This window comes from Plantibacter sp. MDV22-iso1 (assembly GCF_058408345.1).
This window is the reverse complement of sequence record NZ_JBZVDY010000002.1, coordinates 509,901-567,571: the sequence shown is the minus strand read 5'-3', so window position 1 is coordinate 567,571 and position 57,671 is coordinate 509,901. Positions and strand designations below refer to the sequence as shown.

Annotated in this window: 48 protein-coding genes and 2 pseudogenes (2 of these 50 cut by a window edge); 24 read left to right on the top strand and 26 right to left on the bottom strand. The window is 67.0% G+C overall.

Going from position 1 to position 57,671, the window contains the following annotated elements:
* On the bottom strand, positions 1–57 hold the beginning of the coding sequence (locus AC4PMY_RS13305) for a helix-turn-helix domain-containing protein (protein ID WP_079003393.1). It extends 240 nt beyond the left edge of the window; the window shows 57 of its 297 coding nt (coding positions 1–57); its start codon is at positions 55–57; the stop codon falls past the left edge of the window.
* 124 nt (positions 58–181) lie between these two features.
* Entirely contained in the window at positions 182–472 is a 291-nt protein-coding gene (locus AC4PMY_RS13300; protein ID WP_071258507.1) for an NAD(P)-binding domain-containing protein, read from the bottom strand.
* A gap of 292 nt (positions 473–764) precedes the next feature.
* Here AC4PMY_RS13300 and AC4PMY_RS13295 point away from each other — a divergent pair, with 292 nt between their 5' ends.
* A complete protein-coding gene (locus tag AC4PMY_RS13295) occupies positions 765–971 on the top strand; it encodes a hypothetical protein (protein WP_491622947.1) in 207 nt (68 codons plus the stop codon).
* Positions 972–1,182: 211 nt separating this feature from the next.
* On the opposite strand, the gene AC4PMY_RS13290 is transcribed toward AC4PMY_RS13295, so the two are convergent.
* Entirely contained in the window at positions 1,183–1,890 is a 708-nt protein-coding gene (locus tag AC4PMY_RS13290; RefSeq protein WP_083397095.1) for an MmpS family transport accessory protein, read from the bottom strand.
* 168 nt (positions 1,891–2,058) lie between these two features.
* On the opposite strand from AC4PMY_RS13290, the gene AC4PMY_RS13285 reads away from it, so the two are divergent.
* The 6 genes from AC4PMY_RS13285 to AC4PMY_RS13260 all read left to right on the top strand — a co-directional run bounded on the left by AC4PMY_RS13285 (position 2,059) and on the right by AC4PMY_RS13260 (position 11,000).
* Entirely contained in the window at positions 2,059–2,643 is a 585-nt protein-coding gene (locus AC4PMY_RS13285; RefSeq protein WP_491622946.1) for a suppressor of fused domain protein, read from the top strand.
* A gap of 738 nt (positions 2,644–3,381) precedes the next feature.
* On the top strand, positions 3,382–3,951 hold the full coding sequence (locus tag AC4PMY_RS13280; protein WP_491622945.1) for a hypothetical protein: 570 nt from the start codon (positions 3,382–3,384) through the stop codon (positions 3,949–3,951).
* Positions 3,944–7,228: a DEAD/DEAH box helicase gene (locus AC4PMY_RS13275; protein WP_491622944.1), complete on the top strand. Its 3,285-nt coding sequence runs from the start codon at positions 3,944–3,946 to the stop codon at positions 7,226–7,228. Before AC4PMY_RS13280 ends, AC4PMY_RS13275 begins: the two co-directional genes overlap by 8 nt.
* 2 nt (positions 7,229–7,230) lie before the next feature.
* Positions 7,231–8,268 carry an Eco57I restriction-modification methylase domain-containing protein gene (locus AC4PMY_RS13270; protein WP_491622943.1) on the top strand — a complete coding sequence of 346 codons (1,038 nt, stop codon included), beginning with the start codon at positions 7,231–7,233 and terminating at the stop codon, positions 8,266–8,268.
* Positions 8,269–8,611: 343 nt separating this feature from the next.
* Complete coding sequence (locus AC4PMY_RS13265) at positions 8,612–10,402, top strand: GmrSD restriction endonuclease domain-containing protein (RefSeq protein ID WP_491622942.1); 1,791 nt, start codon at positions 8,612–8,614, stop codon at positions 10,400–10,402.
* 1 nt (position 10,403) lies between these two features.
* Positions 10,404–11,000: a hypothetical protein gene (locus AC4PMY_RS13260; protein ID WP_491622941.1), complete on the top strand. Its 597-nt coding sequence runs from the start codon at positions 10,404–10,406 to the stop codon at positions 10,998–11,000.
* A 100-nt stretch (positions 11,001–11,100) separates the two neighbouring features.
* Here the strand turns inward: AC4PMY_RS13260 and AC4PMY_RS13255 are convergent, their stop codons facing one another.
* Positions 11,101–11,751: a ribonuclease H-like domain-containing protein gene (locus AC4PMY_RS13255; RefSeq protein WP_491622940.1), complete on the bottom strand. Its 651-nt coding sequence runs from the start codon at positions 11,749–11,751 to the stop codon at positions 11,101–11,103.
* Complete coding sequence (locus AC4PMY_RS13250) at positions 11,726–12,499, bottom strand: hypothetical protein (RefSeq protein ID WP_491622939.1); 774 nt, start codon at positions 12,497–12,499, stop codon at positions 11,726–11,728. Before AC4PMY_RS13250 ends, AC4PMY_RS13255 begins: the two co-directional genes overlap by 26 nt.
* 762 nt (positions 12,500–13,261) lie before the next feature.
* On the opposite strand from AC4PMY_RS13250, the pseudogene AC4PMY_RS13245 reads away from it, so the two are divergent.
* Both AC4PMY_RS13245 and proA read left to right on the top strand, forming a co-directional pair.
* Positions 13,262–13,645 (top strand): annotated as a pseudogene (locus AC4PMY_RS13245) (Swt1 family HEPN domain-containing protein); the annotation flags it as partial.
* Between the two features lie 327 nt (positions 13,646–13,972).
* Positions 13,973–19,885: an anti-phage protein ProA gene (proA, locus tag AC4PMY_RS13240; protein WP_491623093.1), complete on the top strand. Its 5,913-nt coding sequence runs from the start codon at positions 13,973–13,975 to the stop codon at positions 19,883–19,885.
* A gap of 22 nt (positions 19,886–19,907) precedes the next feature.
* Here the strand turns inward: proA and AC4PMY_RS13235 are convergent, their stop codons facing one another.
* The 3 genes from AC4PMY_RS13235 to AC4PMY_RS13225 form a co-directional block, all read right to left on the bottom strand.
* Positions 19,908–22,034: a GmrSD restriction endonuclease domain-containing protein gene (locus AC4PMY_RS13235; protein WP_491622938.1), complete on the bottom strand. Its 2,127-nt coding sequence runs from the start codon at positions 22,032–22,034 to the stop codon at positions 19,908–19,910.
* Positions 22,035–22,209: 175 nt separating this feature from the next.
* Positions 22,210–23,445, bottom strand: a complete 1,236-nt coding sequence (locus tag AC4PMY_RS13230; RefSeq protein ID WP_491622937.1) for a hypothetical protein — start codon at positions 23,443–23,445, stop codon at positions 22,210–22,212.
* Between the two features lie 40 nt (positions 23,446–23,485).
* Complete coding sequence (locus AC4PMY_RS13225) at positions 23,486–24,286, bottom strand: DUF2510 domain-containing protein (protein ID WP_491622936.1); 801 nt, start codon at positions 24,284–24,286, stop codon at positions 23,486–23,488.
* Positions 24,287–24,575: 289 nt separating this feature from the next.
* On the opposite strand from AC4PMY_RS13225, the gene AC4PMY_RS13220 reads away from it, so the two are divergent.
* Positions 24,576–25,037, top strand: coding sequence for a hypothetical protein (locus AC4PMY_RS13220; protein ID WP_491622935.1), 462 nt, complete (start codon positions 24,576–24,578; stop codon positions 25,035–25,037).
* A 224-nt stretch (positions 25,038–25,261) separates the two neighbouring features.
* Complete coding sequence (locus AC4PMY_RS13215) at positions 25,262–25,666, top strand: hypothetical protein (RefSeq protein WP_491622934.1); 405 nt, start codon at positions 25,262–25,264, stop codon at positions 25,664–25,666.
* Here AC4PMY_RS13215 and AC4PMY_RS13210 read toward each other — a convergent pair.
* Both AC4PMY_RS13210 and AC4PMY_RS13205 read right to left on the bottom strand, forming a co-directional pair.
* Positions 25,638–26,078 carry a VOC family protein gene (locus AC4PMY_RS13210; RefSeq protein ID WP_491623092.1) on the bottom strand — a complete coding sequence of 147 codons (441 nt, stop codon included), beginning with the start codon at positions 26,076–26,078 and terminating at the stop codon, positions 25,638–25,640. The genes AC4PMY_RS13215 and AC4PMY_RS13210 overlap by 29 nt on opposite strands.
* Before the next feature lie 33 nt (positions 26,079–26,111).
* Positions 26,112–26,957: pseudogene (locus AC4PMY_RS13205) on the bottom strand (LysR family transcriptional regulator); the annotation flags it as partial.
* 160 nt (positions 26,958–27,117) lie between these two features.
* Between AC4PMY_RS13205 and tdh the strand changes: the two are divergent.
* The gene (gene tdh / locus AC4PMY_RS13200; protein ID WP_491623091.1) at positions 27,118–28,230 is read left to right on the top strand and encodes an L-threonine 3-dehydrogenase; all 1,113 of its coding nucleotides are present in this window, start codon (positions 27,118–27,120) and stop codon (positions 28,228–28,230) included.
* Between the two features lie 49 nt (positions 28,231–28,279).
* On the top strand, positions 28,280–29,449 hold the full coding sequence (locus AC4PMY_RS13195; RefSeq protein ID WP_491622933.1) for a glycine C-acetyltransferase: 1,170 nt from the start codon (positions 28,280–28,282) through the stop codon (positions 29,447–29,449).
* 98 nt (positions 29,450–29,547) lie between these two features.
* On the opposite strand, the gene AC4PMY_RS13190 is transcribed toward AC4PMY_RS13195, so the two are convergent.
* The gene (locus AC4PMY_RS13190; RefSeq protein WP_491622932.1) at positions 29,548–30,726 is read right to left on the bottom strand and encodes a Fic family protein; all 1,179 of its coding nucleotides are present in this window, start codon (positions 30,724–30,726) and stop codon (positions 29,548–29,550) included.
* Positions 30,727–30,878: 152 nt separating this feature from the next.
* Between AC4PMY_RS13190 and AC4PMY_RS13185 the strand changes: the two genes are divergently transcribed.
* Together AC4PMY_RS13185 and AC4PMY_RS13180 are read left to right on the top strand one after the other, a co-directional pair.
* Positions 30,879–31,688: a MerR family DNA-binding transcriptional regulator gene (locus tag AC4PMY_RS13185; RefSeq protein WP_491622931.1), complete on the top strand. Its 810-nt coding sequence runs from the start codon at positions 30,879–30,881 to the stop codon at positions 31,686–31,688.
* Between the two features lie 59 nt (positions 31,689–31,747).
* Complete coding sequence (locus AC4PMY_RS13180) at positions 31,748–33,070, top strand: GNAT family N-acetyltransferase (protein ID WP_491622930.1); 1,323 nt, start codon at positions 31,748–31,750, stop codon at positions 33,068–33,070.
* Positions 33,071–33,114: 44 nt separating this feature from the next.
* Here AC4PMY_RS13180 and AC4PMY_RS13175 read toward each other — a convergent pair whose 3' ends face one another.
* Complete coding sequence (locus AC4PMY_RS13175) at positions 33,115–33,492, bottom strand: bleomycin resistance protein (RefSeq protein WP_491622929.1); 378 nt, start codon at positions 33,490–33,492, stop codon at positions 33,115–33,117.
* 38 nt (positions 33,493–33,530) lie between these two features.
* Entirely contained in the window at positions 33,531–34,367 is an 837-nt protein-coding gene (locus AC4PMY_RS13170; RefSeq protein WP_491622928.1) for a dienelactone hydrolase family protein, read from the bottom strand.
* A 166-nt stretch (positions 34,368–34,533) separates the two neighbouring features.
* Here AC4PMY_RS13170 and AC4PMY_RS13165 point away from each other — a divergent pair, with 166 nt between their 5' ends.
* A complete protein-coding gene (locus tag AC4PMY_RS13165; protein ID WP_491622927.1) occupies positions 34,534–37,626 on the top strand; it encodes a lamin tail domain-containing protein in 3,093 nt (1,030 codons plus the stop codon).
* 424 nt (positions 37,627–38,050) lie between these two features.
* Entirely contained in the window at positions 38,051–38,857 is an 807-nt protein-coding gene (locus AC4PMY_RS13160; RefSeq protein WP_491622926.1) for a MerR family transcriptional regulator, read from the top strand.
* Between the two features lie 12 nt (positions 38,858–38,869).
* Here AC4PMY_RS13160 and AC4PMY_RS13155 read toward each other — a convergent pair whose 3' ends face one another.
* The 7 genes from AC4PMY_RS13155 to AC4PMY_RS13125 form a co-directional block, all read right to left on the bottom strand.
* Positions 38,870–39,754: a DUF2268 domain-containing putative Zn-dependent protease gene (locus AC4PMY_RS13155; protein WP_071258565.1), complete on the bottom strand. Its 885-nt coding sequence runs from the start codon at positions 39,752–39,754 to the stop codon at positions 38,870–38,872.
* A 237-nt stretch (positions 39,755–39,991) separates the two neighbouring features.
* Positions 39,992–40,957 carry an N-acetylglucosamine kinase gene (locus tag AC4PMY_RS13150; RefSeq protein ID WP_491622925.1) on the bottom strand — a complete coding sequence of 322 codons (966 nt, stop codon included), beginning with the start codon at positions 40,955–40,957 and terminating at the stop codon, positions 39,992–39,994.
* A 2-nt stretch (positions 40,958–40,959) separates the two neighbouring features.
* On the bottom strand, positions 40,960–42,132 hold the full coding sequence (locus AC4PMY_RS13145) for an SIS domain-containing protein (protein WP_491622924.1): 1,173 nt from the start codon (positions 42,130–42,132) through the stop codon (positions 40,960–40,962).
* A 117-nt stretch (positions 42,133–42,249) separates the two neighbouring features.
* Positions 42,250–43,146 (bottom strand): carbohydrate ABC transporter permease, encoded by an 897-nt coding sequence (locus AC4PMY_RS13140; protein ID WP_491622923.1) that lies wholly within the window; start codon positions 43,144–43,146, stop codon positions 42,250–42,252.
* Entirely contained in the window at positions 43,146–44,105 is a 960-nt protein-coding gene (locus AC4PMY_RS13135) for a carbohydrate ABC transporter permease (RefSeq protein ID WP_064296759.1), read from the bottom strand. The genes AC4PMY_RS13140 and AC4PMY_RS13135 overlap by 1 nt, the downstream gene beginning before the upstream one ends.
* Positions 44,105–45,460, bottom strand: coding sequence for an ABC transporter substrate-binding protein (locus AC4PMY_RS13130; RefSeq protein ID WP_491622922.1), 1,356 nt, complete (start codon positions 45,458–45,460; stop codon positions 44,105–44,107). Before AC4PMY_RS13130 ends, AC4PMY_RS13135 begins: the two co-directional genes overlap by 1 nt.
* 62 nt (positions 45,461–45,522) lie before the next feature.
* Positions 45,523–46,839 (bottom strand): alpha-glucosidase/alpha-galactosidase, encoded by a 1,317-nt coding sequence (locus tag AC4PMY_RS13125; protein ID WP_491622921.1) that lies wholly within the window; start codon positions 46,837–46,839, stop codon positions 45,523–45,525.
* 158 nt (positions 46,840–46,997) lie between these two features.
* Between AC4PMY_RS13125 and AC4PMY_RS13120 the strand changes: the two genes are divergently transcribed.
* From AC4PMY_RS13120 to AC4PMY_RS13105, 4 genes are all read left to right on the top strand, one after another.
* A complete protein-coding gene (locus AC4PMY_RS13120) occupies positions 46,998–47,813 on the top strand; it encodes a DeoR/GlpR family DNA-binding transcription regulator (RefSeq protein WP_079003355.1) in 816 nt (271 codons plus the stop codon).
* A 192-nt stretch (positions 47,814–48,005) separates the two neighbouring features.
* A complete protein-coding gene (locus AC4PMY_RS13115) occupies positions 48,006–48,353 on the top strand; it encodes a GntR family transcriptional regulator (protein ID WP_064296756.1) in 348 nt (115 codons plus the stop codon).
* A gap of 79 nt (positions 48,354–48,432) precedes the next feature.
* The gene (locus AC4PMY_RS13110) at positions 48,433–49,425 is read left to right on the top strand and encodes a hypothetical protein (RefSeq protein WP_491622920.1); all 993 of its coding nucleotides are present in this window, start codon (positions 48,433–48,435) and stop codon (positions 49,423–49,425) included.
* Between the two features lie 58 nt (positions 49,426–49,483).
* A complete protein-coding gene (locus tag AC4PMY_RS13105) occupies positions 49,484–50,533 on the top strand; it encodes an aldo/keto reductase (protein ID WP_491622919.1) in 1,050 nt (349 codons plus the stop codon).
* Positions 50,534–50,569: 36 nt separating this feature from the next.
* On the opposite strand, the gene AC4PMY_RS13100 is transcribed toward AC4PMY_RS13105, so the two are convergent.
* The 3 genes from AC4PMY_RS13100 to AC4PMY_RS13090 all read right to left on the bottom strand — a co-directional run bounded on the left by AC4PMY_RS13100 (position 50,570) and on the right by AC4PMY_RS13090 (position 52,774).
* On the bottom strand, positions 50,570–51,172 hold the full coding sequence (locus tag AC4PMY_RS13100; RefSeq protein WP_491622918.1) for a PKD domain-containing protein: 603 nt from the start codon (positions 51,170–51,172) through the stop codon (positions 50,570–50,572).
* 239 nt (positions 51,173–51,411) lie between these two features.
* Positions 51,412–51,969 carry a hypothetical protein gene (locus AC4PMY_RS13095; protein ID WP_491622917.1) on the bottom strand — a complete coding sequence of 186 codons (558 nt, stop codon included), beginning with the start codon at positions 51,967–51,969 and terminating at the stop codon, positions 51,412–51,414.
* A 214-nt stretch (positions 51,970–52,183) separates the two neighbouring features.
* Positions 52,184–52,774, bottom strand: a complete 591-nt coding sequence (locus AC4PMY_RS13090; RefSeq protein ID WP_064296406.1) for a TetR/AcrR family transcriptional regulator — start codon at positions 52,772–52,774, stop codon at positions 52,184–52,186.
* A 98-nt stretch (positions 52,775–52,872) separates the two neighbouring features.
* On the opposite strand from AC4PMY_RS13090, the gene AC4PMY_RS13085 reads away from it, so the two are divergent.
* The 3 genes from AC4PMY_RS13085 to AC4PMY_RS13075 all read left to right on the top strand — a co-directional run bounded on the left by AC4PMY_RS13085 (position 52,873) and on the right by AC4PMY_RS13075 (position 56,209).
* Positions 52,873–53,565, top strand: coding sequence for a TetR/AcrR family transcriptional regulator (locus AC4PMY_RS13085; protein WP_491622916.1), 693 nt, complete (start codon positions 52,873–52,875; stop codon positions 53,563–53,565).
* A 32-nt stretch (positions 53,566–53,597) separates the two neighbouring features.
* A complete protein-coding gene (locus AC4PMY_RS13080; protein WP_491623090.1) occupies positions 53,598–55,262 on the top strand; it encodes an MDR family MFS transporter in 1,665 nt (554 codons plus the stop codon).
* 152 nt (positions 55,263–55,414) lie between these two features.
* Entirely contained in the window at positions 55,415–56,209 is a 795-nt protein-coding gene (locus AC4PMY_RS13075; RefSeq protein WP_064296401.1) for an SDR family NAD(P)-dependent oxidoreductase, read from the top strand.
* A 23-nt stretch (positions 56,210–56,232) separates the two neighbouring features.
* On the opposite strand, the gene AC4PMY_RS13070 is transcribed toward AC4PMY_RS13075, so the two are convergent.
* The 3 genes in view from AC4PMY_RS13070 to AC4PMY_RS13060 are tightly spaced (at most 26 nt apart) and all read right to left on the bottom strand, a layout consistent with a single transcriptional unit that may run on beyond the window.
* Positions 56,233–56,796, bottom strand: coding sequence for an SRPBCC family protein (locus AC4PMY_RS13070; RefSeq protein WP_082916198.1), 564 nt, complete (start codon positions 56,794–56,796; stop codon positions 56,233–56,235).
* Complete coding sequence (locus tag AC4PMY_RS13065; protein WP_153303521.1) at positions 56,793–57,266, bottom strand: hypothetical protein; 474 nt, start codon at positions 57,264–57,266, stop codon at positions 56,793–56,795. Before AC4PMY_RS13065 ends, AC4PMY_RS13070 begins: the two co-directional genes overlap by 4 nt.
* Positions 57,267–57,292: 26 nt before the next feature.
* Positions 57,293–57,671, bottom strand: partial view of a serine/threonine-protein kinase gene (locus tag AC4PMY_RS13060; protein ID WP_491622915.1) — the end only. Its footprint extends 902 nt past the window's final position; 379 of the gene's 1,281 nt are visible here — the last part of the coding sequence; the start codon falls outside the window, past its right edge; the stop codon is at positions 57,293–57,295.

The following is a 57,671-nucleotide window of genomic DNA, read 5'->3' as shown; positions in this document are numbered from 1 at the left end:
GTCCAGCCCGACCTCGCGAGCGGCGCGCAGTACCGCGGCGGGATGGTCCTGTGGCACGAGAGACTCCAATAAAGACGACTGATGTCGCCAGTATAGCGTTTTATGGCGAATATACTCGTCATTGTCACGAGTGCGGCTACGGGTTACCGACGAAGGCCTTCCCATCGTCCGCGACCGATTCCTACGCGGGGAGGTGCGCTTGCAGCATCTCGGCCGTAGTGGTGGTCTCCTCGTCGAGCTCGGCGATGTGGCCGTCGCGCTCGGGGAAGTGGTTGTTCGCGTCGATGACGCCCCTGCTCGCGAGTGGCTCGACGGGGACGGTGTCGATCGCGTACAGCGGGATGGTCACGATCACGATGTCGCCGCGCTCGGCCGAGTCGAGGGCGGTGCCGGCGGTGGCGTGCTCGCCGAGCTCCGAGACGAGGCCGGCGAGCGTCTCCGGAAGCCGGTACCGGTCCCTGAGCTTGTCCAAGGGCGGCCCGCTCACACCCTCTGCCGGTCCTTGACCCTTCGGTCCCTGAGCCTGTCGAAGGGCTGACCGGGACTCGAGATGCGCTCGGTCCGGGCCCATCGCCCGGCCGCTGCGGTACTGATGGTGCTCTCCGCCGCACCCTCCCGGGCCGTCGTTTGACATCGCTCGGCGTTCGTCGCGGCCAGAGCGATTCACTGAGCCGACAGGGTCATTTTGACTAGGTGAGAGAAGGTTTGGAAGAACGCTCTCGTCGCGGCACACTGGCCCGATCGTCATGACCGATTGGAGAACCATGCCCCACGCTGTCACGGAGCATTCGACGCCTCACGTCAGTACCCCTGTGCGTCGATTGCGGCTCAGAAAGCGCGACGAGATCCTCCTGTTGATCGGTGCAGGTGTCATCGACATCGTCAGCCGTACCGTGCTGGCGCGCCTGACGATTGATCTTGCGCCACAGCTGGTCGCGCTCTTCATCAGCTTCGTGATGCACGGATTCTGACTCTGTGCAGTGATGCGCCGAACCGTTCGCTATTGGCGGCTACTCCCACACGGTGATCGCGACATCGGCTGACGTCGCGTCGAATTGCGTGACCGTCACCGCTGCGTAGCGACCCGTTTGCAGTCACGGACGCGCGGTGGGTTCGGTTGCTCAGTTTCCAGGGGTCGCGGCCAACATCGCAGCCGGACCGTGCTGCGAGACCCCGATGTCCCTACTTGTTTTCCGACACCCCATCGGCACCCGATGCGGAGCACGACACCGTCGCATACGCGCCCGTCGACGTCTGCTCGGCGACCACGTCGCCGTCGACGGTGATCTTGCAGCTGACCGAACCGGTGTCCTCGGCTCCGTTCTGCGCCTGGAGCGAGTAGGAGGCGAAGTCGTACTGCTGGCCGGCCTTCACGGTCAGCTCCTTGATGAAGGGGAGCGCCTGACCGGAGGACTGCTCGGTGCTGCTGCTGCCGGCCGAGTACGTGGAGTAGGTGATGGAGGCGTCGGTGGCGGTCCCGTTGACCTCGTAGACGATCGAGATCTCCTTGTTCGCGGCTTCGGATGACTTCGCTTCGGCGGTCTTGACCGCGTCGCTGATGAGTCCGGCGAACCCGGCCGTGTAGGTGATCGCGAGGATGACGCTCAGGACGATCGCGATGGCCGAGATGATCGTTCCGGCGACGGCGAAGCCCTTCGTGCGGTTCTTGAGGCACAGCGCGATGATGCCGAGCACGAGGCCGACGAGTCCGACGAACCCGGCGACGTAGTTCAGGATCGGGATGAACGCCCCGATAAGCGCGAACCCGCCGACGATGAGGGCGGCGATGCCGAGTCCGTTGCCGCGCTTGCCGGTCTTCACCGGAGCCGGGCCGGGCACGGGCAACGGGTAGGGCTGGTTCTGGGCGGGCGGCTGATTCGAATACGACATGCGCGTGGTGCCTCTCTGCTGCGTTGGTTCCACCGTACCGAGGGCAGGCGTTCAGGGGCAGGGGTGGACGGAACGCCGGTGACGGCGGTGTCGTGCCGGTGAAGCTCGGCGAGGGCTCTGCTTCGCGACGGTCTGCCGGACGTCCGCACGCTTCGTTAGGCTCGGCCCATGAGCAGCGATGTCCCACTCATTCCGGGCGAAGACGCCTTCCCGCTCCACATCTTCGACGCCCTCGGCTTGGACCCGGTGGTGTTCAAGGACCGCATCGGCGGGTCGGTGATGGTGATCGAGAAGCGCCCGGAGGACGGGCCGGTGACGATCCTCACCTCAGGGGTGTCACGGCTTGCGACCGACTCCGGCAAACGGATCGAGCTCGCTGTCGAGGTCGTCGACGGTCAGCAGGGTGCGGCGATGGTCGCGCTGCGCATCGTCATCAACGAGATCGCGACCAACCGCAGGGTGCCACCGGTGCTCGCGCCGTGGCGCAACGGGACGCCGTTCCTCACCGGGACGGCGATCTCCGCGCTCCTGGTGACGCCGTCGCGCTGGGGAGCGTCGTTCGACGAGGTCCGGAACGAGGCCGGCCAAGTGGTCGGACATGTGCGGACGCTGCGGCTACTCACGGACGGCGAGGCCGCGGTTGCGGGCGAGCTTGGGTGGGATGCGCTCGTTGCCGAGGTCGGGTCGGTGGATGCGCTGTTGGATGTGGAGCGAGAAGAGCGGTTCGTGGAGTCGGCCGAGGCCGGAGGCTAAAGCCTGGTGTTGGGCGCCCTGGCGCTCGTCTTAGGCAGGTGCGGGATGACGTTTGGTCCGGATCATCGGGTTCGCAGAAGCCGCTGAGCTCGCCGCGGGAAAAGTGGTGCGGCTGGCGAGGGAAGTCGCCGCGCTCGACGAGCGCATGCAACTGCTCACATTCCCTAGCGGCTGAGGCTATCAAACCGGCTTCGCTGCGGAGTGACTCATTTCGTCATGAAGATCATCGGTGCGGTGGCAATCGACCCGATGCTGACCATCGAGGCGGTTGGAGCTCGGCACGGGGTCTCCACTGTCGGTGGTGCACCTCGCTGATGCGGGCATCCTCGGTCAGACGAAGGACCAGAAGGGGAAGCTGATCTGCTGGTCGGCGGACCAGCACTTCGCGCTACATATGCCGCTACTCCGGGCCGGGTAACCGTTCAGACGGCATACTGATTTGTCTGGCTTCCGGGACTATCGAGGATGCTCGCCGCATCCGCTCGGTCACACGGTGTCGAGCCGCCTCCCCGACCTGAGCAATGGAGGACGTGGTGCTTTCCACCTGTTGGCTGCGCGACTCGGATAGGTAGACTGCGGGAGACACGCTTCCACAACACACCACAGAGTAGAGCCACGGCCATCGTTACCCTGCCCCGCGCGCAAGACCACCGTGTGGTCGAGACGGCTGCGCGCGAAGAGCTCATCAAGTCACGCCAACGAGTGAAAGCTCACGGCGAGGTATTTACTCCCCGCCGCATGGTAGAGCAGATGCTCGATCTAGTGCGCGCTGAGCTGGAGACGGGACCTCAGTTTGTCGACAAGACCTTCTTCGAGCCGAGTGCTGGAGACGGCAACTTCTTGATCGCCATTCTGCGACGCAAGCTTCACGCCATTGAGAAGCGCTATCAGCCTCGGGTTTGGCCGACCGAGTCGCTATTCGCGCTCGCGTCGATCTATGGAGTGGAGCTGCTAGAAGATAATCTGATCGCGGCACGGACAGGACTGCTCGCTGAGTTCGCTGCGTTCCATACTGGCCATGGCGAAACTTGCAATCCCCGCACGAACTTATACCGTGCGGCAGAGTATCTCATCGATGCGAACATCGCGTTGGGGAACACGCTCACCGGCCTCGACGCCAACGGCGAGCCGATTGAGTTCTCGTGGTGGCACCGGGTTCTCAACGTGCCTGGCCTCGTGCAGCGCGAGCCCTTCACTCTCACCTCGCTCCGGGATGCAAGTTCCGGCGCTTTCGACTTCACGATCTACGTGACCTACCCGCAGTGCCGAATCGATCAAGTTCACAAGGAAGTGAGAGCCGATGACTAGCCCGGACATCAACACTTATCGAGAGATCACCCCTTTGATCTACTCATGGTCGACACCTGACATCGCGAAGTACGAGGGCTGGGAGAAGATCGGCTACACGGAGCAGGACAGCGCCGCTACGCGCATCAACCAGCAGGCGTCACAGCTGTCGGTCACCAAGAATATCGAGTGGGTGCTCCGCGCGGCCTTCATGTCGGCATCCGGCGGAACGTTTACAGACCGGGATTTTCACACCTACCTGAAGCAGAAGGGCGTTGAGCGCGAGCTCCAGCCTCAGCGGACAGAATGGCATCGCTTCGAGAGTGCGCCGAAAAGCTCGCGGGAGTACTTCTATGAATTTGCGAGTCAGGATCTGAGTGACCTGCAGACGAACGGCGTAGATGACTACCAATTGCGTCCCGAGCAGCGCGCTGCGGTTGATCAGGCGCTCACGGTGTTCGCTGAGGGCGGCAGCGAGGTCTTGTGGAATGCCAAGCCGCGGTTCGGCAAGACGCTCACGACGTATGACCTTATGCGCAAGATCGGCGCCAAGAAGGTACTCATCGTCACCAACCGGCCGGCGATTGCCAACTCCTGGTTCGACGATTTCTCTAGGTTCATCGGGCATCAGACCACATACAAGTTCGTGTCTGAGTCGCCGTCTCTAGCCTCACGCTCGGCCATGACGCGCGACCAGTGGGTAAAGCACCTCGCAGATGACGCGAGCGAAGACCCCAGGATCGTCGAGTTCGTCTCGCTTCAGGACCTCAAAGGCTCGGAGTACTTTGGCGGGGTCCACAAGAAGCTTCGGCACATCGCTGACTACGAGTGGGACCTGTTGGTCATCGACGAGGCCCACGAGGGTGTCGACACGACCAAGACCGATCTCGCGTTCGATCACATCACTCGCGCGTGGACGCTGCACCTTTCTGGCACCCCGTTCAAGGCCTTGGGCTCTGGGCGGTTCGCTAACGAGCAGATCTTCAACTGGACGTATGAAGACGAGCAGATGGCTCGCGAGAACTGGGACGACGATGCCGTAGAGAATCCGTACGGCGCTCTCCCTCGTCTCAACATGCTCACCTACCAGATCTCGCGGATGATCACAGATCAGCTTGCTGTCGGTGTTGCCAGCGACGAGGATGGCGCGAACATCGACTACACGTTCGATCTGAACGAGTTCTTCAGCACGAAGGACAACGGCTTCTTCGAGCACGAGGCCGAGGTCATCAAGTTTCTCGATTGCCTCGCGGCGAATGAGAAGTACCCGTTCTCCACTCCCGCGCTGCGCGATGAGATCCGTCACTCGTTCTGGCTGCTGAACCGGGTGGCCTCGGCGAAGGCGCTCCGGCGGCTCTTGACGAACCATTCCGTGTTCAAGGACTACGAGGTCGTCCTCGCTGCTGGTGATGGGCGCAACGACGATGCCGATCTGGCTGTTGTCGGGAAGTCGTTGGACACCGTGCGGAGCGCGATCGACGCAGCCGAGAAGGTCGGCGGCAAGACGATCACGTTGTCGGTTGGGCAGCTCACGACGGGCGTCACTGTGCCCGAGTGGACCGCGGTCATCATGCTGTCGAATCTCTCGTCGCCGGCGCTCTACATGCAAGCGGCGTTCCGTAGCCAGAACCCGTGTACGTTCGAGCGCTCCGGCACGGTGTTCCAGAAGAAGAATGCGTACATCTTCGACTTCGCGCCCGAGCGCACACTCACGATCTTCGACGCGTTCGCCAACAACCTCAGCTCGACCCCGTCGGGCGACCAAAGCGTACGCCAGGAAAACATTCGTGAGCTTCTGAACTTCTTCCCCGTCATCGGTGAGGATTCCGAGGGCAGGATGGTTGAGCTCGATGCCGCGCAGGTGTTGACTTTCCCGCAGGTCTACAAAGCGCGTGAAGTTGTTCGTCGTGGATTTCTCTCGAACCTCTTGTTCGCCAACGTGGCGGGCATCTTCCGGTACTCGGAGCACGTCAAGGAGATCCTGGAGAAGCTGCCGGAGGCGAAGCAGGGCAAGACGAAGTCGGGTGGCACTATCAACCTCCCGGAGCCGGCCCCTTCGTTTGACTCGGACGGCAACGTCCAGGTCGATGTCGAGACCGTCATTACCCCAAAGGTTGCTGAGCTCGGCAAGCCCGTCTGGCGTATCGAGGACATTGCACCGGTTGACCGCGACGGGTCGCCTCTGGATACCGCTCGACAGGTCGCGAAGTTGGTGAACGACAAGGTGCGCGAGACCCGCGACAAGCTCGCGGAGGAGTACGGACTCTCGGCCAGGCAGGTCGAGCGGGATGAGAAGCAGACCGAGGCCCGAGTGATGGCTGACGTCGAGCGCGTTCTCACGGAGCGCAGCATCGCCGAGAAGCGGTTTGAGGATGCGTTGGAAGATGCCGCCACGGAAGCGGACGCTGCGACCATTGTGCAGAAGAAAGTTGCGCACGATGATTCGTTCAACGCTGACATCCTCGCGCTGGTGAATGCGCGCACCGGCGCGATCACTCACGACGTCGTCAGCCGGGAAGAGACGAAGAAGGAACAGAAGCGCGCAAACCAGACGATGGATGACGCGCGCTCGCACCTGCGCGGGTTCTCACGCACGATCCCCATGTTCCTCATGGCGTACGGTGACCGGCATCTTCGTCTTTCCAACTTCCACGACTACACGCCTGACCATGTCTTCGAGGAGATCACCGGCATCACGGAGGCCGACTTCCGCGTGTTGCGCGATGGGCAGGAAGTCACCGAGGACGACGGCACTGTCGTTCACATTCCGGGGATGTTCGACGAGGCCGTCTTCGACAAGGCCGTCCAGGAGTTCCTCGATAAGAAGGAGACGCTCGCTGACTACTTCGACGAGTCGCAGACCGAGGACATTTTCGCCTACATCCCGCACCAGAAGACGTCATTGGTTTTCACACCGCGCGCGGTTGTGGAGACGATGGTCGATGCGCTTGAGGCAGAAAACACTGGCATCTTCTCGGATGAATCGAGGACGTTCGCCGACCTGTTCTCGACCGCCGGCCTGTTCCTGATGGAGCTGGTCCGGCGTCTCGATGCAGGTCTCGCGGACAAGATTCTCGACCGCGAGGAACGTCTGCGCCACATTCTCACGAAGCAGATATTTGAGATGAGCCACAACGAGCTGCTGCATAAGATCACGATCGAGGCTGTCTCGGGCGGCGTGTCAGAGCGTCGCGAATGGCTTCAGAAATCCGGTCACTTCAGGTTCGGTGACATTGCCGGAATGACGGCCGAAGAGCGCGAGCGGATCGTCGACGAGATGTTGACGGAAGGGAACTGATCATGAGCAAGAAGTTCGACGTCGTCATAGGCAACCCTCCCTACCAGGAGGAAGCTCAGGGGGATGCAACCAACCAGATGCCGATCTACCATCGTTTCATGGAAGCGGCATACGAAGTAGGCGAGAAGGCCATACTTATCACTCCCGCCCGATTCCTGTTTAATGCCGGCTACACACCGAAAACCTGGAATGCGAAGATGCTCGAAGATCCGCATCTCACGGTGCCCCACTACGTGCCCAACAGTGCTTCCATTTTCCCCGGAACTGATATAAAAGGTGGTGTGGTGGTCACGTATCGCGACACGTCGCGCGCAGTGGAGCCAATCGGAACCTTCACCAAGTACCTCGAGCTGAACTCAATCATCCACAAGCTCACCCAAGAGCACAGCGCGTCGCTGGTGTCTCTCGGAATCTCGAATGATCGCGTCTATCGATACACCCAGACAATGCACAACGAGAATCCTCAGCTGCTAGGTCTGCTGTCCGCGGGAAACCAGTTCAAGTTGGACTCGCGAGCCTTCGAACGTCTTGCTACGGTCTTCTTTGAGGAGAGGCCAGCTGATGGGGCCGAATACGTGCGTGTTCTTGGGCTCTCTGGCAGGAAGCGCTCGTACCGATGGATCCGTAGCGACTACATAACGGGCCCCGCTGCGCTCCTCAAGCACAAAGTCGCGCTTCCAAAGGCAAACGGATCTGGAGCATTCGGAGAGACGCTTGCTCCTCCAATCGCATTGGAGCCCGCGACAGCAGTGACAGGCACGTTCATCACCATCGGTGCTTTCGACAATCGGGTTCAAGCGGAGGCGTGCCTCAAGTACTTGAAGTCCAAGTTCGCGCGCACCTTGCTTGGCGTGTTGAAAGTCACGCAAGATAATCTTGCGCGCGTCTGGGCGTACGTGCCGGCTCAAGACTTCACGACTGCGTCGGAAATCGACTGGTCGAAGTCGATCCCCGAGATCGACCAGCAGCTTTACGCGAAATACAAGCTCGACGCCGACGAAATCGCCTTTATCGAGTCTCACGTCAAGCCCATGGAGTGACTATCGTCGAGGATCACGAGCTTGCCCCAGCACCGGTCGGTTTGGAATCCAAAGTCGATGCCAAGCCGCATGACGACGCTCGTGTCGCGCGCGACTGGACACAGCGCGAGCTCGAGGTTTCCGCTCGATGCGGGTGAAGACAGGGGGCATGCTCAGTCGTACGGTCAGCCTCCATCGCGCAAGCGGGCCGGAAGTGATCCTGATTTGTCAAGAGCCGCAATGGACTGCGGCCGGTTTTAGTTTCATCGGAGCACGGACGAGGATGTCGCGAGACGGATCGATAGTGTAGGAAAAAGCGGCCGTCCAGGGCGGGCGATGCTGTGTAACCAGCAGGGACCAATCAATGGCAAAGTACACCGTCCAGCAACAGCCCGTCGATACGATCCTGACCTGGGTGAAGGCCGGCCAGGTCGCCATCCCTGAGATGCAGCGCCCGTTCGTATGGGATTCGACGAAAGTCCGGGACCTGCTTGACTCTTTATACCAAGGATTCCCCGTCGGATACCTGATCACCTGGCAGAGTACGGACGTCGGTCTCAAGGATGGTTCAAGGTCGAGCTTCAAGCAGATCCTGATCGATGGGCAGCAACGCATCACGGCGATGACTGCGGCGTTGGTCGGCGACGAAGTGGTCGACAAACGGTACAAGAAGAAGCGCATCAAGATCGCGTTCAACCCGGTCACCGAGGCGTTTGCAACGCTCACACCGGTGCTCGGAAAGGACCCGGAGTGGATCTCCGACGTCGCAGAGTACGTGGGTGCCGAGTCCGCCTACTCGGCGACCAAGGAGTACATGGAGGCGAACCCCGAGGTCGACCACGCACAGGTCGAGCGAGCACTCAACCGCCTGAGCGCGATCAAGAACGCACAAGTCGGCATCATCACGCTGAATGAGGACCTCGACATCGAGACGGTGACGGAGATCTTCATCCGCATCAACTCGAAGGGCGTGCCCCTGAGCAGCGCTGACTTCGCGATGAGCAAGATCGCCAGTCATGGCGAACTCGGGTCGAACCTCCGGAAACTCATCGACTACTTCTGCCACCTCGCAGTGTCGCCGCACGTGTACGAGGACATCTCACAGAACGACCCTGCGTTCGCGCGCTCGGGTTACATGGAGAAGATCGCCTGGCTCAAGGACGACTCCTCGGACCTCTTCGACCCGTCGTACACCGACCTCATCCGCATCGCGGGTATCAAGGAGTTTAAACGGGGTCAGGTCTCAGCGCTCGTGAGTGTGCTCTCGGGCCGCGACTTCGAGACGCGCAGTTTCGATGAGGAAATCGCGATACAGGCGTTCGATCGGCTCGAGAAGGTGCTGATCGAAATCGTCAACAAGTACAGCTTCCAGCAGTTCACGATGACCATCGAGTCGGCAGGCTTCATCGCGCCACGGCTGATCTCCTCCACCAACGCCCTCAACTTCGCCTACGCCCTGTACCTGCATTTGAGAAGCGAGAAGCAGCTGAACGAGAGTCAGGTGAAGAACTACGTCCGAAAATGGTTCGTGATGTCCATCCTCACCGGCCGCTACACGAACTCCGTCGAGACAGCATTCGACGCTGACATCAGGAGGATCGACGAACTCGGCGTCGCGACGGTGCTCGACAACATCGAGCGGTCCGTCCTCTCGGATTCCTTCTGGGAGGTCGCTCTCCCCATGAACATGGAGACTTCGAGCCCTCGCAGCCCGTACTTTCTGACCTTCCAGGCGGCACAGGCCCACTTCAACGCCAAGGGGTTCCTGTCGAAGCACATCTCGGTACGCAACATGATCGAGGGTGCGGGTGACATCCACCACCTCGTTCCAAGGAACTACCTCGCGACGCACGGTGTGCCCGATCGCGCCGATTACAACCAGATCGCGAACTACGCCCTCGCGGAGACGCCGATCAACATCGCGATCAAGGACCAGGCGCCGGCGACCTACCTCGCTCGTGTCGACGCGCAGATCGAGGATGGCCAGCTGCGGCTCGGCGAGATCAACGATGCAGCGACGCTCAAGGAGAATCTCGTAGCGAACGCGATCCCCGACATGCTGTACTCGACGACCGCAGAGTCGTACTCCGAGTTCCTCAAGGCTCGTCGTCACTTGATGGCCGCGTACATCCGTCGGTACTACGCGGGGCTTTGAGATGCCGGAGATGCAGGGGCGCTTGATGCTGGCGCTCCAGTCTGCCCTTGATCCCGGCGCCACCTTCGAGAGCGAGGTCGCACCCGGATGGCTACGACGTCCTGGGCGGGACGAGATCGGCGATTCGTGGGAGCTCGTGTCCGAGGTGTACAGGGAGCTGACCGCCTTCGAGCTGCCGGAGGTGGCCCCGCTTCGCGAACGCCGACGCCTCGATGCGATCGTCACCATCGGAGGTGCGCCTCGCGTGGTCGAGTTCGACGAGAACCAGCATTTCACGGGGCCGCGATTGCAGACTATGTCGTTCTACCAACAAGGTGTCCCGGTTGCCTTCGACGTGGACTACTGGCGTGATCGCTGCCGGGCGCGCGCGGGCAAGGAACCTGGAGGCGGCTTCGCGACACCACGCCCGCCCCTGTTTCCCGGTGAAGGAGGACGGCACCGTCAACGAGCTTTTCGAGATTTCCTGGCGGACGTGTTGCCCGTTCAACACGGATGGCTACCGACCGCCCGCTTCGAGATCGTCGAAGTGACACTGGCGCTCAAAGCTCCTGATCCCATCGAGGCGATCACCGAACTCTGGGACTCACGTGTTGGTTGATCCGGTATCGCCAGGTTTCGTGCAGGCGCGCCCGGCAAGCTTCCTGGGGTCGTGGCGACGGCGTCATCGTCTAGTCCATTGCCTCTTGTGAGGTGGTTCATCAGTAGGCAAAGACGTCGGTAAGCCCCATCGCCTCGGTCTCAACTCTGGTTGGGAGGTAATGAAAGGAATTCTCAGCAAGACGACTTACGCCCTGCTGTGTCGCTTTTTCCATGAGGGCATCATAGAGGTCGATAAGAAATGCTACGTCTGAAACTGCGTAGTTGATCTGTTCTCGCGTCAGAGCATCCCCCGTCCAATCTGACAGTCGGACCGCATGGTCTTTCTCAAGCGACACGCCTAGCTCCCTTTCTAGTACGTCCTTAAGGGAATGCTTTTGGTGCATCGGATTGACTAGTTTATCAAGTAGTTTTGTGCAGGCCACGTTCTGTGCTCGAACGGCCCAGTGTGCTCTCATGAAGCCTAAGTCAAATGGGGCAAAATGGAATAGCTTTCGCACGGAGGCATCTGCCATTAAGGAGCAAAGAAATGCAGGTGGCGTGGCTGGCTGAATCTTGACAAGCCACATTTCGCCAGTGTCGCTCGCGAGCTGCACTGTCCCGATTTGATCCTCTTCGAAACTCAGTCCAGTCGTCTCAATATCACATGCAACAATGAAACTCGACTTCAAATCCTTCGCGTCACTTGAGGTGATATCGCCTTCCCTGAGTATCGTAGTTCTCGACTCAGGCGGTAGCCCTAAAATCGTCATCTCTCGCCTCCCTGGCATCGCTGATAGCGGCTTCGAAGTCATCCTTCAGCCACTCGACCATCTCACCGGTTTCCATCGTCATTGCCGGAACCGTAGAGCTTCGTTCCTTTCGGTGTGGGTATAGCGTAACGAGCGCCACTGACTCGAAGCGGTACAGGGCATACAGTGGCTGGCCGGGCCGCAAGAAGATCTGCACGGTGGCCAATCCAGCATCCCGCATCGTCGCGAAGTAGCGTGCAGCTTCGAGAACCTTCTCTCTTAGTTGATCCGGAGTCTTGTTATACCGGTGCGCGAGTGACTCCATCAGCCACGCTTCGTCAGGGTCGGGAAGGCATACTCGTAGGGTGTTTTTTCTGTCCGCCAAGAAGCCTTCAAGACCACTCTGAGTAACGCCTCGCCAAGTCTGGCCGTAACCGAGCATAATATCGACATTGGATCCCTTGGCAAACAATTCAGGCCATGGCTGATCATTCCACTCGAGCGAGAGATTCCGAATTCCCCACCGGGTCATTGCTTGGCTAACGCGAAGCTTTTCGTGGATCTCATCGGCAAGTAGTCGTTTGCCCCACATGTCCCAAAGAAACCCGATACCACCAGCAACGATCAGGGCTGAGCCGATTTGCGACAGGACTGAGTGATACCACTCGGTCCCAAGGGTGCTCACCCATAGCACTACGCCGCCTAAGACGATGATCGCCAGCGTCACCAGTGCAGCGATCGCGGTGTTGCGTTGGCGAGTTACGCTCATTCTGATCCGATCATTGTGGGAAAGATTGGTTACAATTCTAGTGACTAGTCGGGCTGTTTCGTCGCAGGCACGGATCGTGCTTTGCTGCAGTGCACCAGTGCTCTCCCGTAACCGCTTGAGTGTCCCCCGCCCCCGATGTGTGCCAGCGCCTGCGGCCGAGCAAGGACGTCGATATTGCGCGGCCGCATGTCGTCCAGCGGTACCAGCGCCAACCTCGTTCGGACCGTAGCGCCGTTTGCCCTGGGGAACGACGCCAGGAGGTCCCCGCCCACGATCAACGACGCCGTCCGGCGGTAGTCATTCACCGGTGCTCGCGCGTGAACCGGACCCGGGCCGTCGCCTCAGCCGCCCAGAGTCCGACAGTCGGCGCGAGGTTCGCGTGCGCGGCGATGCACGATTCGTCCACGAGCTCGGTCACCGGCATCGACGGTCGACCAGCGGGTAGGTGGTCGACTGACATCGCGACGTCATATGGCTCGCCTCAGCAGGGTCGTCGCCGACAGCTGGTCCGTCGATCACGGCTCGTCATGGTCCATCCGATGCGCGATGAGGAGGTCGTGCGGATCGACGAGCTCGGCGAACCCTGGCTGCTCGACATCACGCTCGCCCTCGCATCTTTTCGTTAGGCTCGGTATAGACGACTTGAATCTTGGCTCTAACGAAGTTCGGATGTGCGCGGGCAGGCCAGTTCGAGGTTGAGTGCGAAAGTGGCCGACGCCGCCGTCTCGCAGGCGAACGAGCTGTCGCCACACATGCGACCAGATGAAAGGCCCACACGTGGACGCTTCTGAACTCAACTCCTCCGTCGGCCAGGGGCTCGAGCAGCTTGGGTTGGGGCTCCGCCCCGTCGTCCAGGGTGCGTTCGCCGATGCGGTGCCCGGTGTCGAGTGGACTCGGATCATCGACGAAAAGGACCGCGCGGCCGGGATCGGGCACGGGCGGTACTCGGCGACCGACGTTTCACTGATGCTTCGGGCGATGACTGAGCGGGTCGGGGAGCTGGGGTACCTGTTCGACCGCTTGCTGTCGCGGAGTGCTCGTGGGTATGCGAGTGAGCTTCGGGAGGTTCGGAACGCATGGGCTCACAACGAGGGATTCACCGAGCAGTCGGCGTATCGGGCGTTGGATTCGATGCAGTTGTTGTTGGAGAGTGTTGGGGCGGCGGAGCAGGCTGCGGTTGTGGGGGAGTTGAAGGGGCGGGTGTTGGGCCCATCGACAAGCTCAGGGACCGAGGGGGTTGCGTGGGCCGAGGCGCAGAGCGAAGACGAGATGGGCCCTTCGACAGGCTCAGGGACCGGATCGGTTGCGTCGACCGGGTTGGCCGTCGGTCGCGAAGCGGAAGATGGGCAGAGCGCCGCAGACTCTATTTCCGTTGACGGCGCCGCAGGCTCCTCGTCCGCAGCAGATGTCGAAGGCTCCGCCCCCTCCTCCGTCTCCATCCGCGTCAGCGCGACGCCGACGCTCAGCTACGCGATGGCGCACTGCAGCATCGCGGTGATCGACGAGATCGTCCTCGAGAACCACGGCGGGGAACGCCGGGCGGCGTCCGTCGAGATCGACGTCGTCACCGCCGACGGTGCCCTCGCCGACACGAAGGTGCTCCTCGCCGACCTCGGCGAAGACCGCACCACCCTCCTCCGCAGCCCCGAGGTCCTCCTCGACCCACGCCGCATGCTCCTCGTCGAAGAGCAGCGCCCCGGCGTCATCCGCGTCACCGTGCGCGACGCCGCCGGCACCCAGCTCGGCACGGTCGAGAGCCCTGTCACTGTGCTCGCGTCCAACCAGTGGATCGCCGCACCCGTGCAGCTCGGCCTCGAACTCCTCGCCGCCCACGTGCAGCCCAACGCCCTCGTCGTCAGCGAACTCATGCTCGAGGTCTCCGACCTCCTCGACCAGCAGACCGGCAACAGTTCCCTCGCCACCTACCAACTCGACGACCCCGCCCGCATCGACGCCATCGTCGCCGCCGTGTGGGACGCCGCACGCGCCCGCGACATCCGCTACGCCGAACCGCCCGCCAGCTGGGGCCAGAGCGGCCAGAAGGTCCGCACTCCCGAGGAAGTCCTCACCAGCCACCTCGGCACGTGCCTCGACACGACGATCCTGCTCGCGTCCGTCCTCGAAGCCATCGGCATCCACCCCCTGCTCTGGCTGCTCAAGGACCACATCTTCCTCGGCTACTGGCGCGTCCAGACCACCCTCGACGTCGTCGCCAGCACCGACGTCTCCGAAGCCGTCAACTCCCTCGAACTCGGCCGCATCGGCGTCGTCGAAACCACCATGCTCACGGGCACCTCCTCCACCTTCGCCGAGGCCTCCCGCCGGCCCCACACCGACCACCTCGCCGGCCCGCTCGACGACTTCATCGGCATCACCGACGTCGTCCAGGCCCGCCTCCGCAAGATCTACCCGCTGCCCAGCCGCCGCGTAGGCGCCGAGGGCGAACCCGTCGTCACCCTCTACCAGGCACCCGAAGCCCGCGCCCTCACGCAGGACGCCCCGGCCACCGCCGAACAGGCCGCCGCCGGCCACGGACCCGACGTCCCGAAACGCGTCTCCACCTGGAAGAACGCCCTCCTCGATCTCAGCCTCCGCAACAAGCTCATCAACTACACCGACCGCTCCGGCTTCGAGCTCGCCGTCCCCGGTCCGGCCCTCGGTCGCCTCGAGGACAGCATCAACCACGGCACCCCGCTCACCCTCGTCGCCTCCGACAGCGTCGCGACGATCGACCAGCAGCGCGGCATCCGCTTCGGCCGCGACCTCGAGGAGAGTGACCGCATCACCTTCCTCGAGGACAAGAAGAGTGCCTTCATCGACGTCACCGAGGCCGCCTACCCGACGAAGCTCCGCGCCCTCGCCTACAAGGCCAAGACGATCGTCGAGGAGACCGGCGCCAACAACCTCTACCTCGCGTTCGGAATGCTCAGCTGGCGCTTCGGCGACCGCGACCTCCGCTCACCCCTCGTGCTCGTGCCCGTCACGCTCACGACGACGAGCCGCGGCTCCTCCTACCGCCTCACCCTCGACGAGTCGGGCTCTTCCACGCCCAACTACTGCCTGCTCGAGAAGCTGCGCCTGAGCTTCGGCCTCGAGATCCCCGGACTCGCCAACCCCGTCGAGGACGGCTCTGGCATCGACCTCCCGGCCGCGTTCACCGCCGTGCGCCAGGCGATCCTCGACGCCGGCCTGCCGTTCCGCGTGGAGGAGACCGCGTCGCTGTCGATCCTCCAGTTCGCGAAGTACCGGCTGTGGAAGGACCTCGACGAGAACTGGGAGACGCTCGCGTCCAACAGCCTCGTCGACCACCTCATCAACTCGCCGCTCGAGGCCTACGCCGACCCGACGCCGGCGCAGACCGACACCGACCTCGACCGCCTCGGCCTCGACTGCCCGGTCGCCGCCGACTCCTCCCAGCTCGACGCCGTCGCCGAAGCGGTCGCCGGCCGCACCTTCGTGCTCGAAGGCCCTCCCGGCACCGGCAAGTCGCAGACCATCACCAACCTGCTCGCCCGCTCGCTCGCCGAGGGCAAGAAGGTCCTCTTCGTCGCCGAGAAGCGCGCGGCGCTCAACGTCGTCAAGCAGCGACTCGAAGACGTCGGACTCGGCGCGTTCTCGCTCGACCTGCACGACAAGGGCGCGCGGCCCAACGTCGTCCGCGCCCAGATCAAGACCGGCCTCGACCTCCGCACCAAAGCCGACATCGACGCGCTGAGCACCAACCGCGAGCTGTCCGAGTCCGGCCTCCGCACCCTCACCCGATACGCCGACCGCCTGCACGAGGTCAACGCCGCCGGCTTCTCCCTCTACTCCGCACGGAGCCGGCTGCTCGCGATGGACCACGACCTCGTCCCGATGGCGATCCCCGAGCAGCTCGTCGCCGCCGGCACGCCCGAGGCGTTCGAGGAACTGCGGCTGGTGTTCCGCGACCTCCCTGAGCGCTCCGACCTCGCGCGCCCGAGCACGACCCACCCGTGGGCGTTCCTCGACGGCCCGTCGGCTCCCGGGCTCGACGCCGCGACCGTGCAGCAGGCCGGCCGCGCGCTGGATGCGGCCCTTGCAGCGACCCTCGACGCCGGTCTCCCGATGGACGCCCTGCGCCTCGCGTCGCGCCCCGACCTGCTCGGCCTCTGGTCGACCGCCGTCGCCGCACCGCGCCTGCCGATCGGCGCGTTGATGGCTGGAACCAGGCCCGAGGACTTCACCCGGCTCGACGACGCCCTCGCCGCCGCCGGACAACTCCGCGACGCCCAGGCCGAGTGGCGCTCGACCTTCACGCCCGCCATCCTCGACCGCGACATCGCCGGCCCGCTTCACGCCGCCGAGAAGGCTGCCGCATCGAGCTTCTTCGGTCGCAAGAAGCGGCTCCGGGCCGCACTCGCGCAGCTGAGTGACGTGCTCGCCGTCGACGCGGCCTCGTTCAAGGTCAAGCAGCTCGTCCCGCAGCTCACCGAGGCGAAGGCGGCGCAGGACCGTCTCCTCCAGCTCCGCGGCACGCTCCGGTCCACCGCCCTGCCGCTCGTCGGCGACCGCTGGAACCCGCTCGTCGAGCCGACCCAGCCTGTGCGCGAACTCCTCGGCTGGTACCGCTGGCTGTCTGAGGGCTTCCGGCTCCCCGGCACGCCCGACGACGCGTTCATCACCGCGGTCCGCGACCACTACGCCACGACCCAGCCGTCGCAGCAGGCGGCCCAGGCGCTGACGACGCTCGCGAGCACCTGGAGCGACGTCCTGCGCATCGCGTCCGTCAGCACCGAGCGCCTGTCGGCGTGGTCGGGTGGCGAGGGCTTCCTGCAGGCCTGGTGGTCGACGCGAGGGGCCCGCCGTCTCGACGCCGCCGAGCCCGTCGTCCTCGAACGCTGGCTCGACCTCGTGCGGGTCGTCGAACCGCTGCGCACCCACGGGCTCGACGACGTCCGCGCCGCGATCCTCGCCGGTCGCATCGAGACCGAGGACGCGACCCTCGCCTTCGAGAAGGGCCTCGCGCAGGCGTCGATCGACGAGCGCGAGCGCACCACCACGCTCGACGCCTTCGACGCCACCGCCCACAACCGCAGCGTCACCCGCTTCACCACGAGCGTCAAGGCCGTGCGCGAGGAGTTGCCGCGGGCGATCCCGGCGTCGGTGCTCGGGCTGCGGACGTTCAGTTCGCAGTCGGAGAGCGGTCAGGTCGGCGGGCTGCGTCGGCAGATCGACCGCCAGCGCGGCGGCATGAGCGTCCGCGCGCTGCTCGAGAACTTCGGCGAGCTCATCACGCAGATCATGCCGTGCACGCTCGCGAGCCCGGAGTCGGTCGCGCGGTTCTTCCCGGCGGCTGCCGAGCTGTTCGACATCGTCGTGTTCGACGAGGCGTCGCAGATTCGCGTCGCCGATGCGATCGGCGCGATGGGACGCTCGCACTCGGTCGTCGTCGTGGGCGACAGCAAGCAGATGCCGCCGACGACGTTCGCCGAGGCCGGCGCGACGATCGACGACGACGCCGACTACACGAGCGAGGTGCTGCAGGACGAGGAGTCGATCCTCTCCGAGTGCGTGCAGGCGCGGGTGCCGAGCAAGTGGCTGTCGTGGCACTACCGCAGCCAGGACGAGTCGCTCATCGCGTTCTCGAACCACCACTACTACGACAGCCAGTTGTCGTCGTTCCCCGCGCCGTTCTCGGGTGCGGGCGACGGTGGCGTTGCGGGTCACGGGCTGGCGTTCGTGCGGCTCGACGGGCAGTTCGAGCGGGGCGGCCGCGGCAAGTCGCTGCGGACGAACCCGGTGGAGGCGCAGGCGATCGTCGAAGAGATCTCGCGTCGCTTCGAGGCCTCGCCGGAGGAGACGCCGTCGCTCGGGGTCATCACCTTCAACGCCCAGCAGCGGACGTTGATCGAGGACCTGCTGCGCGACAGCGCCGACCCGCGGATCGCGCTGGCGCTCGACGAGCAGGACGGGCTGTTCGTCAAGAACCTGGAGAACGTGCAGGGCGACGAGCGCGACACGATCCTGTTCTCGATCGCGTTCAGTGCGAACGAGAAAGGCGTGATCCCGTTGAACTTCGGGCCGCTCACGCGGGCGGGTGGCGAGCGGCGGTTGAACGTCGCCGTGACGCGGGCGCGGCGACAGGTGGTGCTGTTCGCGAGCTTCGATCCGTCGGAGCTGCGGGCGGAGCAGACCTCGTCGATCGGCATCAAGCACCTGAAGGCGTATCTCGAGCTGGCGCAGCGGGGGAGCGAGGCCGCGGGTGAGGACGGTCGTCGTCAGGCGATCATCGACCGCCACCGCGACGAGATCGCCGACGAGCTCCGATACGCCGGGCATGCCGTGCGGACGGATGTCGGCTTGTCGGACTTCCGCGTCGACATCAGCATCGCGACGGAGGCGGAGCCGGACCGACCGCTGGTGGCGGTGCTGCTCGACGGGGCGTCGTGGCGTGAGCGTCGGACGGTCGCCGACCGTGACGGACTGCCGGTCGAGGTGCTGAGCGGCCTGATGCGGTGGCCGGGCGTCGAGCGCGTGTGGTTGCCGGAGTGGCTGCACCACCGCGAGGAGGTGCTGGACCGGCTGGTCGCGGCGGTGGAGGCTGCGGCCGAGCGGGGGGCTGCGGGGAGCGCGGCGACGGAAGCGTCGGCTGGTGCGGAGTCGGATGCGGCCGATGCGTCGGCTACCGATGATGCGGACGTCACTGGCGAGGATTCGGATGCGCCCGCGCCCGCTCGCAGCGCCCGAGTGCGGGAGTGGTCGGAGCGGCTGGCGTCACTGGAGACCCTCTCGGAGTTCCGCGACCGCAAGGTCGGTTCGGCGCAGCCCGTGGAGGCGGCGCCGGTGGCGGACACGTCCGCGCGGCACCCAGAACTTTCGGAGTACCAGCCCTGGGACGCACCGGCGCTGGGTGGGATCGAAGTGCTCGACCGTTTGCCGGGTCGTCAGTCGGTCGTCGCGGTACAGGGCGCGATCCGCGCGGCGGTGGAGGCTGAGGGGCCCATCCACGTGACGCGTCTGGCGAAGCTGGTCGCGGGTGCGTTCGGTCTCGACCGGGTGGCGGGTTCGCGGGCGAAGTCGATCCTCGACAAAGTCCCGGCCGAATTGCTGGGTCGCTCAGAAGAGCCGTTCGCCTGGCCGACCTCGGTCGACCCTCTCACGTGGCGCGGTGCGCGGCAGTCCTCGGCGGAAGCCGCCCGAGCGGTAGAGCACATCTCCCTGGTGGAGATCGCGAACGCGATGGCGATCGCAGCGGAGGAGTCGGCGGGCCTCTCGCCCGACGAACTCCGCCGCGAGACCCTCGCGATCTTCGGTGGCAAGCGAGTCACCGCCTCGATCGGAGCCCGCCTCGACGAGGCCCTCGAGTTCGGTCTGGCCTCGGGGAGGTTGGCGCGAAGCGGAGAGACGATCGTTTCGAGGCTTTAATTGGAGCGCGGTCGCGGGTGATTCAGTTAGTCGAACCCGCGTAGGTCGCGCGGACGTCCGCGAGCGTCCGGGACAGAGCGAGATCTACCGCCCAGAAGTTCCAACCCGCGACAGTTCCGCCGCCTTGTATTTTCCGAGCGGCGCCACTCACAGTGGTGTAACTAGCACCGTCCAGGAGGAGAGAGCCGTCGGCGTTCACTATGGCAGTGCGCCCACGATGCGCTACTGGCTTCGCATGCAGAACGGTCCCTGGGGCGACGAGACCCGCTCGAATGAGATCGGCCACCTCTACCTTGTATTGAGCGCGCGCCGCTGAAAGCGCAGTTGAGCTCGCATGTCCATCGGGGACCGGCCAGATCGCGAGAATGGCGTCGATCAGTCTGCCTGATCGCTTCTCGATGTGTGCATCGGACCAGGTCTCATCCTGCACGTCGACCACGTCTCGACCGAGCAGTAGAGTGTCGCTCCGGCGTAGCGCATCACGCTTCCCATTCTCGCCCAACCAAGCCGCGTTGGAGAGTTGCGCGTTCAGGCTGCCCGTCACAAGGGTCAAGTTACCGATTGTGTGTATCAGGCGATCTCGACTGGCTTCCTGCGCGAGATCCAGTCCATCGTTCCAGTTTGCGCGCCACTCTTGCGGCATTACATGTTCAATCGTGCTTACTCCGCGGGTGATCGGCGAGATAGATCGCGGATTGCCGCTGGTGAACCCTCGCTGGTCGTCCTCGATCGCTTCCAGGACCATGAGCAGACGTCCTCGGCGGAACCGCTTATATGCCTCGACGCTCTGGAGTTCGCGCCGCACCTCGGCGTCGTCAGGCCAGTAGCCCACGGGCGACGTCTGGCTGGTGAGGAAGTCGACGGCGATCGCTGCAACCGTCTGCCCGGGCTCTCGACGCGACAGCTGTACGAGCAGATCAAGCATGAGTCGGTTGGTTCCCTGCGATGGAGCGCGAACGAGCGCGCGCCGCACGAACCAGCTCTCGAGGACCTCCAGAAGTTCGTGCCGAGTTGGCTCGTCGATGTCCGCTTGCTCAGGTTCCGCGAGCCAGATCAGCAGGGGCTTCGCAATTTCGGAGTCGAGCTTGTCCAGGCGGTAGACAAATCGGTCAATTCTGCTGAGCAGGCCGTCTGATACCGCCGCTCCTTCCGTGAAAGCTCGGTACTTCGCGGCGGCAACGCCAATCGAACGAAGTAGCGGCAACACGTCAGCTTTCGTGTCGGCTACGTATCGCTTGAACTGCAAAAATGCCTCCCTAGCCGGTATCTCCCTCAACGTTCGGGCGGTGAGCCATTGGGTGAGGAACAGAGAGCTCCGCGCGTACCGAATCCGACCGGCGCGAACCTCGGCCTCCCAGAACGGTGTCTCGAACTCCGACCAGTTCTCCTGGTAGGCCCGCTCGGTCGCGATGGCATCGCCTTCGAAACGTTGGAAGATGAAGTTCTTGATGAGGTCAGCAGCGGTCAGGGGCGTACCGCGTGCATTCAGGGTCTCGAAGATCTCCTGCGCATCCTCATGGGACTGCAACTCGATCGACACGAGCTGCAACCGCGACGTCACCGCCTGGACGAGGAGGGCGGCGCGAGCATCCCGCTCCTGTGGTTCGGCGTCGAACCACGACCTGATCGCGTCATAGAAGAACGCGTGGGCATCAACCAGGCGCCCGGCGATGAGCTTCCCGTGGTCGACCGGGGCTTCAGCGGACATCGCCGCCGAGAACGCCGGCCGATCCCGGTTTGTCGGCCAGACCTTGAATCGGTCCTCCGGCTGGGCGCGGAACGCTTCGGGATTCTCTACCAGCGCGAGGACCTGCCCGGCGAGGGCTGAGAGACCCGCCTCCTCGAGTTGCGCGTGTAGGGCATCGAGGAAGATCTGCAGGGTGGTCAGACGCTGCTGCCCATCGATGACGGTGTAGACCGCAAGTGTGCCCGCTACGGCTTCTTGACTCTGGAGTACAACTGCGCCCAAGAAGTGCGTCGCTCGTTGATCGCCGTCGGCCATCATCTCAACGAGGCGAAGGACGTCATCCCACAACGGCTCCCATTGGTTGTCCTTCGACCAGACATACGGGCGCTGGAACAGCGGAACAACCAGACGCTGTGGTGCAAAGAAGATCTTCTGTGGGGACGTGACCTGAGTGAGCATCATTGCCTTTCGCTTGCCGCCAGTTGCGCAGCGCCGATCCATAGCGAGGAGTCGGTCTCTTGGCGAGCTTATCTCGGTCGACTGGCTTGATTCGGGCTCTTAGCTCGCCTGGTTGCGCCTCGATCAAGACCGGGTTACGGGGCCGCCAATGTCGAATCAGCAGCCACCGTTCTTAGGGCTACTTTTTCTCATCACCACGCCGACGGAGCATCCGCTCTGACATGCCGCCCAGCAGCGTCCCCGCTGCGACGCGAGCGCGGTCGACTCCTTCATTCCCGAGGCGGACCGCTGCACCGACACCGGCTGCGCCGGTCTCGAGAGCGCTGTCCCGAACGTCGGCAGCCGCCTCGCCCCATCGCTTCACGTGCAGTGCCTCATGGTCACTCTCGATACCCAGTCTGCCTTCGAATTCCACGATGGCAGCCGATGCATGGTTGCTCGAATGAACGACCTTGCGAGCGGAGAACGGGTTCAACAGCACCTTCCCATTCGCCAGCGTTGCTGCCGCGTTGATTCGAACGAGGAGGGCCTCGGTGGTCTTCGCGATGCGGTCCAAGCGGTTCCTTCGTGCGGCCTGCAGCCCCACACGGTGAGCGTCGAGCTCTGCAGGTGAACCATCCAGCACCCGGTCGAGTTCGAGGATGGCGATCCCGTCCTGCAGCTGGAAGCATCGAGCGAGAACGGCGAGCCATTCAGCTACGGAAGACTCGGCGGCCTTGGCTAAGACCGCGAGATCGTCGACGTTTCCTTCGCGCTCCAACTTCTCCGCGATGGCGTCGAGCTGCAGCAGTGAGTACGCCTGAGTGCGAGCAACAATCCCAGAGGAGTTCTGAATCTTCGACCAACCGGTCTCAGACACCCGTCCTGAATGCTCCCGGATCGTCATGGCCTCTTCGATCATGAGGTCGACGCCGATCATGTCGGCGAGAACAGAGTCTCGCTGACCGCGGAGGAGATCGTCGACCTTCGCGTCGATCTTCGCCAGGTAGTCGGTGATCTCATCCATGGCCTGCTGCATCGCGATCTGCGTCATGATGCCTGCCGCGCCAGCCAGGATCGCAGGATTCGCGACGAGCGTCGCCGGTCCCGTGACGAACTGGATGATGCCCTTGGTCTTCCCACCACTCATCAGGATGGCTCGACTCACTCCCGGAGACGAACCCTTCATCAGCGGGTACTTCTGCAGAGCCTTCGCGGATTCCTTCGTCAGCTTCACCCACCGGCCGGAGCTTGCGGCGATGTGAGATCCCACCTGAGCGGCGGTCGCGGCATGCCCCATGGCAGGACGAAGGCGCTCAAGCCCGAGGTGCTTCGATGTAAATCCCTCTGCTGTGATGAACCGTTCGACAGCAGCTGGATCGCCGATGACGGCCAAACCATCTTCGTCTGCGATCAGTTCGATCTCGTCACTCATGGGGTGATCCTTTGATTGTGGGTTGGGCTCGTCAGTCAACCTAGACCGCGCGGGCGCCGATGTCGCGCAGCACGGCGGCCGACGCGCGGACGCCGTCCATCGCGCCCTGGATTGTGGCTGGGTCGCCGCCCGAGACCGCGGTCGTCAGCGTGTCGAGGTTGGTCTGCAGTCCGACGAGGGCGGGCGCCCACTCGGCGGCGATCGATACCGGCACGTCCAGCGACTCCAGCTGACCGAGGTTGAAGCTGATCTCAGCCGTGTTGGAGATCAACCGCCAGGTGCCGCCTTCGGCCAGCGTGGTGACCATGTCGTCGAGGTCCTTGTCGATGTCCGCGGTGTGCTTGCTCGCGCCCGCCTGGAACGCGGCGACATCGACCACGGCCGGTGCAGCGGGCTCGGCAATGGGCTCGACCGTCGCGGTCGGAACCGGTGTCGGCGTTGCTGTCGGCGTCTGCGTTGCAGTCTGCGCGACGGCGACCGACTCGGTCCGTCCGCCGTTGATCGCGTTCGAGACGCCACCGACGAGCAGGAGCGAACCGACGACAGCGCCAGCGATGATCCAACCCTTCGCCTTGCCGCTCATGCCGGACGTGGTGCGTGGCTGTGACGCGTATGGCGACGGAACCGGTGCGGCGGCGGCGAACGCGGGCGGTGCGGTCTTCTGCAGCTGGAGCGGCTGGCTGACGAGCGGAGTGGTCGCCGCCTGCTGCGGAGGCATGACTGCGGCGGGCGCGGTGTGGGTGGTCCATGCGGCACCGTCCCAGTAGCGCTGCTGTGTCGGGTCCGAGTAGTCGGGGTACCAGCCGGCGGGCGTGGCAGAGGGCGGGGTGGTCGAGCTCATGGGAACGGTCCTTGCATCGGGTCAACGCGACCCGCAGCGGCATCGGATCATCGACGGCAGGTGACGGACCCGCGAACCGGGCCAAACACAGTCTGGCGGGGGAGGGGCGGGGGTCATCAGCCCCAGAATGGGTCACGCGCCCGAGTTGTGGAAGGGTAGCGCAGGTGGATCGACAAGCCCGGCATCTCCCGGCCAGCATCGACCACTCCGACTTGACCCGATGGGGGGTGAGCTCCGCATGTCTGAACCGCTACCCGAAACGGATTCCGGGGGAGACCCACCCGCGCCGATGAAGTTCACGCAAACCACGGCGGGGCAGTTTCTGATCGCGTGCTCGATCATCGCGGCGATCGGCGCGATCGTCGTCGTCAGCGTTGTCGTGGGCGGAGCGCGTCCTCCAGCCGTCCAGTCGGACGGCCAGTCGTCGATGCACTCGCCGCCAGCTGACGGTCCTTCGATGCAGGCTGCAGATGATCCCATAGAACAAGCACGCGAGGTGGTTGGCGGCTCGTACTCCTCCGAGCGAGTGCAGCAGGCGACTGCCGCGGCGCTGGTCGCGACCGGTACGCCGGTCACGACCGACAACTTCTCCAGAGCCTGGAGTTCGGTCCTTGCCGTCACCGACAGGCTCGGTATCGAGCCGATGGACGTCATCTTGTGCGTGCCAGAGCTCGCTTCCTCCGAATCGGGCCTCACCTTTCCAGAGGTCGCTGCGCTCTGTGCCAGTGAGATCTATCTCGGCAAGCGGTGACGGGGCGACCGACCACCGACGCCGAGCGGACCCGCTGGCGTGGGGGTTCTCGCGAGCTGCCCCTGCGCCGCACCGTCATGAGATGCGTGATCAGCGGCAGAGCAGCTCCTCTCACAGGTAACGCGTGTGGCTTATGTCACCAGTGCATTGACGTCACTTCACGCTGCGCCTAGCGTCGATGAGATGCTCGGCATCGGCCGATCCGCAGTGAGGGGAGGAGTCTGGTGAGTAGGCCCTGGTACATCTTCACGGCGGCCGTGGCTTGCGCCATTCTGCTGACGTGGTTGGTCCAGACCATTCTCTGGCAGGAGGTCCCGCCGCCGATCGTCAGCACGGTCTATGCGGTGATCGTCATTTCGGCCGGCCTGGGGTCCAAGATGCTCCGGGAGCACCTCCTCGCGAAGAGTCGGGTCGACGAGTCGGATGGTCTCGAGCGGGACCTATCCGTCACCGCCCGGGCCGGGAGCTTCAACGATCTCCTGCTCGTCTGCCTCGGGCTCGGCGGAATCTTCCTGCTCAGCGGCAACACCATCACCGGGCTCGGCTGCATCGGCCTGGTCATCATCGCGATCGTCAGCGTCGAGATACGGGCGGCGCTGCTCAGACGTCGTCAGCCCGCGACCCGCTGAGACCAGGGCCCGCAACCACCTCGACCTTGAACCCCGCCTCGTTCTCGAGCCAGCCCGCGTAGTGCTGCTCGCCACCGGCGTGCGGATAGCGATCCTGATACAGCGGCCGCCAGCCGTGCTCGGGGCCCGTCGCCATGATCGCGTCGACGGCCTCCCGCGTGCCGCCACGGAACGCGAGATGGTTCACGCCCGGACGGCGCCGATCGTGCGACTCCGCGCTGAGGTTCGGCGACGCCGTCAGCGTGACGTAGGTGTCGCCGGCCCCCCAGGACTCGCCGCCCGGCCATTCGCTCTCCGCGACGAACCCGACACGGGACAGCAGCCAGGCCCAGCTCGCCCGCTCCGCCTCGACGTCCGCGAGCCACACCTCGACGTGGTGCAGCCCGGGGCCGACCGGCGACGACGGACGCACCCGCTGCAGCACATCAGCTCCGTCCTGCAATCGCTCCAACGTCCCCGCCACCGCGACCCGAGCCAGCGCGTGCGGTCGCGCGAGCACGTCGATGTTGCGGGCGATCCGCACGTCCTTGAGCGGCACCAGCACCAGCCGCGGGTCGGCCCGCGGCGCCGTGTACCTCGGGAACAGCGCCAGCAGCTGCCCGCCCACGATGAGCGACGCCGCCAGGTGGTAATCGTTCACCCGATGCGCGCGGTGGAACCGCACGCCCGCCGTCGCCTCGACCACCCCGAGCGCGACGTCCGGCGCGAAGCCCGCGTGGGCGGCGATCCACGACTCGTCCGCGAGCTCGACAGCAGACACCGACGGCCGACCGGCCAGCGGATGATCCACCGACATCGCCACGTCGAACGGCTCGCTCAACAGCGTCGTCACCGACAGTTGCTCCGACGGCCACGGCTCGTCGTGGTCCATCCGGTGCGCGACGACGAGGTCGTACTGGTCGACGAGCTCGGCGAACTCGGGTTGCGCGACATCGTGCTCGCCGAACACCAGTGCCGGTCCGCCATCGGTGTCCTCCAGCAACCCGGGCAGCAACGCCTGTCCGGCACTCTGGAACGCCGCCACCCGCACCCGCGCGCCCGCGTCGTCACCGTACTCACGCACCGTCTCGGCCGCGCGGTCGATCAGCGTGTGCACCGTCCCCGCCATCTCGGCCAGCGCCATCCCGGCCTCGGTCAGGCGGATCTCGCGCCCCACCCGATACGTCAGCGCGACGCCAAGCTCACGATGCAGCGCGGCCAGCTGCTGTGAGATCGCCGGCGCCGTCACATGCAAGTGCCGTGCGACGGCCGCGATCGTGCCGCGCTCGGCCAGTTCGCGCATGATCCGCATCTGAGAGAGATTCATCAGCTCAAGCTAACTGGTCACGTGGAAACCCTCAATATTCATGACGGATCGATCTGACTACGTTGGTCACCAGGACAGCGCAAAGACGCCCGTCCGCGTCAGCCGATACCACCGGCCGCCGCCGCTCCCGCAGGAAGGAACGCCGTTGCTCGCCCTCTGGAAACGACCCGACACCGCCGGTTTCGAACTCGTCGAGCGCGCGATGCCGGCCATGGGATCGGACGACGTCCTCATCCGCGTCCACCGCACGGGCATCTGTGGCACCGACCTCCACATCGAGTCGTGGGACCCGTGGGCGGCCGGCGCTGTCGACGCCCCGCTCGTCCCCGGCCACGAGTTCTCCGGCGAAGTCGTCGAGGTCGGAAGTCGCGTCGAGGGGATCCCCATCGGCGCAGCGGTCTCCGGCGAGGGCCACCTCGTCTGCGGAACGTGCCGCAACTGCCGCTCCGGCCGCCGCCACCTCTGCCGTCACACCCGCGGCCTCGGCGTCAACCTCGACGGCGCCTTCGCCGAGTACGTCGTCCTGCCGGCCACCAACGTCTGGGTCCACGGCGACCAGGTCACCCCCGACCTCGGTGCCCTCTTCGACCCCCTCGGCAACGCCGTCCACACGGCCCTCAGCTTCCCGATCCTCGGTGAGGACGTCCTCATCACCGGCTGCGGCCCCATCGGTCTCATGGCCATCGCCGTCTGCCGGGTCGCCGGGGCGCGCAACATCGTCGCGACCGACGTCGTCGCCGACCGCCTCGAGAAGGCGCTCGCCGTGGGCGCCGACCGCGTGGTCGACGTCTCGAAGGAGCGGGTCGCCGACGCCCAGGCCGAGCTCGGCATGCTCGAGGGCTTCGACATCGGCCTCGAGATGTCCGGACAGGCCGCCGCCGCGAGCGAGCTCATCGAGAACCTCAACACCGGCGGCAAGGTCGCGCTCCTCGGTCTCCCCTCGACCAACATCGAGATCGACTGGACCAAGGTCATCACCCGCATGATCACCATCAAGGGCATCTACGGCCGCGAGATGTTCGACACCTGGCACCACGCGAGCGCCATGGTCGACCACAGCCCCGAGCTCCGTCATGCCCTCGAGTCGCTCGTGACCGCCCGCTTCCCGCTCGCCTCCTGGCAGGACGCCTTCGACACCGCGCGCGGGGGAGCGGCCGGCAAGGTGCTCATCGACTGGACCGACACCCGCGACGTCGTCATCACCGGCGTCGTCGACGAACAGGCACCGGTCACCGCCCACGCCGCGACCGCCGCCTGAGCGACCGCCAGACTCAGCTCAACCGCCCACTCGACCCCGAGGAGACGACATGTACGGCATCATCAAGAACCAACTGCGCGCCCAGCTCGACGCCATCGAGGCGGACGACCTCACGAAGCGCGAGTTCGCGATCACGTCCCGCCAGGGCAGCCACGTGACGATCGACGGTCGCCAGGTGCGGAACTTCTGCGCCAACAACTACCTCGGCCTCGCCAACGAGCCCTCGATCGTCGACGCGGCCAAGCAGGCGCTCGACGAGTGGGGCTACGGGCTCGCGAGTGTCCGCTTCATCTGCGGCACCCAGCAGATCCACCGTGACCTCGAGCAGGAGCTGAGCGCCTTCCTCGGCACGGAGGACACCATCCTGTTCTCCTCCTGCTTCGACGCGAACGGGGCCGTCTTCGGTGCGCTGTTCGGGGAGCACGACGCGATCATCTCCGACGCGCTCAACCACGCGTCGCTCATCGACGGCATCCGCCTGAGCAAGGCCCGTCGCCTGCGCTATCGCAACCGCAACATGGCGGACCTCGAGCAGCAGCTCATGAACGCCGCCGAGGCGCGCCGCACCGTGATCGTCACCGACGGCGTGTTCTCGATGGACGGCTTCTACGCCCCGCTCGACGAGATCTGCGACCTCGCCGACCGCTACGGCGCGCTAGTCCTCGTCGACGACTCGCACGCCGTCGGGTTCGTCGGCTCGGGCGGTCGCGGGACGCCCGAGCTGTTCGGCGTGCAGGACCGCGTCGACATCCTCACCGGCACCCTCGGCAAGGCGCTCGGCGGTGCGTCGGGCGGGTACGTGAGTGCGAAGCAGGAGATCGTCGACGTGCTGCGGCAGTCGGGCCGGCCGTATTTGTTCTCGAACAGCCTGGCGCCGTCGCTCGTCGCCGGGGCACGTCGAGCCGTGGAGCTCGCGGCGGAGGGTGACGAGCTGCGCGAGGGACTGTTCCGCAAGGCGGACCTGTTCCGTGCTCGCATGACCGCGGAGGGCTTCCGTCTGCTCGACGGCTCGCACCCGATCATCCCGGTGATGTTCGACGACGAGCAGCAGGCGGTCCAGGTCGCGGCGCGGATGCTCGAGCAGGGTATCTACGTGATCCCGTTCAGCTTCCCGGTGGTGCCCCGCGGAGAGGCTCGCATCCGCGTGCAGATCAGTGCCGCCCACAGTGAGCAGGACATCGAGGACTGCGTCGCGGCGTTCGTCGCGGCGCGGGGGTAGGTGCGGCGGCTACTCGGCGGGGTGATCGGCGTCGCTGAGGGCGGCCGTCGATCGACCTCAAGCGTGACTTCGCCATCGGCCCGCTGAGGGGGCTCCCGTCAACCGCGCCGCATGCTGCGCGCAGCGAACCCGTCGAGGGCGGCGAGCACCGGAGGCGCAGTCCAGAGACGGTTCCGCTGTCGCGACGAGCCGACCGTGAGGATGCCACGGTCGACGAGGGTGTCGAGGGTGTTGAAGACCGTGCGATCTGAGGCGTCGAGATGTTCGCGCACGAGCCGACTGTTCATCACCGGATGTTCCAGTGCCAGTGCCGTGATGCGATGCGCGGCCGAATCGGCGCGGACGTCGCGCAAGGCCTCCTGCCATGCCGTCCGGATGTTCTCGATCTCCTCCACCAGCGTCCGGCCGTTGGCGATCGCGAGGAACGCACCATCGGCGAACACGCGGACGATCGGCTCGACGTCGCCCTGCCGATAGCTGGTGAGTGCAGCGAAGTAGTCGTCACCCTGCTGCAGGATGCCGGCTGAGATGGGCACAGTGACCCCGCTGGTCAGCCCGACTCGCCGGAGAGCGGCCTGCACCAGCGCTCGACCGGTGCGCCCATTGCCGTCGGGGAACGGGTGGATGGTCTCGAATTGCGCGTGAGCGACGGCGATCGCAGCGAGCGGGAGGGGTGCCGGTCGGAGGGAGTAGGCGATGAAGTCATCCATCGCTGCCGGTACACGCTCGTGGTGCGGCGGGACGAAATCGGCCTCGTGCGGGCTGTAGTTGCCGCCCCCGATCCAGACCTGTTCGTCGCGATACCGGCCGGTGATCTCCGGTGCCGATGTGCCGAGAAGCTGCTCCTGCATGGCGACGATCGTCGTGTTGGAGAGCTCGTCCGATGCCGCGAGTGCCGCCTCGAGAGCTCGGACATTGGCGACGATAAGCGGCGCGTTCCCGGTGTCGCGCTCATCCAACTCGGCCTCGGCGATCGCCTTCGCGCTGCTCGTCAGGTTCTCGATCTGCGAGCTCGACGCCGATTCGCTCCGCAGCAGGATCGACGAGAAGGGTGCGGTGACGTGACCGACCTCGCTGTCGAAACGGATGATCCGTTCCTGCGCTTCGCCCAGCAGCTCCACGAGATCGTCCGACAGACGGATGTCGAGATCGGCGATCTGTGGCGGGACCGCGGCGTCGTATGGCTGTGCGAGGAGTAGTCGCTGGCGCTTCGGCAACGCGTCGGGGGCGATGCGCGACTGCCAGGGCCGCTGCTCATACGCGACGGCTGTCGTCATCATCCCCTCCTGAATCGGCCCAAGTTGCAGTCACAAGGGCTCTTAGTGAAGTTTAGTCGCTTATCCTTCACTAAGAAACCTGTTAGGTGCAACTTCAAGGCCGCTCGGACCGGAGTTGACCCTCCCGTAGGGGGAGACGGGATGCTTGAAACATGTTGCACATCGGAGAGTTCGCAGGCATGACCGGGTTGAGCGTGAAGGCGCTCCGCCACTACGACGAGAAGGGCGTGCTGGTTCCAGCCGAGGTCGATCCCGACTCCGGCTACCGCCGCTACGGCGAGGAGCAGGTGCGTTCCGGCGTGATCGTGAAGGCACTCCGCGACGCCGGCGTCCCGCTCGCCGCCGTAGGCGTGACCGTCGCCGGCGCGGATCCGTCGACCGCGATCGACGTGCACCACCGCCTCGTCCTGGAGCAGCGGGAGCAGGAGGACCACGCCTTCGCACAGGCCCGCGCGGTCGTCGCGTCACTCGCGGCACCGGTCGAGATCGTCGAACGCTCCCTCCCTCCCCAGCCCTACGTCGGCCGGGTGCTCACCGTGCCGCGCGGCGACGAGGACTCGGTGACCGATGACGACGCGAACGAGCAGTTCTCGCAGCTCTACGTCGCCGTGCAGGAGGCCGGCGTCGGGCCGACGGGGCCGTTCTGGACCGCGCTCCGACCGGGTGAGCAGGGGGCGGTCGAGATCGTCTGCTGCTGGCCGACCTCGTCGCAGCTCGAACCGACGTGGGGTGGTGACGAGACCACGGTCGACGTACTGCCCGAGCGGGCCGAACTCGCCGCGGTCTGGCGACCCGAACCGGGCGTCGAGCTCCCGGAGGGATCGACGCACCCCGCGGTGGTCGCACTCTTCGATGCGATCGCGGAGCGGGGGACCACGATGCCGACCACCGAGCTCCGGCAGCGGGTGCTGGGCCAGACCGCCGACGAGTACACGGTCGAGGTGTCGATCACCCTGCCGTGAGGTCGCGGTCCCAACGCGCTTCCCGGGGGTGTGTCAGGCCGGGTCGTTAGGGTGGACTCGTGGCCAACAGCAAAGATTTCGACGCCCGTTACGAGCTCCGTGAGTTCCCGTTCGCGAACGGGGCCGACGGCGAACCGACGCCCGAGAGCCTCGCGGCGCTCGACGCCATCGGGTTCGGCTTCCACGAGCCCACCCCGAAGCCGGAGGCGCGCAAGCGCAAGGTGAACGACCTCATCGCCGACGAAGCGGTGCTGCTCGGCGCCTACGTCCGCAAGCCGCAGCCCGGTTCGGTCGACGAGACCTGGCCCGCCGGCACCTTCTCCTGGTTCCCGAAGACGCTCAGCTGGGGCGACGGCACCAGCATCAACACGCAGGCGATCTCCGACGTCACGGTCCGCCCGACCGAACGACGCCGCGGCATCCTGCGCCGCATGATGACGCAGGCTCTGGAGCGCGGCGTCGCCGACGGCTATGCGATCGCGGCCCTCACCGCCAGCGAGGGCACGATCTACCGTCGCTTCGGATTCGGCTCCGCGATCCGTGAGCGCAACGTCGTCGTGAAGCGCGCGAAGGCCCTGCCGTTCCTCGCGCCGACGAGCGGCATCGTGTCGGTCGTCACCCCCGAGTACCTGGTCGACGGCGTCGCGCGTCAGGTGTTCGATCGCTTCGACGAGCGTTCGATCGGGTCCATGGTCCGCAACACCGGGTCGTGGCCGCTGGTCCTCGGCACGCTGGGTCGCGATGGTGAACCGGCGAAGGACACCCGCGCCGCAGTGCACCGTCCCGCCGACGGCGAAGAGGTCGACGGCTACGTCACGTGGCGCATGGTCGAGCAGCCCGGCGGACAGACTGGCATCGAGATCATCGACCTCGTCTACGCGACCGACGCGGCTTACCTGTCGTTGTGGGAGTTCCTGCTCTCCATCGACCTCAACGACGTCGTGAAGTACAACCGTGCCAGGCTCGACGACCCGATCGTCTCGGCCCTCGGCGACAACCGCGCCTACGACATCGAGCACGAAGAGGATCACGTGTGGCTGCGCGTCCTCGACCTCCCGGCCGTCTTCGCCTCGCGTCCGTTCGCGGTCGACGGCACGTTGACGATCGCCGTCACCGACGCGCTCGGCTACGCGGCGGGCACCTTCCGCCTCGAGGTGACCGGTGGCCGCGGCACGGCTACGAAGCTGAGCGACGAGACCGACGCTGCCGGCGCCGACCTCGCGCTCGACGTGGCCGACCTCGGTTCGCTCCTGCTCGGCGCGGTCTCCCCGGTGTCGCTCGCCGCAGCCGGGGTGCTGCAGGCGGCCGACCCAGCAGCGCCGCTCCTGCTGCGATCGATGCTCCAGACGCTGCGCGCGCCGCACGGAATCACCTTCTTCTAAGGGCGGTCCCGAGCAGCGACCGGCGGACAACGTGCCGTCGCGGATCAGTCGCGCTGCTCGATGAGGCTGAGTTGCGTGCCGTCCGGGTCGATGAGGAATCCGGCGCGGAGGCCCCAGTCCTGCATCCGGACCGGGTGGAGTCGCGGCGCTCCGGTCGTGCGTTCCGGGACGCCCGACCGTCGGATGGCGTCGTAGAGTTCGTCGACGTCGGCCACACGCAGGCAGCACATGAAGCTGCTCGACGCCGGGTCGAGGTCGGGTGCTGGGAAGAACTCGAGCTGCAGGCCGCCGCGGACGAGGATCAGCCAGCCCTCGTCTCGGAACGTGCGCTCGAAGCCGAACGCCGAGTAGAACGTCTCCGTCGCGTCGAAGTTGCGTGACGGCAGATTCGGTGTCGCGCGGTCGTGTCGTGTCGAGGTCATGGAGTCGATGATCGCAGCGTGTCGGACGGCTGGGAAGGTCATGCCGCCGTGGTCGGTGTCGCGAGTCGTTCGCGGAGGAAGGCGACCACGCGCTTGCGTGCTTCGAACGCCGGGTGGCCGTCGCGCTCGCGGACCTCGCCGGTGAGGACCGAGTGCGCGGTCTTCGAGAAGCCGGCGGCGTTGCCGGGGGAGGAGTCGAGTTCGATGACCTCGAACGCGTCGCCGAGTTTGGCCGCGATGGTGGCGAAGCGCTCCCGCGGGACGGCCCGATCTTCGCTGAATCGGAGGCCGAGTGCGCAGACCGAGCCCTGAGCCGCACGGGCTGCGACGGCGTCGAACTCGGCGGCGGACATCCCGGGGTCGATGCGGCGCGCCCGGCTGACGGGGAACGGCGTGGACGGCTGGCTCATGACGGAAGCGAGGACGTGCTCGTCGACGGCCGCCGCGAGCGCGAAACCGCCGGTGAAGCACATGCCGATGACGCCGACGCCAGGACCAGGCGTGCGGGCCGCAAGGTCGGCGGCCAGTGCCCGGACGTGGTCGGCGACGGGGCGGTGGGCGCCGGTCGCGAACGCCTTGAATTCAGCGGAGACGCAGACCTTGCTGACGCTGGCGAGCGTGTAGCCGATGGTCCCCTCGTGTCCGGGCGTCCCGAACGGTGACGGGATCGCGACGGTGAAGCCCTCCGAGACGAGATGCTCTGCGAGCCCCAGGACCTCGGGCGTGAGTCCGGGCAGCTCGGGGATGAGGACGACACCCGGCCCGGACCCTTTCTCGAAGCGGTCGTGCGTGACGCCGCCGCCGGTGAACGGGGTCCGCACCCAGCCGGTGAGGTCTGCGCGTGGAGCGGTGTCGGTGGTCGCGTCGTCGGTCATGGGGTGAGCGTAGTCCTGGTCGCTGCGTCAGATCTGCTGGATCGTGGCACGTCCCGCCTGGGAAGCCACCTGTCGTTCACCTCCCGGTCACCCCCGCTCCTCCACCCGGCCACCCCGCGCCGATGGGATGGGACACGATCCCCGTCCCTTCGTGCCCTGGAGACCCATGCCCCGCCTCAACCGCGTGTTGACGATGACCGCCGCGTGCGCCATCGGTGCGACCGCCCTCATCGCGACGCCAGCCGCCGCCATCGCCGCCCCAGCGCCGGGGCTCCAGATCAACGAGATCGAGTCCTCCGACGGCGTCCCCGGTGACTGGATCGAGTTCACCAACACCGCGACGACCGCCGTCACGCTCGATGGTTGGGTCGTGAAGGACAACAAGGACGACAAGCCCTACGCCTTCCCGGCCGGCACCGTCGTCGAGCCCGGCGCGTTCCTCGTCATCGACGACACGCAGTTCGGCTTCGGTCTCGGCAAGGACGACTCGGTCCGGCTGTTCGATCCGACCGCCGCGATCGTTGACGAATACTCGTGGACCGCACACGCCCCGGTCACCTACGGTGTCACCGCCGACCGCGCCGGCTGGGCCGAGACCACCGAGTCGACGAAGGGCGCCGCGAACGTCTTCACCACACCCGGGGTCCCGGAGACCGACGGTGCGATCCGCATCAACGAGATCGACTCCCAGCCGTCCGACTGGGTCGAGTTCTTCAACCCCGGCACGACGGCCCTCGACATCTCGCGTTACGAGATCCGCGACAACTCCGACGATCACCGCTGGCAGTTCCTGCCTGGCACGTCGATCGCCCCCGGTGAGTTCCTCGTGGTCGACGAGGCGACGATCGGCCTGGTCGGCGGCACCGAGACGCAGGGCGCGTTCCGTGACCCGATCGGCATCGGCAGCGCCGACGAGATCCGCCTGTTCGACGCGACCGGCACCCTCATCGACCGCTCGGGAACGTGGAGCGGCCACGCGGCCATCGACGGTGACTTCATCGCCGCCACGCTCGCCCGCTGCCCCGACGGTGAAGGCGACTTCACGCTCGCACGTATCACCAAGGGTGCCGCGAACGACTGCGTCCTCCCGAACGTCGCGATCAACGAGGTCGAGTCGAACAAGGACACGACCGACTGGGTCGAGATCGTCAACCTCGAGGCGACCGCGCTGGACATCTCCGGCTGGACACTCATGGACAACGACCCGGTGGGCCACGCCGCCGACACGACCCCGCTGCCCGCGGGCACGATCCTCGAGCCCGGCGCGTACTTCGTCTTCGACCAGAATGTGAACTTCGCGTTCGGGCTCGGCAACGGCGACACCACCACCGTGCGGAACGCCGCTGGCGCGACGGTCGCCGAGTACAGCTACGCGGCTCACGCGGACGGCGTCTTCGCGCGCTGCCCGGACGGCACGGGGGAGTTCGTCGACACGGCCGTCTCCACTAAGGGCCTGCGCAACGCCTGCGGTAACCCGGTGCGCATCAACGAGGTCGAGTCCGACGGCGGATCGCCCGACAACTGGATCGAGCTCGTCAACCCGACGACCGCGGCGCTCGACGTCTCCGGCATCGTCGTGAAGGACGACGACGACACCCACGCCTACGCCATCCCCACCGGCACGAGCATCGCGGCCGGCGGCTACCTCGTCATCGAGCGCGCAGCCCTCGGCTTCGGGCTCGGCGGCGGCGACACGGTCCGTCTCTTCGAGGGCGACGCCCTGCTCGACTCGACCACCTGGGGCGAGGGCCACCCGGCGAACACCTGGGGACGCTGCCCCGACGCGGCCGGCGCCTTCGCTGCGACGGCCGAGGCCACCAAGGGCACGGCCAACGTCTGCGCCGGTGAGATCCCGGTCGGTCCGTGGCCCGGTTCGCCCGACGTGACGGTGCTCGACACCACGCCGATGTTCCTCGAGGACAGCTCAGGACTCGACACCCAGGTCACCGCCGACGGCGCGTTCCTCTGGGCGGTCGACAACGGCACCGGCTCGTTCTGGAAGCTCGCGATCGCCGCAGACGGTTCGGTCTCGTTCGTCGACGGTTGGGAGAACGGCAAGCGCGCCCGCTTCCAGAAGGACGCGTCGAACCCCGCCGCTGCCGGCCCCGACACCGAAGGCATCACCGTCGACGGCGCAGGTTCCGTCTATGTCGGTGTCGAGCGCGACAACAGCGTGAAGGGCACGACGCTCAACGCCGTGCTCAAGGTCGACCCGAACGCGCCCGGCCCCGACGTCGTCGCCTCCCAGGAGTGGGACCTCACGGCCCTGCTGCCGACGGTCGGTGCGAACCTCGGTGTCGAGGCCGTCGAGTGGGTGGCCGACGGCGATCTCGCCGGCAAGCTCTTCGACGACAACACGAAGGCGACGTACGACCCGGCGAGCTACGCGGGCCACGGCGACGGACTGTTCTTCGTCGGCGTCGAGGACACCGGCGACGTCTACGCGTTCGCACTGAACGCCGACGGCTCGGCCACGCTGATCTCGACGATCGACCCGGGCCTCCCGGCGGTCATGGCGCTCGACTACGACACGACGCTCGGCGTGCTGTGGGCCGTGTGCGACGACGGCTGCGCGGGCACCGGTGCGCAGATCACGCTGAACGGGACCGAGCAGCCCGGGATCGCTCAGGTCGAGCGTCCGGCGGGCCTGCCCGACCTCAACAACGAGGGCTTCGCGACCGCACCGGCATCCCTGTCGGTCGACGGTGAGCGTCCCGTGTACTGGTTCGCCGACGGCTACGCCTCCGAGGCCCTGCGTCTCGGGTCGCTGCCCGGAACGACCACGCCGCCCGTGACGCCGCCGACCGGTGGGATCACGCCGCTTCCCGGGACGAGCCTCACCGAGGCCAACCGTGGTGCCATCACGCTGGCGGACACGGTGCGGCGGGGCGAGACCGTGACGGTCGGCCTCGAGGACCGCTTCGCCGCGACGGCCGTCGAGGTGTGGCTGTACTCGACGCCGGCGCGGATCGCCGCCGGTACGACGAATGCCGCCGCTGACCTGCTGGCGACGATCCCGGCCGACGCGACGCTGGGCGACCACCGGGTCGCGGTCTACGCGGCGGACGGCTCGCTCATCGGTTGGACCGAGGTGCGGATCGTCGCGGCCGACGGGACGAGCGTCGACGGCGCGGCGTCGGGTGGGGCGCTCGCGACGACCGGGACGGAGCTGCCGTTCGGCACGATCGGCGCGGGGGTCCTGCTGGTCCTCCTCGGTGGAGTCCTCGTCGCGATGCGTGAGCGTCGCCGGGCGGCCTGATCGTCTGAACGTCCGACGGCCCCGGGAGCACACAGCTCCCGGGGCCGTTCGCGTCACCCGTCGCTCCAGCCCGGTGGGTGGTGGTGTTGCCAGCGCGGTGCGCTGACGTGAGCGCGGGTCTGGCGCGTGGGCGAGGGTCTCCGGAGGAGCGCGCTCGCGGGTGTGGGGCGCGCCCACGCCGGGAGATGCACACTCGCGCCGAGGGGGCACACTCACGCCAGCGCACCGCGCTGGCGAGTTCGGTACCGGTGTCAGCGCGGTGCGCTGGGGCCGAGCGCGGGTCTGGCGCGTGGGCGCGGGTCTCCGGAGGGGCGCGCTCGCGGGTGTGGGGCGCGCTCGGGCCGGGTCGGGTGCATTCGCGTCAGCGCACCGCGCTGGCAGAGGGCAGAGGACGCAGGTCGGACCCGGGTGCGATGCTGGGGGGATGGACGAGCACGGGAGGGCCGAGGGTGGTGTGACCGTCGGTCGGGCGGCGGCCGAGATCGGCGTCAGCGTGTGGACGCTGCACCACTGGGACGAGATCGGCGTCGCGCAGCCGTCCGGAAGGAACCGGAGCGGCTACCGCTCGTACCTGCCCGTCGACATCGCCCGCCTCCGACGCGTCGTGCTCCTCCGCGACCTCGGTGTCCCGCTCGCTCGCATCCCCACCCTCCTCAACGCTCCGGCCGCCGAACGACGGGCGGAGCTCACACGGCGTCGGCGCGAACTCGGCGACACCATCAACCGACTCGAAGCCGTCGCCCGGTCCGTCGACTGCCTGCTCGAAGCCGACGAGGTCGGCGTGCTCGTCCCCGAGGATGAGCGCCAGGCGGTGTTCGGCGACGACTGGAACCCCACGATGGCTGAGACGGCCCGCGCCCGCTGGGGCGACTCCGCACAGTGGGCCGAGTACGCCGAGCGGTCCGCGACTCGTACGTCGGACGACTGGCGTGCGCTGGTCGGACCCATGCGCGACCTGGTCGACGAACTCGCCGAGGCCAAGCGCGCCGGTGTCGTCGCCGGGAGCGAGACGGCGAACACCCTCGCCGAACGGCATCGCGTCGCCCTCGGCGAGTACTTCCACTGCACGCCGTCCATGCACGTGATCATCGGTCGTCTCGCGCTCACCGAGCCCGGCATGGCCGACACCTACGACCGGATCGAGACCGGCCTCGCCGCGTGGCTCTCACACGTCATCGACGCGAACGCGCGTAGCCACGGCGTGGACCCCGAGACCGCCGTCTGGGAGTGAGGGCGAACCGCCTCAGCCCAGCTCGCGGAGTGCCGCCTCGATGATCGTCGCGCTCGGGACGTGTAACGCTTCGGCCGCGGTCGACCCGGTCGCCGCAAGATACGCGTCCACGAGACGGTTGCCCGCTGCATACCCGGCACCCATCGGCAGACCGACCGGCTCGCCCCCGTATCGCAGCGCGGCCTCGTCACCGTGCACCCACGAGACGAAGTGCTGCATCCCTCCGACGTCGAGACCCTCGACGACCCGGTCGAACACCGCGTCGTCGTCGAGGTGCGCGACACCGATCGGCGTGTAGCCGGACGGCCCGTGCAGCTGCCGGGCGAACGCGTCCGCGAGCCCCTCCGACACCACCTGCTCTCCGACCACGACGGTCGCCGGATCCCACACCACCCCACCCGGCGCGTACCGCAGGTTGTGGTTGAGCTCGTGGACGGCGGCCGCCTCGAGGCGGGCGAGGTTCTCCTCCGTCGGCCAGAGGATGAGGGAGATGAACCCGGTCGCGCTGCCGTTGCCGATGAATCCGCGGATCGACTCCATGAAGTAGGTGTCGTCCGGGTCGCCGAGGACGAGCAGGACGGTGATGTCGGGGACCACGAGGGTCGGCACCGCCGCGAGCTGGGTGGTGACCGCCGCGTCGAGCGCCCGTGAGATCCGTCCCCACGCGTCCGCCGCGACGAGCCGGTCTAGGGCGTCGACGACCCGATCCCGGCTCCGATCGATCGGGAATCCCGAGCCCATCGAGTGCATGGCGAGCAGGTCGACCTCGCCCGGGAAGTACCGGTACATGTCGGCGACGGGCTCGAGCATGGCGCGGAGTCGCGCGGGTCGATCGGCTTCCGGTGCGTCGAGAACGGAACGCATGCCGCTGGCGGTGTCGAGGATCGTGATCGTCATGGTGCCGACGCTAAAGCCTCACGCCGCGTGAGGGTCAAGCTTCCAAGTAGCCCATCCTCGCGCCAGCGCGGTGCGCTGACGCGAGTGTGGCGTGCCCGGTGTGGTCGCTGCACAACCGGCGTGACCGCGCCCCGTGCGCGTGAGCGCGCCCCTCCGGAGACCCGCGCTCGCGCGTCAGGCCCGCGGTCGCGTCAGCGCACCGCGCTGGCCCAAGGCGACGGCGGGCGGAGGAGCGGGCTACCGTGAGCGCAACACCTCGAGCGCCTGGGGCGAGAGCGGTGACCCGGCGCGCTTCGCGGCGTACAGCGCGGCGCCGATCGCCGGACCGAACAGCGGGGTCCGGAGTTCGTACCGGGCGGGCAGCGCCGCGATGGCCTGCTCGAAACCCGACCGCACCGCCTCGGCCGAGAACACCCCGCCCGAGTACGACACCGGAACGACCTCGTCGCCGCTGAAACCGAGCTCCACGCGCGTCGCCTTGACGATCTCCGCCAGCTCCCCGCTCGCGTCGGCCAGGATGCGCACGGCGACCTCGTCACCCTGGTCCGCGGCCGCGACGACCGTCTTCGCGAGGTCCGCGATGCGGCCCCGCTGACCCTTCCACCGGTTCATGACGACGTCGATCACGTCGAGGTCGCTCGTGATCCCGACTCGCGCCCGCACCAGCTCGGCGAGCGGACCGCGTGGCAGGCGGCCGTCGCTCATCCGCGTAAAGGCGTTCAAGCCGCGGGCGGCGATCCAGTACGCCGACCCCTCGTCACCGAACAGCTCGCTCCAGCCGCCGACCCGGTGCCCCCGGCCACGGCGCTCGCCGTACGTCATCGAGCCCGTGCCGCTGATGACGTTGATGCCGTCGACGGCGCCGAGCGATCCGGCCCAGCCGCACACCATGTCGTTGTCGCAGGAGAACCGGTCATGGCCGAGCACGTCGCGCGGCAGCGCATCGAGGTGGGCGATGTCGGAACTCACCTCGCCGTACCCGGGAAGGCCGAAGAAGGCCTGATCGATGTCGGCGGTGGTGACATCCGCCTGCCGGCACACCTCCGAGACACCCTCGGTGAGGATGCGACCGACCAGCTCGATCCCCTCGTCGAAGTAGTAGCAGCTGGCCGTCCTCGCTTCCGCGAGCACCCGTCCTGCGTCGTCGAGCAGCACGAAGGCCGTCTTCGACCCGCCACCATCGACGCCGAGGTACCGCGCCACGACTACTGCTCCTGCAGCTGAGCGGCGACACTCCGAGCGTCGTCGACGCCGTCGAACTCGTGGATCCGGACCCCCTGCACGACGCGGTTTACCGTGCCGCTCGGGAACGGGTTGTCCGGGGTCGCACCGAGCTGCAGCGAGTAGGACAGGCCGAGCAGCTGCGCGACGAGCACGTAGCCGATCGCGAGCTGCGCGTCATCGAGGCCGGCGAGCTCGGGCAGCACCCAGTCGTACGCCGTCGCATCGGCGACGGGCTCGGAGGAGATCGCGATCACGCGCTCCGGCGAGAGCGTCTCGCGCAGTTCGGCGACGATGTCGAGGTCGTACCGCCGCGTGTACGGATCGGACGACAGGTAGACGACGACGAGCGTGCTGTCGTCGACGACCGCCTTCGGACCGTGACGGAACCCGAGCGCCGAGTCGTAGTAGGTGACGATCCGTCCGGCGGTCAGCTCGAGCAGCTTGAGCGCCGACTCCCGGGCCAGACCGGTGAGCGGGCCGCTGCCGATGTAGACGACGCGTTCGCAGCCCTCGTTGGCGAGCGCGCGGATGTCCACCTCGCGGTGGTCGAGGATCGTCGTCGCGCCGGACGCGAGCGCCTGCACCGCGGCGTCGTCCGCGCCGCCGAGGATGAGGAGCACCGAGAGCAGCATCGAGCTGAAGCTCGACGTCATCGCGAAGCCCTCGTCGTTGGATCGCCGGGGCATGAGCACGGTGAGCGACGACGAGCGTTCGTGGTGGCGTCGGTACAGCTCGCCGGTCTCGTCGCACGTGATCACCAGGTGGTGCACCTCGGCGAGTTGCTGGTCGGCGAGTTCCGTCGCGGCGACGCTCTCCGGGCTGTTGCCGGAGCGCGCGAACGACACGAGGAGCAGCGGGACGTCCTCGGCGAACGACTCCTGCGGGTTGGAGACGATGTCGGTGGTCGCGACGGCGTCGATCCGGCGACGGAGCGTCCGGGTCAGGGCGGGTGCCGCGATCTCGCCGATGAAGGCAGAGGTCCCCGCACCGGTCAGGACGATCCGCAGCTCGGGTCGGGCGAGGAGCGGTGCGAGGAACGCGTCGATCTCCTCGCGTCGGGCGGCGATCCCCGTCGACGCCTCGAGCCAGACGTCGGGCTGCTGGGTGATCTCGCGGACGGTGGCTTCCGAACCGACGATGGTGGTGATGGACACGGTTGCTCCTGGGGTGGGTCGAGGTGATGAGGGGAAGTTGCGAGGTATCGGAGTTGGTTCAGCGTGTGACGCGCTCTCGCGGCGATGGAGGCGATCCTGCCACGCCGGGATCGGTGCCTACCCCTTGAGGCCTGAGAAGGTCATGGTGGCCACGAACTGCTTCTGGGCGAAGAGGAAGAACACGATCAGCGGGAGCGTGGCGACGACGTTGCCGGCCATGAGGAGCGCCCAGTCGGTGCGGCGCGCGCCCTGGAAGTTCGTGATGCCGAGCTGCAGCGTGAAGGCCTGGTCGTTGTTGATCGCGATGAGCGGCCAGACGAGGTCGTTCCACGAGCCCAGCAGGGTGAAGATCGCGAGCGTCGCCAGCGCGGGCTTCGCGAGCGGCAGGATCACCCGGAAGAACACCTGCAGGCGGGTGCAGCCGTCGATGAGCGCGGCCTCCTCGAGCTCCGCCGGCAGCGACAGGAAGAACTGCCGCATGAGGAAGATGCCGAACGCCGACGCCAGCCACGGCACGATCGCCGCCCCGAGGCTGTCGATGAGCCCGATCCGGGAGAACAGGATGTAGGTCGGGATCATCAGCAGCTGCGTCGGGATCATGATCGTCGCGACGATCATGAGGAAGCCCATCGTCTTGCCGCGGAACTTCAGGCGCGCGAACCCGTAGCCGGCGAGCGAACAGAGCACGAGGTGGGACAGGACCGCGACCGTCGATACGATGACCGTGTTGCCCAGCCAGAGCAGGATGTTCGACTCGGAGAAGAGCTTCGCGAACCCGTCGAAGGTGATGTGCGAGGGGAGGATGCGGGGCGGATAGGTGTTGATCTCCGACTCCGGCGTCACCGAGGTGATGAACATCTGCACGAACGGGATCGCGAAGATGATCGCGATCGGCGCGAGCACGAGGTGCCAAAGGCTGAAGCGCCGACGGGTGCGTCGTTCAGCGGGCGGGGCGGTCACGGACGGCTTGCCGGTGGCGGCGTCACCGCGTGGTGGGGTGGTCAGGACGGTCATCAGAATGCCTCCACGTTGGAGCGGCGGGAGTACAGGACGACACCGATCGTGGCGATGAGTGTCACCACGAAGAGCCCGTAGGCGACCGCGGAACCGTACCCGAACTGCAACTGCTTGAACGCCGCGTCCCAGAGGTAGAACACGATCGTCTGGGTGGCGCCGAGCGGGCCGCCTCTCGTGGTGGTGTACACGAGGTCGAACAGCTGGATCGCCTGGATGAACTGCCAGATGGCGACGAACACGGTTACCGGTCCGAGCTGCGGGAAGGTGATGCGCCAGAACGACTGCCAGGCGTTCGCGCCGTCGATCCGCGCCGCCTCGAGCAGCTCGGAGGGGATGTCCTGCAGGGCAGCCAGGTAGATGACGGTCGTGAACGCCGCCTGCCCCCAGAGCGACATGATCGTGATGACGACCATCGCCTGCCCCTGGTCCTCGAGCCAGCCCTGCGCCGGGAGTCCGAGGAACCGGAACACGGTGTTGAGGAGCCCGAACTGCGGGTTGAAGAGGTAGGTCGTCAGGATGCCGGTCGCGGCCGCGGAGGCGACGAAGGGGACGAAGATCGCCGTGCGGTAGACGCCGATGAAGCGGATCCGGCGGTTGAGGGCCACGGCGAGGAAGAGTCCGAGTCCGAGCGACGCCGGGACGAACAGGAGCGTGTAGACGACCGTGTGGACGACGGCCGCCTGCAGCTCGTCGTTGCCGATCATGCTGGCGTAGTTCTCCAGCCCGACCTGCTCCGGCTCGCTGAACCCGTCCCACTTCTGGAGTGACAGGAAGAACGCCCAGATCGCGGGGAAGATCGACAGGCCCAGCACGATGAGCATCGCCGGGGCGACGAAGCCCCACCCGGTGAGGTTGTCGCGAAGTCGGTTCTTGCCTCGCCGAGACGGAGCCGGGAGACGTTCGGGTCGCTCCGGCTCCGTCCTGGGGGTCGTGTCGCGTCCTGTGACCGTGGACATCAGTCCTCCGCCAGGGCGTCGTCGGCGGCCTTCGCGGCATCCTCGAGGGCTTGCTTCGGGTCGCCCTGGCCCTGCAGCACCGAGGAGATCGCCTTGCCGATGGCCTCCGACAGGCCGACGTAGCCGGGCACGGTCGGGCGGGCCTGCTTCGCGTTCACGCCGTTCTCGGCCATCACGTCGAGGCCGGGCAGCTGAGCCACCTGCGCCTGGAACTCGGGGGTGTCGATCTCGCTCGACCGCAGCGGGAGGTTGCCGTAGGCGACGTTCCACTTGAGGTCCTGCTCCGAGTCGGTCAGCCACTTCGTGAACTCGTACGCCCAGTACTCGCGGTTCTTGTCCTTGTGGTCGAACAGCGCCCACACGTCGGGGCCGGAGACGGTCTGGTGGTCGCCGTCGGTGCCGGGGAGGACGGTGACGCCGTACTTGGTGCCCTTCGTCTGCAGGGTCGACAGCTGCCACGGACCGGAGGTGATCATGCCGATGCGGTCGCTGGCGAACAGGTCGCCGAACTTCGTGTCGGTCTGGTCGAGGTAGACGCTCTTGTCGTCGACCGCCATGTCGCGGAGGAAGGTCAGCGCGTCGACGCCCGCGTCCGAGGCGAACTCGGCCGTCTTGGCGTCGTCGGAGATGATCGACCCGCCGTTCTGCCACAGGTGCGGCCAGAACTGCCAGGTCGTCTCCTCGCTGCCCGACACCGAGTATGCGTAGCCGTAGGTGTTCGTCGACGGGTCGGTGAGCTGCTTCGACGCCTCGCGGAAGTCGTCCCAGGTCCAGTCGGCCGTGGGGTAGTCGACGCCGGCCGCGTCGAACACGGTCGTGTTGTACAGGAGCGAGATGTTGTCGACCACGGCGGGGAAGCCGATCGTCTTCTCGCCGGTCGGCTGCACCGTCTTCCGGGCCGCCTCGGAGAACTCGTCCCACTTCACGTCTGGCTCCGCCACCTGGTCGGTGATGTCGAGGGTGCGGCCGGACGCCTCGAGTCGGCTCGCCCAGGAACCGAAGGCGTACGAGACGTCGGGGTAGTTGCCGCCCGCGAAGCTCGCGGAGAGCTTCTGCAGGAGGTCCTCCGTGGACGGCGCGCCCGAGGACACGTCGATGGTCACGTTGGGGTGCAGCTTCTCGAAGTCGTCGACGAGACCGGTGAGGATCTGCTGGGCCGCGTCGGCCTGCCCGGTCCAGAAGGTGAGCTTCACCTTCGCGTCCTTGTCGAGCGTCGTGGCACCGGACGATCCGCCGGCGCACCCGGAGAGTGCGAGCGCTCCGACGGCGAGGACGGCGGTCGCGGTGATGAGGCGACGTGCGCGGCGGGCGTGCGGTGAGGTGGAAGCGTGGATCGTGGAACGGGGTGGGAACATCGGTGGTCGTCTCCTGTGTCGATCGTTCGGGAACGGTGCGGGTCTGCGGTGCTTCGGGTCGGTCAGATGCGGTCGGCGGGGATGATCTCCCGCAGCGGCTCCGGCAGCAGCTCGCCGTGCGCGGCGACGAGGTCGTTGCACAGCTCCCAGATCTGCTCGGGCGTGAGGGTGGACGAGGCGTTCGGGTCCATCAGGACCGCCTGCCGGATGAGGGTCGGGTCACCGGTGCGAGCGGCCTCGATCGTGAGTTCGGCGACCGAGACGTAGGGGCGGTTGAGCGCGGCGCACTGCACGGGCAGGGCGCCCATGGGCTGCGGGGCGATGCCGTTCCCGTCGACCTGGACGGGGACCTCGACGACGGCGCCCTGCGGCAGGTTGTCGATGAGGCCGCGGTTGACGACGTTGCCGTGGATGAGTCGCGGGGTGTCGGTCACGAGCGAGTGGATGAGCTGCGGGGCGTACTCGCTCGCTTCGTCTTCGAGGGTCAGCGGGGTCCCGGCCGCGAGGGCTGCCTTCGTCGCCTCGAACTCCGCGACGTTCTCCTCGCTGATGCCGAGGTACTCGAGCGGCTGGAGGCGGAAGCGCTCGACCTGCTCGGGGGAGCGGAGGAACCACGACAGGTACTCGGAGGAGTGCTCGCTCGTCTCGGTCGGGTAGTAGCCGATGCGGCGGAACATCTCGACGCGCACGCGGCGGCTGAGCTCCGGGTCCTCGCGGATGCGGTCGCGCAGGGCCGGGTAGAGGTCGCGGCCCTCGTGGGTCCACTCGAGCAACCACGACTGGTGGTTGACGCCGGCGGCGCGGTAGCTCGTGCCCTCGATCGGCACGCCGACGAGCTCGCAGAGGTCGTTGACCGTCCAGAACACGCTGTGGCAGAGGCCGATCGCGCTGATGTCGGGGGCGACGACCGACGCCCACCAGATGTTCATCGCCATCGGGTTGGTGTAGTTCAGGAGGTGGGCGTCGGGGCAGATCTCCCGCATGTCGGCGGTGAGGGCAGAGAGCAGCGGGAAGGTGCGGAGGGCGCGGAAGACGCCGCCGACGCCGGTGGTGTCACCGATGGTCTGCAGGAGACCGCGCGCTGCCGGGATCTCGAGGTCGGAGACGGTCGCGCGGATGCCGCCGACCTGGACCATGTTGATCACGAAGTCCGCGCCGGCGAGAGCGCGACGACGGTCGGACTCCGCCGTGATCGTCGCCCGGCCGTCGAGGCCTTCGTCGACGTGGCGGGCGGTGCCCTCGGCCACGGCGAGGCGTTCGGGGTCGATGTCGTGCAGGACGATCTCGAGGCCGGCGAGGTCGCGGTAGCGGAGGAGGTCGGCGATGAGTTGGCGGGTGAAGACGACGCTGCCCGCCCCGATGAAAGTCACTCGTGTCATGGAGTGATCATCGACTACAGTGATCGAACCGAGCAAGAACTTGATCGGAAATCGACTCAAATGCTCACTTTCGCTGAGCATCTGGTGCGGGATGCGGCGGGTGCGGCGGTCGAGCTCTGGCGAGTCGGTCGACGAAGCACCCGAGGACGGAGGCAGTGATGCGAGCACCCACAGCGGCGGAACTGTCTCGACATGCGCCGTCGGGCAAGCGCAGCCAGCGGATGCGCGACATCCTCGCGCTGCTCGCCGTCGACGACGTCGTGGTCTCGATCGACGAGCTCACCGAGCGGCTCCAGGTCTCGGCGCCGACGATCCGGCGCGACCTGGCCGACCTCGACGACCTCGGACTCGTCCTCCGCACCCACGGTGGCGCTCGCGCGATCGAGGCACGCGACGAGGTGCCGGTCAGGTTCCGTGACACGCAGTTCCGTGAGGCGAAGCGGCGGATCGCGATGCGGGTGGCGGAGATGATCCCCGCGGGGCCGTACGCCATCGCCCTGAGCGGTGGCACGACGACCGCGGCGGTCGCGAAGGAGCTGTCGAACCGGTCGGAGCTGACGATCGTGACGAACTCGCTCACGACGGCGACCGAGATCGCCTCCCGGCCGAACCTGCAGGTGATCATGACCGGCGGGCTGGTGCGGTCGACGTCGTTCGAGGCGGTGGGGGCGCTCGCCGAGAACACCTTCAGTGCGATCAACGTGGGTACCGCGATCCTCGGGACCGACGGCATCAGTGCGCAGGGCGGTGCGACGACGCACGACGAGCGTGAGGCTCGGACGAACCTGGCGATGGTGCGGCACGCGCAGCGGGTCATCGTGGTCGCCGACGGCTCGAAGGTCGGGCGGGTCACACTCGCGCGCATGGCCGAGTTGGGGCAGATCCACGACCTCGTGACCGACTCCTCCGCCGACCCCGATGAGCTCGAGCGCCTCGCGGCCGCGGACATCGCGGTCCACGTCGTCGCCCTCTGACCCGTCCCTCCCTCCGCTGTGGCTGGTGCCAGCGCGGTGCGCTGACGTGAGCGCGGGTCTCCGGAGGGGCGCGCTCACGGTCGTGGGGTGCGCCCGCGCCGAGTGGCGCACACTCGCGTCAGCGCACCGCGCCGACCTCAACCCCACAGATGTCGCGGGCGCAGGCAGCATTGTTCTAGTACCATTGCAAACATGTTGTTCCGCGTCGATCCCACCTCCGCGGTCTCGCTCGCCGAGCAGATCGCGGTGCAGGTGCGCTCCGGTATCGCGACGGGAGCGCTCGCGCCGGGGGAGCGCCTCCCGCCTGCTCGCGACCTCGCCCGAGCACTGCAGATCAACATGCACACGGTCCTCCGCGCCTACGGAGAGCTTCGCGACGACGGACTCATCGGGATGCGACAGGGCCGCGGCGCGTGGGTGAACGAGGACGCAGCCCCGGGCCTCGTCCGGGTCAACGAACTCGTCGCCCAACTCGTCACCGAGGCACGCAAGTTCGGGATCACCCCGAACGACCTCAGCCGGATGATCGAACGCACCTGACGATCGCCGACGCCACCGCACGACCACGTCGGCCGAGGACACCGGCGGTCAGACCACCTCAGCAGCTCAGGGGGAGCACATGCACGACACCACCACACCGCCACCGGCAGCACCAGCGCGCGGACGAATCGTCCTGGCCGGCCTCGCCATGGCCGTCCCGGCGATCGCGATCGCACTCACGCGGCTCGTCTGGGGCGATGCGATCCCGGCCGACGTCGCCTCGCACTGGTCGGGCACCGGCGCACCGGACGACTCCATGCCCGCCGCGCGCGTCTTCCTCGTGACGTTCATCATCGCGTCCGTCGCCGCTATCGCAGCGGCCATCCTGCTCGCCCTCCCGCGGCCCGGCATGCGGACCAAGCGCATGATCGTCCTCTTCATCGGTATCGCCGCCGGGTCGGCCGCCTCCGTCTGGGTCATCCCGACGTGGCTCACGTTGCAGGCCGGCTCGGTCGACGGTGCCGTCCTCGGGTGGTGGGTCGTCCCCCTCGCCGCGTGCTCGCTCTGGGGCGTGATCCCCGCCATGATCCTGCCGGCTCAGCCGCTGCTCGCCGGGGCAGCCGCTCGGCCCGCGCCGATGGACCTCGGCGAGACCGAGGTCGGTGCCTGGAGTCGGAGCGTCACGGCCCTGCTGTTCCTCTGGCTCACCCTCGCACTCGTCGCGATCGGCGCCGTCGCCTACACGCCGATCCTGCTGCGCGGCGAGTCGGGCGTCGCGATGTTCGGTCTGTCGATCCTCGCTGTCGCGACCCTCCTCTGTGCTTCGTTCATCCGCCTCCGGATCAGCGTCGACTGGCGCGGCCTCCGCGTCGTCTCCCTCTTCGGTATCCCCATGAAGCGCATCCCCCTCGACCAGGTCGACGTCGTCGAGGCCACCGACATCCGCCCGATGGACTGGGGCGGCTGGGGCTACCGGATCATGCCCGGTCGCTCGGCCGTCGTGCTGCGCTCCGGGCCCGGACTCGTCGTCACGAGCACCTCCGGCAAGCAGTTCGCGATCACGATCGACGACCCTGAGGAACCCGCCGCACTCCTGCAGGCGCTCGTCGCCCGAGCCGGATCGCGCGCCTGACGTTGCACCGCGTGACGAAGCGGACGTCGAACCTGTCGTGAAGCCGTACGGTGAATCCATGAGCGAAGCGCCCCTGGCCACGGAGCCGACCACGACCGCACTGCCCTCGACCACGATCGGCGCGGGCGACACCGCCGCGGAGGTCGGCGCCATCGGGTACGGTGCGATGTCCATCGCCGGTACCTACGGGGCGATCGCCGACGCCGAGGTCACCACCATCCTCGACGCCACCCTGGCGAGCGGCGTGAACCTCATCGACACCGCGAACGTCTACGGCGAGGGCCGGAGCGAGGAGCTCCTCGGCCGGTACCTGACCGGGCGCCGTGACGACGTCTTCCTGGCGTCCAAGGTCGGCATCGTCACCGGCGGCGGCATCGGCAAGCGAGGGATCCGCGGCGACCGTGCTCACCTCCACGAGCAGATCGACGGGACGCTCACCCGCCTCGGCACGGACCACCTCGACCTCTACTACCAGCACCGCGTCGACCCGAACGTACCGATCGAGGAGACGGTGGGGGCGCTCGCCGAACTCGTCGCCGCCGGCAAGGTCCTCCGCATCGGTCTGTCCGAAGCGACGGGCGACGAACTCCGCCGCGCGCACGCCGTGCACCCGATCGCCGCGATCCAGTCGGAATGGAGCATCGTCAGCCGCGACATCGAGACCTACGTGGTCCCGACGGCGGCGGAACTCGGCGTCACGGTCGTCGCGTTCTCACCGCTGTCGCGCGGACTCTTCACCGAGGACTTCACAGCCGAGACGGTGCCGCTCGGTGGAACGCGAGCGAACTTCCCGCGCTTCCAGCCCGAGCACCTCGCGGCGAACCTCGAACTCGCGGCACGCTTCCGGAGCCTCGCCCGCCGCATCGGGACGACCGCGGAGGCGCTCGCGCTCGCCTGGGTGCACGACCGCGGGCAGCAGCTCGGCGCACGGGTCGTCTCGATCCCCGGCACCCGGAGCGTCGCGCACCTGCACGCGAACCTCGAGGCGTTCCAGGTGGAGCTGACGGACGAGATCCGGGCCGAGATCGACACCTACGCCGACCAGGTGAGCGGTGCGCGGGCCGCCGACCCGAACTGGGTGTCGGGCGGCCGCGAGGGGCTCATCTGATCGGGACCGAGCTCGAGCACGTTCTCGGTCACGCGGTCAGCAGCCGATGGCGGGTGTGCCGGGTCGGCAGGGTTTGTCGACGCCGATGGTGGAGTTGCGGACGATCTGGACCGTGTGGGGTTCTTCGGTCGGGATCGGCAGGGTTCCGATGACGGGGAGCCAGCCACTCTCACCGATGCGGTACTCGGCGGCGTACTCGACGTCGACGGTGATGGTCTTGGTCCCGACGGTCGTGTAGCGGTGACTGGTCGGGGTCTTGGAGAACTCCGCGAGCCCGAGGGCGGCCCAGCTGGATCCGCCGGTTCGGGTGGTGGTCGTGTCGCCGTCGCCGTAGTCGAAGGTGAAGCCGACGGGGATGAAGTGCACCTCGGCGACCTGGCCGAGGAGGGTGCCGGTTCGGGTGTGTCCGGAGGCGCCGGCGATGACGTTCGTGTGGAGCCCACGGACACCCCAGGCGGCGGGTTCGGTAGTGAGGGTGGGTGCGGCGGGGGCGAAGCTGGCGACGTCGCGGATCGTCACGGGCTGCGCGGCGGGTGCTGCCCCCAGGTCGGTGCCGAGGTCGCCGGGAGTGAAGGTGTAGCACTCGTCGGGGCGCATGAGGCTGCAGACCGTCCGCTCACCGTTGGGCCCGTCGGTCACCCCGGGAGGCAACTCGGCCGACCCGCCACCACCGCTGTCTCCGCCCGTTCCGCCGCCGGAGCCACCGCCGCCGCCCGAACCAGGCTGCTCGACACTGCCCCCGATGTCGACGGAGCCACTTCCGATACAAGCGCCATTCATGTAGTCGACCTCGGTGCAGTTGTTTGCAGATGCCGACGTGACAGGAGTAGTGAGCGATACAACGGCGATCAGAGCGAGCACTAGAGCGCCTCTTCTGATCATGAGCAGATCTCGCTTTCCGGAACAGGCTTCTTCGTTGATATCAGCAGTTCCCCGTCCGCTGCGGTGAGCTGTAGCTCCGTTGAGCGGAGCTGATCCCGCTCTGGATTGACAACTGAGGTTCCGCTGGAGTCCAGAACGTCGACGCCGGCGTAGTCGATGCACGCTTGAGCAACTGCGATCACGCCGATAGCGTCGGGCCGAGGCCACCACTGGACGAGCTCGACGCGCTGAAGGGTGGCTTCGCCGGTAGTTCTCCAGCCCTTCGCCGCCATGTCTGCGAATCCTGCAGTCTCTGCATCTCTCAATTCGGGCGCGAGAAGGTGGTCGAGCCGTTCTGGTTCCTGTCCGCCTTTGGCGCCAATAGTGTTCACGACGGTGACAAATGAACCGACCGTCTCCGTCACCGCGGCCAGAGCCTGTTCCTCGTTCTCGAAGACCGGCGGAGTGCTCTTCGGAGGGGGTGCCGGCTCGGCTTTAGTGCACGCGGTGAGGGCGAGGAGTCCCATCGTGAGAGCGAGAGCGGAGGCGGTTCGAGGCAGGGAGGTCGTTGACATTCCTCGACGCTACGGCCGGTCGAGGAGGCCCCCCGGGTTATCCACAGAGCAGATATGCCTACACCGACATATGTCGCGAATGAGGCCTTCGCGCTAGCGCGGTGCGCTGACGTGAGCGCACCCCGGGGGACGTGAGCGCGGGTCTCCGGAGGGGCGCGCTCACGTCGGTGACCCGCGCTCGCGTCAGCGCACCGCGCTGGCGTCGGACCCTGGGTCAGGCGCGGCCGAGCCACCAGGCGGGGGAGGCCGCGATGACCGTACGGGCCGCCGCGTCGATGTCGTCGAGGTCACCGGATCGCAGCCACTCCTCGATCGCCGCGACGGTGCCGGCACCGGCGTAGGCCACGAGCATGCGCACGTGTCGCTCCGGTGTGATGCCGTCCTCGCGGGGTGGGGCGATGTGCGGGTGTCGGTCGAGGTGGTGCGCGAGCGCCTGCTCGATCCGCTCGGTGAGGGCATCGCGCAGAGGTCCGATGAGCCGGGGGTGCATGGCGTTGCGGTAGATCGTCGCGTGCTCGGCGACGTGACGCAGGAGGTCGCGCTCGGACTCGTCGAAGACGCTCAGCGTCGAGTCGCTGTGCGCCGGCAGATCGGCGTGCGCGCGGAGCGTCTCATCCAGTTCCTCGCCGAGCACGTCGGCGAGCAGGTGGACGGGCGTCGCGGCGTGACGGTAGAAGGTGTCGCGGGTGATCCCCGCCACCCGGGACACCTCCGCCACGGTCACCTGATCGATGCGCTTCGCCGCCGCGAGGGTGTGGATCGCGTCGCGGAGGGCACTGCGGGTTCGTGCCTGACGAGGGTCCATGCGTTCACTCTAGTGAGGCCCGACTGGGCGGCTCGTGCCGCAAGTTGCACCCCGGCTCAGAGAGTGCAATACTGCACTTCGTGATGCAGAGTGCAACTTTGACGAATCGGCTGTCCGACCGGATGGCCGCCACCGCTGCGCGGCTGACGACCGTGTCGCGTCGGCTCACGGCCACCCACGGGCTCAACGGCTTCACGATCGAGGAACTCTGCGAGGAGGTCGGCGTCTCGCGTCGCACCTTCTTCAACTACTTCCCGAGCAAGGAGGACGCCGTCCTCGGCGTCGACGAGACCGAGGAGACCGAGCGGTTCGCCACCGAGTTCCTCGCCCTCGGCTCGCGGGGGTGGCGCGCCGTGCTCGACGACTTCATGCTCATCGCGGCCGGTCATGCGGAGCGATCCGGGTTCGGTCTGGCCGAGCACGTCGACTTCCACGCCGCCCTCGAGCGCGAACCCAAGCTGCTGGTCCGCTTCATGGGCCTCAACCGTGAGCGCGAGCAACTGCTCGTCGAGCTCATCGCCACGCGGGAAGGCGTCCCGGCAGACGACCCGCGTGCCCGCGCCTGCGCCGACCTCTTCGGGATGGCGATCAAGACCACGATGACGCGCGTCTTCGGCAGCGGCGTCGCCGAGCTCGGCCAGAGCGGCGAGTTCGACATCGTCGGCTCCATCCGCGACTGCCTGGCGACCTATCGCACCATCCTCGAGCCCGACGACCCCGACGCCGGACCTCCCGCCGCCGCGCCCCAGAACCCCCACACGAACCCCACTCCCCGAAAGGACCTCCCGTGACCGCCGCCACCGCCGCACCCACCGAGGGCCCGATGCTGCTCACCAAGCGCCGCATCTGGATCATCTTCGCCGCCCTCATCGCGGGCATGCTGCTCTCCAGCCTCGACCAGACGATCGTCTCCACCGCCATGCCGACGATCGTCGGACAGCTGGGCGGCGTCGACCACCAGGTCTGGCTCACCACCGCCTACCTCCTGGCGACCACCATCGTCATGCCCGTGTACGGCAAGTTCGGTGACGTCCTCGGCCGTCGTCGGCTCTTCCTCGTCGCGATCGCCCTGTTCACGATCGCCTCCGTCGGCTGTGCGTTCGCGGGCGACTTCACGCAGCTCATCGTCTGGCGTGCCGTCCAGGGCCTCGGTGGCGGTGGCCTCATGATCCTGTCGCAGGCGATCATCGCCGACATCGTGCCCGCCTCCGAGCGCGGCAAGTACCTCGGCCCACTCGGCGCGGTGTTCGGTCTCTCCGCCGTCGGTGGACCGCTCCTCGGTGGCTTCTTCGTCGACCACCTCACCTGGCAGTGGGCGTTCTACATCAACATCCCGGTCGGCATCGCGGCCTTCGCGATCGCGTTCTTCACGCTGAAGCTGCCGAACAAGAAGGCGACCGCGCCGATCGACCTCCTCGGCGTCATCTTCCTTTCGGCGTTCACCACCTGCCTCATCTTCTTCACCGACTTCGGTGGCGACGCCGCCCACGGTTGGGGTGCCATCGAGACGTGGATGTTCGGCATCGGCATGCTGCTCGCCGCGCTGCTCTTCGTCATCACCGAGGCTCGCGCCAAGGACCCGATCATCCCGCTGTCGCTGTTCAAGAACCCGACGTTCATCAACGCGACCGCGATCGGCCTCACGCTCGGCCTCGGCATGTTCTCGGCGATCGGCTTCGTGCCGACCTTCCTCCAGATGTCGTCCGGCACCTCGGCAGCCGCATCGGGCCTCCTCATGATCCCGATGATGGTCGGCCTCATCGGTACCTCGATCGTCTCGGGGAACCTGATCACCAGGACCGGTCGCTACCGGATGTTCCCGGTCATCGGCACGCTCATCACCGCCGCCTCCATGGTCGCGTTCACGACGCTCACGGCGGACACCCCGATCTGGCTGATCTGCGTCTTCCTGTTCTTCTTCGGCGCCGGTCTCGGCCTGATCATGCAGGTCGTCGTGCTCGTCGCCCAGAACTCGGTGGACGCGTCGATGGTCGGAACCGCGACCAGCACGAACAACTACTTCCGCGAGGTCGGTGCGTCGCTCGGTGTCGCCGTGTTCGGCACGATCTTCACCACGCGGCTCACCGCGAACCTCAAGGACGTCTTCGCGAGTTCGGGAGCCAGTGCTGGGGACGCCTCCAGCGCGGCGGCGACGATCGACCCGCAGACGCTCAGCCAGCTCCCGCCAGGCATCCGCGACGGTGTGGTCACCGCTTACGCCGATGCTCTGGCTCCGGTGTTCTGGTACCTGTTGCCGTTCATCGGCGCGGCCTTCCTGCTGTCGTTGTTCCTCAAGCAGATCCCGCTGTCCGACGTCGCCGGGCTGGTCGCCCGCGGTGAGGCCGTCGGTGGAGACGAGGCCGAGTCGCTCGAGGCTGCAGCGCGCGGCAAGGTGCCTGCGTCGACCAGCGGGGCGCCCTCGCTCGACCGGGCTTCGGGTGGCGACGGCGTCGGGGCGGACGCCGATCGCGAGCAGTCGCCGCGGTAGGCCTCAGCGCCACCTGACGCCGGCCCTGGGACACTTCGTCCCGGGGCCGGCGTCGTCATGCTGAGGGCCACCTGGAACTATCTGACACGTGACTGATAGGTGCGTATGCTGGAGACGCTCGCCAGAGCCGGTGAGCAGAACGGAGTGGCATCATGTCGAATGCATCAATCCAGGGCCGGTTCGCCGGCAAGGTCGCGATCGTCACCGGGGGCGTGTCCGGCATCGGGGCGACGATCACCGAGCGGCTGGTCGCGGAGGGCGCCTCGGTGGTCGTCGCGGACATCAACGCCGAGCTGATCGCGAGCGCCACCGAGACCTTCGGTGAGCGCGTGTGGGGTCGGCGCACCGACGTCACAGACGAGGCGGACTTCTCCGCGCTGGTCGCCGAGACCGTCGAACGTTTCGGCACGCTCGACACGCTCTTCAACGTCGCCGGTGGATCACGTGCCGGGACGATCACCGATATCTCCTTCGAGGACTGGGACTTCACGGTCCGGCTGAACCTCTACAGCGCCTTCAACGGCACGCGTCTCGCCGCCCGCCAGTTCCTCGCCGAGGGCAAGGCCGGCGCGATCGTCAACATCGCCTCCCTCAACTCGCTCGTTCCGATGCACTTCGGCGTCGGATACACGGCGGCGAAGGCCGGCGCGGTGATGCTCACGAAGCAGGCGGCACTCGAACTCGGCGAGCACGGGATCCGCGTGAACGCGGTGTCACCAGGCCTCGTCGCGACGCCGTTGACGAAGTCGCTGACCGACATCCCCGGTGTGCAGGCCGCGTACGACGAGCGCATCCCGCTCCGTCGTGCCGCCGCCCCCGAGGAGATCGCCGCTGCCGCGCTGTTCCTCGCGAGCGACGACGCCTCGTACATCTCGGGCGACAACCTCGTCGTGGACGGGGCCTGGCAGACCACCGGCTATCCGGACCTGCGGCCGTTCATGAGCTGATCGGTCACGCTCGCGGTCGTCGCCTACCCGCTCGGGGAGACGACCTTGACGCGGGAGTGACCCGAGGGCCCTCCGGTGGACTCGATGTAGGTCTTGAACGCCTGGAGGGTCCCACGCACGACCCGCCCGGCGAGGCCGAGCGCGGCCGCGGTGCGTTCCATCGCGTTGACCGGCTTCCAGTGCACCGTGACGTCCACGCGGGTCTGCTGCTTGTCGATCGCCTCGAACGCGGCGTCGCCGCTGAACCAGACGTCGCCCTCGATGGTGCGCCAGACCAGGCGTTCCTCCGGGAGTTGCTCCAGGATCTCGGCCAGGAACTGACGCGAGAGCTTGCTGATCGCGACGGTCCAGCGACTGTAGACCTCACCGGTCACCTTCACCTCGCGCACAGCCGGCAAGAACTCCGGGTACGACTCGAAGTCGACCCACTGCTTGTAGACGGCCGCGATCGGCAGGTCGACGACGATGCTGTGCTGCACGGTCGAGACGCCGTCCTCCGCCGCCCGGGTCCGCTTCGTCGTCTCGTCGGTCTGGGGCTCGTTCGATCCGTCGTCGGGCCCGGCCGCGGTGCTTCCTCGTCGCTTCATTTATCCTTCTTGCCGTTGCCGTTGCCGTTGCCGTTGCCGTTGCCGTTGCCGTTGCCGTTGTCGCCGTTCTTCCCCTTGTCCCCATTCTTCCCGGAGTCGTCCCCGTTCCCGTCATCCGTCGGCGTCACCGGTTCGACGGGGGTGGCGGGATCGACCGAGCTGGGCTCGGCGGTCGGGGTCGGGGTCGGGGTGGGGGTGGCCGGTGTGAGATCAGCTCGCACCGCCGAGATGGCGGCTCGGATGGTCGTCGCGCGGGCCGCCGAGACAGCCCCGGACGCCTCCGCCTCAGCCAGCTTCGCTTCGAGTGCGTCGAGAGCGCTCAGTGCACCCGTCGTGTCGCCGGCGGCGGCCGCGTTCGCCACCCCGAGCACGCTGCTCTGCAACTGCTGACCGGTCGCGGGCTCGAGGTCGGCTGGCGCTCCGGCGCAACCGCTCAGCAGTGCGACGACGATGAGGGGTGTGGCGATCAACCCGAGTCCAGACCTCCGTCGGTGCCTCATGGCGTCACCTCCCGCATGAGTTCCCGCAGGTGCGTCGACAGCGGCTCGGGCAGGGTGGGCAGCGTCGGGGCGGGCGGCTGCGCCTGGGACACGAGGAACCAGACGACCGCGACGGTGATCACCAGCAGCACGGCCGCGAGGATCAGCCAGCGTCGAAGGCGCCGCGGCTGGCGCACTGCGGCCTGGCGCCGTGCACCGCCGTCGAGACGTCGCTCCGAGCGGCGAGCGCCGTCGAGCACCGCGGTCGGGCCGGTCTCGGCGGGCGTGTCCGCCGTCGGCGCGAGCGGTGTCGTCGCCGTCAGGAGCCCCGTCGATCCCTCCGGTGCGGTGGCGAGCGGTGTCGCCGAGTCGAGCCGTTCGGTCGCAGCCGTGGGT

Bases quoted from the DNA above. Each gene is read 5' to 3' on its own strand.
- AC4PMY_RS13260 (WP_491622941.1), top strand. From the start codon at position 10,404: ATGCCGGAGATGCAGGGGCGCTTGATGCTGGCGCTCCAGTCTGCCCTT.
- AC4PMY_RS13070 (WP_082916198.1), bottom strand. From the start codon at position 56,796: ATGAAGCGACGAGGAAGCACCGCGGCCGGGCCCGACGACGGATCGAAC.
- AC4PMY_RS13110 (WP_491622920.1), top strand. From the start codon at position 48,433: ATGCACGACACCACCACACCGCCACCGGCAGCACCAGCGCGCGGACGA.
- AC4PMY_RS13220 (WP_491622935.1), top strand. From the start codon at position 24,576: ATGAAGTTCACGCAAACCACGGCGGGGCAGTTTCTGATCGCGTGCTCG.
- AC4PMY_RS13135 (WP_064296759.1), bottom strand. From the start codon at position 44,105: ATGTCCACGGTCACAGGACGCGACACGACCCCCAGGACGGAGCCGGAG.
- AC4PMY_RS13190 (WP_491622932.1), bottom strand. From the start codon at position 30,726: ATGACGACAGCCGTCGCGTATGAGCAGCGGCCCTGGCAGTCGCGCATC.
- AC4PMY_RS13185 (WP_491622931.1), top strand. From the start codon at position 30,879: ATGTTGCACATCGGAGAGTTCGCAGGCATGACCGGGTTGAGCGTGAAG.
- AC4PMY_RS13130 (WP_491622922.1), bottom strand. From the start codon at position 45,460: ATGTTCCCACCCCGTTCCACGATCCACGCTTCCACCTCACCGCACGCC.
- AC4PMY_RS13125 (WP_491622921.1), bottom strand. From the start codon at position 46,839: ATGACACGAGTGACTTTCATCGGGGCGGGCAGCGTCGTCTTCACCCGC.
- AC4PMY_RS13090 (WP_064296406.1), bottom strand. From the start codon at position 52,774: ATGGACCCTCGTCAGGCACGAACCCGCAGTGCCCTCCGCGACGCGATC.
- AC4PMY_RS13250 (WP_491622939.1), bottom strand. From the start codon at position 12,499: ATGAGCGTAACTCGCCAACGCAACACCGCGATCGCTGCACTGGTGACG.
- AC4PMY_RS13165 (WP_491622927.1), top strand. From the start codon at position 34,534: ATGCCCCGCCTCAACCGCGTGTTGACGATGACCGCCGCGTGCGCCATC.
- AC4PMY_RS13120 (WP_079003355.1), top strand. From the start codon at position 46,998: ATGCGAGCACCCACAGCGGCGGAACTGTCTCGACATGCGCCGTCGGGC.
- AC4PMY_RS13115 (WP_064296756.1), top strand. From the start codon at position 48,006: ATGTTGTTCCGCGTCGATCCCACCTCCGCGGTCTCGCTCGCCGAGCAG.
- AC4PMY_RS13275 (WP_491622944.1), top strand. From the start codon at position 3,944: ATGACTAGCCCGGACATCAACACTTATCGAGAGATCACCCCTTTGATC.
- AC4PMY_RS13170 (WP_491622928.1), bottom strand. From the start codon at position 34,367: ATGACCGACGACGCGACCACCGACACCGCTCCACGCGCAGACCTCACC.
- AC4PMY_RS13280 (WP_491622945.1), top strand. From the start codon at position 3,382: ATGGTAGAGCAGATGCTCGATCTAGTGCGCGCTGAGCTGGAGACGGGA.
- AC4PMY_RS13095 (WP_491622917.1), bottom strand. From the start codon at position 51,969: ATGTCAACGACCTCCCTGCCTCGAACCGCCTCCGCTCTCGCTCTCACG.
- AC4PMY_RS13295 (WP_491622947.1), top strand. From the start codon at position 765: ATGCCCCACGCTGTCACGGAGCATTCGACGCCTCACGTCAGTACCCCT.
- AC4PMY_RS13080 (WP_491623090.1), top strand. From the start codon at position 53,598: ATGCTGCTCACCAAGCGCCGCATCTGGATCATCTTCGCCGCCCTCATC.
- AC4PMY_RS13230 (WP_491622937.1), bottom strand. From the start codon at position 23,445: ATGAGTGACGAGATCGAACTGATCGCAGACGAAGATGGTTTGGCCGTC.
- AC4PMY_RS13285 (WP_491622946.1), top strand. From the start codon at position 2,059: ATGAGCAGCGATGTCCCACTCATTCCGGGCGAAGACGCCTTCCCGCTC.
- AC4PMY_RS13155 (WP_071258565.1), bottom strand. From the start codon at position 39,754: ATGACGATCACGATCCTCGACACCGCCAGCGGCATGCGTTCCGTTCTC.
- AC4PMY_RS13160 (WP_491622926.1), top strand. From the start codon at position 38,051: ATGGACGAGCACGGGAGGGCCGAGGGTGGTGTGACCGTCGGTCGGGCG.
- AC4PMY_RS13235 (WP_491622938.1), bottom strand. From the start codon at position 22,034: ATGATGCTCACTCAGGTCACGTCCCCACAGAAGATCTTCTTTGCACCA.
- AC4PMY_RS13290 (WP_083397095.1), bottom strand. From the start codon at position 1,890: ATGTCGTATTCGAATCAGCCGCCCGCCCAGAACCAGCCCTACCCGTTG.
- AC4PMY_RS13075 (WP_064296401.1), top strand. From the start codon at position 55,415: ATGTCGAATGCATCAATCCAGGGCCGGTTCGCCGGCAAGGTCGCGATC.
- AC4PMY_RS13225 (WP_491622936.1), bottom strand. From the start codon at position 24,286: ATGAGCTCGACCACCCCGCCCTCTGCCACGCCCGCCGGCTGGTACCCC.
- AC4PMY_RS13265 (WP_491622942.1), top strand. From the start codon at position 8,612: ATGGCAAAGTACACCGTCCAGCAACAGCCCGTCGATACGATCCTGACC.
- AC4PMY_RS13270 (WP_491622943.1), top strand. From the start codon at position 7,231: ATGAGCAAGAAGTTCGACGTCGTCATAGGCAACCCTCCCTACCAGGAG.
- proA (WP_491623093.1), top strand. From the start codon at position 13,973: ATGGCGCACTGCAGCATCGCGGTGATCGACGAGATCGTCCTCGAGAAC.
- AC4PMY_RS13255 (WP_491622940.1), bottom strand. From the start codon at position 11,751: ATGACGATTTTAGGGCTACCGCCTGAGTCGAGAACTACGATACTCAGG.
- AC4PMY_RS13105 (WP_491622919.1), top strand. From the start codon at position 49,484: ATGAGCGAAGCGCCCCTGGCCACGGAGCCGACCACGACCGCACTGCCC.
- AC4PMY_RS13140 (WP_491622923.1), bottom strand. From the start codon at position 43,146: ATGACCGTCCTGACCACCCCACCACGCGGTGACGCCGCCACCGGCAAG.
- AC4PMY_RS13195 (WP_491622933.1), top strand. From the start codon at position 28,280: ATGTACGGCATCATCAAGAACCAACTGCGCGCCCAGCTCGACGCCATC.
- AC4PMY_RS13175 (WP_491622929.1), bottom strand. From the start codon at position 33,492: ATGACCTCGACACGACACGACCGCGCGACACCGAATCTGCCGTCACGC.